The sequence below is a fragment of the Pseudomonas sp. GW821-FHT03C07 genome, assembly GCF_059420925.1.
In genome coordinates this window covers 1-54,983 of the sequence record NZ_JBWKUQ010000030.1, presented here as the reverse complement: position 1 = coordinate 54,983, position 54,983 = coordinate 1, and the positions used below count along the sequence as shown (strand labels likewise).

Genomic DNA, 54,983 nt, shown 5'->3' with positions numbered 1-54,983 from the left:
TGTTGCCGGCGCCGATAAAAGTGATGCGATTCTTGCTCATGACGGATCCTTAAGACGAGTGTGTGAGGCCATTTCAGGCCTGGCCATAATCGCGGGCGCCAAACAGCGCGGTACCGATCCGCACCCAGGTGGCGCCTTGGGCAATGGCCGACTCGAGATCGTGGCTCATGCCCATGGAAAGTGTGTCGAGCGGCAGGTGGAGGCTGTCTTGCAAAGTCCGCACGGTGGCGAACGCGGCGTCTTGTTCGGCACGCTCTTCGGTCGGTTCGGGGATCGCCATCAGTCCGCGCAGGGTCAGGTTCGGCAAGGCGCTGATGGCTGCGGCGAGTGCCGGCAGGTCGGCCGGGGTGCAGCCGGACTTGCTGGCCTCGCCACTGACGTTGACCTGGATGCAGATATTCAACGGCGCCAGGTTGGCCGGGCGTTGTTCGGACAGGCGTTGTGCGATTTTCAGGCGATCCACGGAGTGCACCCAGTCGAAATGCTCGGCAATGGCGCGAGTCTTGTTCGATTGAATGGGGCCGATGAAGTGCCAGCACAAGGGCAGGTCGGTCAATTCCGCCTGTTTGCCCAGGGCTTCCTGCAGGTAATTCTCGCCGAAGTCCCGCAGGCCGGCGGCATGGGCTTCGCGCACGGCGGCGGCGGGCTTGGTCTTGCTCACGGCGAGCAGGCCGATGCTGGCACCGTCACGGCCAGCGGCCTGTGCGGCGGCAGCGATGCGGGCTGCAACGGCGGTGATGTTGTCTGCTATCGTGGTCATTCAAATTCGCCAGCAGGTCAAAAGTCTGCGGCATTCTACCTGTATTGGGGAGTCTCATGGATATCACCGAGCTGCTGGCCTTTAGCGCCAAACAGGGCGCGTCGGACTTGCACCTCTCGGCGGGCCTGCCGCCGATGATCCGGGTCGACGGCGATGTCCGGCGGATCAACCTGCCGGCGCTGGACCACAAGCAGGTCCACGACCTGATCTACGACATCATGAACGACCGTCAGCGCAAGGACTACGAGGAGTTCCTGGAGACCGACTTCTCCTTCGAGGTGCCGGGTGTGGCGCGCTTCCGGGTCAACGCCTTCAACCACAACCGGGGTTCGGGCGCGGTGTTCCGCACCATTCCCTCGAAAGTCCTGACCATGAGCGACCTGGGCATGGGCGAGGTGTTCCGCAAGATCACCGAGGTGCCGCGCGGGCTGGTGCTGGTGACCGGGCCGACCGGTTCGGGCAAGTCGACCACCCTGGCGGCGATGATCGATCACCTGAACAACAACAAGCATCACCATATCCTGACCATCGAGGACCCGATCGAGTTCGTCCACGAATCGAAGAAGTGCCTGGTCAACCAGCGTGAAGTGCATCGCGACACCCAGAGTTTCGCCGCGGCCCTGCGTTCGGCCCTGCGTGAGGACCCGGATGTGATTCTGGTAGGCGAGATGCGCGACCTGGAAACCATCCGCCTGGCGCTGACCGCTGCGGAAACCGGTCACCTGGTGTTCGGCACGCTGCACACCACCTCGGCGGCCAAGACCATCGACCGGGTGGTCGACGTGTTTCCGGCACAAGAGAAGTCCATGGTCCGCTCGATGCTCTCCGAATCCCTGCAGGCGGTGGTTTCCCAGAGCCTGTTGAAGAAGGTTGGCGGCGGGCGGATCGCCGCCCACGAGATCATGCTCGGTACCCCGGCGATCCGTAACCTGATCCGCGAGGACAAAGTGGCGCAGATGTATTCCTCGATCCAGACCGGCGGTTCGCTGGGCATGCAGACCCTGGACATGTGCCTCAAGGACCTGCTGAGCAAGGGCCTGATCACCCGTGACAACGCCCGGGAGAAGGCCAAGATCCCGGACAACTTCTGACGTAAACCCCACGAGCTTCTACGCTGTCACACACGTGTGTGCCTGATTCGACGCGGAGAAGCTCATGGAGTTCGAGAAACTGCTGCGCCTGATGGTCGAGAAGGGCGCTTCCGACCTGTTTATCACCCCGGGCCTGCCGCCGTCGTTGAAGGTCAATGGGCAGATCCTGCCGGTGACCCGCGCCCCGCTGACCCAGGAGCAGACCCAGGACGCGGTGTTCGGGCTGATGACCGAGCGTCAGAAGCTCGACTTCACCCACCTGCACGAATGCAATTTCGCCATCCATCCCAAGGGCGTGGGGCGTTTCCGCGTCAGTGCCTTTTACCAGCGCAGCCAACCGGGCATGGTGTTGCGGCGCATCGAAACGCGGATTCCCGAGTTGGCAACGCTGAAACTACCGCCGGCCATCGAGCAATTGGCGCTGCTCAAACGTGGGCTGGTGATGCTGGTCGGGGCGACCGGGACCGGTAAGTCGACCACCCTGGCGGCGATGATCGGCCACCGCAATCAACAGGGCAGCGGCCATATTGTCACGGTCGAAGATCCCATCGAATTTGTCCACGAACACCAGAACTGCATCATTACCCAGCGCGAAGTGGGGATCGACACCGATTCCTATGAAGTGGCACTGAAAAACACCCTGCGCCAGGCCCCGGACCTGATCATGATCGGCGAAGTGCGTACCCGGGAAACCATGGGCCACGCCCTGTCCTTCGCGGAAACCGGGCACCTGTGCCTGGCGACCCTGCACGCGCCGAATGCCGACCAGGCGCTGGAGCGGATCATCAACTTCTTTCCCGTGGACCGGCATCCGCAGATCTGGATGGAGCTGTCACTCAACCTGCGGGCGATTGTCGCCCAGCAGTTGATTCCGACCCAGGATGGCCAGGGGCGGCGCGCGGTGGTGGAGGTGTTGCTGAATACGCCGTTGATGGCCGACCTGATTCGCAAGGGCGAGATCAAGGAGCTCAAGGCGTTGATGAAGCGTTCGACCGAACAGGGTATGCAGACCCTGGACCAGGCGTTGTATGCGTTGTATCGGGAGGGCGCGATCAGCTATCGCGATGCGCTGGCGTACGCCGACTCAGCCAATGACTTGCGGCTGATGATCAAGCTGGAGAAGGGGGCGGGTGGCGAAGGGGCGGATAGCTTGAGCCTGGGGCCGGCCTAGCAGCCTTGTGGTGGCTGTTCTGGCCTCTTCGCGGCGGTGCGGCGGTCCGACAAGCTCCGCTCCCACAGGTTTTCAGTCGTACATAAGACTCAGGCACGACTCAAATCTAGTGTGGGAGCGGAGCTTGCCCGCGAAGAGGCCCTTGAGAGCGCCCAAAGCTTCACAGGCACACCTCCAATCCGATCAGCGCTGCACAACCTGCATATGATTCTGCTCTTTCGGGATCACCCGCTTGGCAATCACGTAATGGCTGTCCCAGTAGGGTTTCTTCAGCGTGTCGATGCTCACCGACTTGCCGCGACGCGGCGCGTGGATAAACCGGTCGTTGCCCAGGTAGATGGCCACGTGGTTGACCTTGCGGCTCTTGAGGGTGAAGAACAGCAGGTCGCCAGGCTTGAGGTCCTTGCGCGCGACTTTCTGCCCGTGGCCGGCGGCCATGGCATTGGAGGTACGCGGCAGGTCACTGGCGGCTACGCCGTTGAAGGCATACTTGACCAGGCCGCTGCAGTCGAAGCCCTTGCTCGGGCTGCTGCCGCCCCAACGGTACGGCGTTCCCAACACATTCACCGCACGGCTGAGCACGGCGCTGCTCTGCTTGGCGTTCGGTGCGGCCGGATTGATCGCCGCGACGGTATTATGATGGGCTTTGCCATGGCTGCTGTGCTTGCCAGGGCGCTTGACGACAGGTGCTGTCAGATCGGTAGCATGGGCAACGGAAACCGGTGATTTGGCAGTGTGACCGTTGACGGAAGGAAGACGTTGCTCACGGTTGGTGGCGTGGGCGGCCAGTGGCATTAATAGGCAAATGGTTAGCCATGTCTTGAAAAATGGTCGCATTAGGCAAGGCTCTAAATAGGTGATCGCGCAACTTTATAACAGCTTTTTGGTCACTTCTGGCCCCGTTTGTCGAATCAATACAGGGGTTTAAAATGGCCAGAGGCTGTGGAATCCGACCCGTGGGTCACGTGAAAGTCAGGCCCCACAAGGCTTTCAGCGATTTTCGGTAAGGGTTTGTTACATGTTTTGAGACAGTAAAAAAGTCACACGAAATTACGAAATATTTATCTATCGGGCTCGGAGAAGGCGTTGATGAACACCTATCGGCAGGACGGCACACCCGTGAATACCCACAACGTTTTACTCGGGTATTTGCTGTGGATTTTTGGTTTTACCGGTTCACACCGCTTCTATTACGGCAAGCCGATCACTGGGACGATCTGGTTTTTCACCTTTGGGGTGTTCGGCATCGGTTGGTTGATCGACGTGTTTCTGATTCCGAGCATGGATCGCGAGGCGGACCTGCGTTTCACCGCCGGGCCGCTGGACTATAACGTCGCCTGGTTGCTGCTGACGTTCCTGGGGCTGCTCGGTGTGCATCGGATGTACATGGGCAAATGGCTGACCGGGTTGCTCTATCTGGTAACGGGTGGGTTGTTGGGGTTGGGGGTGCTGTATGACTTCTGGACGCTGAATGACCAAGTGTCGTTGAGGAACAGCGGGCGGGGTTGAACACGGCCCCCTCACTGTAGGAGCGAGCTTGCTCGCGATGGTGGTTCAGACACCCCGGGGGATCAGATACCCCGCGTCATCGTTGACGTCCATCGCGAGCAAGCTCGCTCCTACAGGGGGGCGGATCAGGCCTGGTGCGTGATGCGCCCATCCATCAGCGTATAACGCACGCTCCCCGGCAACGCATGGCCGAGGAACGGGCAGTTCTCGCCCTTGGACAACCAGTGCTCACCGGCCACGGTCGAGGTGCTCGGGTCGAACAGCACCAGGTCCGCCGCCGCGCCCACCGCCAGCTTGCCCGCTGGCAGGCGCAAGGCCTCGGCAGGACCGGCGCTCAGGCGCTGGAGCAGGGTTGGCAGGTCCAGCAGGCCATCCTCCACCAGGGTCAGCGCCAGCGGTAGCAACAGCTCGACGCTGCTGATGCCCGGCTCGGTCTCGCCGAACGGCGCCAGCTTGGCGTCGCGCTCATGGGGCTGGTGATGGCTGGAGATGGCGCTCACCACCCCGGACTTCACCGCCGCGCGCAAACCGTCGCGGTCGGCGCGGGTGCGCAGCGGTGGTTGCACGTGATAGAGGCTGGAGAAGTCGATCAGCGCTTCGTCGGTCAGGATCAGCTGGTACAGGGCCACATCGGCGGTCACTGGCAAGCCACGGGCCTGGGCCTGGGCGATCAGAGCCACGCCACGGGCACTGGTCAGCTGGCTGAAGTGCGCACGCACGCCGCTCTGCTCCACCAGCAGCAGGTCCCGGGCCAGGGCCACTGTCTCGGCGGTTTCCGGAATCCCCGGCAAACCGAGGAAGCTGGCGGTAGGGCCTTCGTGGGCCAGGCCACCGTCGGCCAGATCATGCTCCTGGGAGTGGAAAATCACCGTCAGGTCGAAAGTCGCCGCATATTCCAGCGCCCGGCACAGGGTGCGGCTGTTGCGGAAACTCTCCAGGCCGTTGCCGAACGCTACGCAACCGGCATCGCGCAAGGCCACCAGCTCGGCCAGTTGCTCGCCCTCCAGGCCCTTGCTCAGGGCGCCGATAGGAAACACCTTGGTGTTGCCGGCTTCGCGGGCGCGGTCGAGGATCAGTTCGGCCACCGCCGAGGTGTCCAGCACCGGCTTGGTCTTGGGCGGGCAGCACAGGCTGGTGACGCCGCCGGCCGCCGCCGCGCGGGTTTCGCTGGCGATACTGCCCTTGCGACTGTAGCCCGGCTCACGCAGGGATACGTTCAGGTCCACCAGCCCGGGGGCGGCCACCAGCCCCTTGGCGTCAATCACTTCAACGGCGGCGAAACCCTCCGGGGCCGCGCCGATGCCCACCAGCTTGCCGGCTTCGAGGTGCAGGTCGGTCACTTGATCCAGGCCGCTGCTCGGATCGATGACGCGGGCGCCAAGTATGCTGAGTTTCACTGGGCGTTCTCCTGGTCGAATTGGCGCTGGGCGGTCTGCCCGCTCATGGCCATGGACAGCACGGCCATGCGTACGGCAATGCCGTAGGTGACTTGATTGAGGATGACTGAATGGGGACCGTCGGCCACCGCCGATTCGATCTCCACGCCACGGTTGATCGGGCCCGGGTGCATGACAATGGCATCCGGCTTGGCACCGGCCAGGCGCGCGGTGGTCAGGCCGAACAGGCGGTAGAACTCGCCTTCGCTGGGCAGCAGGCCACCGGTCATGCGTTCACGCTGCAGGCGCAGCATGATCACCACATCGACGTCCTTCAGGCCTTCGGCCAGGTCGGTGTAGACCTTCACCCCGTATTGTTCGATGCCGATCGGCAGCAAGGTCTTCGGCGCGATCACGCGGATATCCGGGCAGCCGAGGGTCTTGAGCGCGAGCATGTTCGAACGCGCCACCCGCGAGTGCAGGATGTCGCCGACGATGGCCACCGAGAGGTTTTCGAAGCTGCCCTTGTGCCGACGGATAGTCAGCATGTCGAGCATGCCCTGGGTCGGGTGCGCGTGGCGGCCGTCGCCGCCGTTGATGATCGCCACCTGCGGGCAGACGTGCTCGGCAATGAAGTGCGCGGCACCGGAGTCGCCGTGGCGCACGACGAACATGTCAGCGGCCATGGCCTCGAGGTTGCGCAGGGTGTCGAGCAGGGTTTCGCCCTTGCTCGCCGAGGAAGTGGACACGTTCAAGGTGATCACGTCGGCCGACAACCGCTGGGCGGCCATTTCAAAGGTGGTGCGGGTGCGGGTCGAGTTCTCGAAGAACACGTTGCACACGGTCTTGCCGCGCAGCAGCGGGACTTTTTTCACGGCCCGGGCGCCGACTTCGAGGAAGGAGTCGGCGGTGTCGAGGATTTCGGTCAACAACTCGCGGCGCAGGCCGTCGAGCGACAGGAAGTGGCGCAGCTGGCCCTGATCATTGAGCTGCAGCGGGCGCTTGGCGTCTAGAGGCGTCATCGCAAAGGACTCTTAAGGGGCGAGGTCTTGAAGTTCGAGTTGGAGCGGCGCGGGGCCGGACAATTTTACCCGTTCCGTGGGAGCCAGCGACAGTGTTGCACCGACCACATTGGGGCGGATCGGCAATTCGGCGGCATCGAGGTCGAGCAGGCTGACCAGCGTCACGCTGGCCGGGCGGCCGTAGTCGAAGAGTTCATTGAGGGCGGCGCGGATGGTCCGGCCGCTCATCAGCACGTCGTCGATCAGCACCAGGTGCTGGCCTTCGATCTCGAACGGCAGTTCGGACGGGCGCACCTGTGGGTGCAGGCCGTTCTGGCTGAAATCGTCGCGGTAGAAGGACACATCCAGGGTACCCAGGGGCGATGCGCTGCCGAGGGCCTTGAGCAGCGCCTGGGCCACCCACACGCCGCCGGTACGGATACCGATGAAACGTGGCTCGACAATGCCGCGTTTGCTCAGGTGGGCGTTGAGATCGACGGCCATCTGGCTGATCAGGTCGGCGGGATTGGGCAGGCTCATGGTTGCTCCTTCAAGGGCCCTTGCGGGGAATCAAGGCGAGGGTGAAACGTTCGGGCACCGCCGCAGTTCAGGATTCGGCGGGCGTCGGGTGTTCTTCGATCCAGCTTTGCAGCAGCAGCTTGGCGGCGATGGCGTCCACCGGGTTGTCGCGATAGGTGCCTTTCTGGCCGCCCCGGGCCATGCGTTCGCCCTTGGCTTCGAAAGTGGTCAGGCGTTCGTCCTGGGTGAAGAACGGCAGGTTGTAGCGACCGTTGAGCCGGCGGGCGAATTTCTCCGCCCGGACGCACATGTCGCTGGGCGTGCCATCCATGTTCAGCGGCAGGCCGACCACCACGGCGTCGGGTTTCCATTCCTTGATCAGGGCTTCGACCTGGTTCCAGTCGGGAATACCGTTCTGCGCTTTCAGGGTGCACAGCTCGCGGGCTTGCCCGGTGATCATCTGGCCGACGGCGACGCCGATCTGTTTGGTGCCGTAGTCGAAACCCAGCAGCAGGCGGATGGCGGCCATCAGGCGTGCCCCGCCTGGCTGGTGAGCAAACTGAGGTTGATGCCCAGGTGCGCGGCGGCGGCGGCCAGGCGTGCGTCGCTGTCGGTTTCGAAGAGGATGTCCGCGGAGAACGGGCAGGTCAGCCAGGCGTTGTCGGCCAGTTCCGCTTCCAGCTGCCCGGCTTCCCAACCGGCGTAGCCGAGGGCGATCAGGCTGCGCGACGGGCCGTCGCCGTCGGCAATGGCAAACAGCACGTCCTGGGAGGTGGACAGCGCCAGGCCTTCCAGTTCGACGGTGGCCTGGTAGGTCTTGCCGATGGGGTGCAGGACAAAACCGCGGTCGGTCTGCACCGGGCCGCCGGTATAGATCGGCACATGCTGGCAGAGGGCCGGCGGCTCGATGTCCGGACGCAGCTGTTCAAGGATATCGGCCAGGCTCAGCGATTGTGGGCGGTTGATCACCAGCCCCATGGCACCGTTCGCGCTGTGCTCGACTATATAAGTGACGGTCTGCGCGAAATTCGGGTCGGCCATATGCGGCATGGCGATCAGGAAGTGATGCTTGAGGTACATCGGGGTGAGGTTTTTCATGAGCCCTAGTGTGGCTGTGGGCGGCCGACCTGACAAGCGGATCAAGCGCTTGATGCGGCACGCTTGCACTTCGGGCGCGGAACCTGTGGGAGCGGAGCTTGCCCGCGAAGGCGCCCTTGATATCGCTAAAAGCTTCGCGGCGGTGCGGCGATCCGACAAGCTCCGCTCCCACAGGTTCGAGGCCCGCCAGGGGAATTCAATTGGATGCGGTCAATTGCTGGAAAGCTTGTCGCCCCGGGCAAAACGCCAGGTACGGATGATTTCCAGGCGGTCGATGTCCGACAGGTCGCCGGTAAAGGGCGCGAACGGAGCCGCCAGGCGCACGATCCGTTGCGCCGCCTGGTCCAGCAGCGGCTGCCCGGAGGATTCGAGCACCAGCACTTCATACAGCGAGCCGTCGCGGTTGATCGAGACCATCAGCCGCAAGTTGCCGTAGATCTGCTGGCGCCGGGCTTCTTCGGGGTAATTGAGGTTGCCGATGCGCTCGACCTTTTTGCGCCAGTCATCCTTGTACCAGGCGCCCTTGTCGCGCATGGTCGAGGCCGCGCTCAAGCGATGAATGCGCGGGCGTTTGGCGTACAGCTGTTGTTCCTTGGCCAGTTCCGCTTCGAGGCTGGCGATGTCGCTGGTCAGTTGCGAGCTGTCGAATGTCGGGGCCTGTTCCTGGGGCGCCGCCTCGGTCTTGACCTGTTCATGCTTGATCACGGCTTTCTTCGGCTTCGGCGCCACCGTGGTGACCACCGCTTTCGGCGCCGCTTCCGTCACTTCCTGCTTGGCCGGCGGTGGCGGGGTGACCTGGTTGATGCTGTTGTCCTGGAATGGCGCGACCTCGGTGGTCTTGGGAATCGCCTTTTTATCCAGGGTACCGCTGCCCTGCTGGTTGTCCTGGGCAAGGAAGTCGGCCTTTTCCGGCGGCTTCTCGCTCTTGAAGGTGGACAGGGTGATTTCCAGGGTCTTGCTGATCTGCTTGGGTTCGATAAAGGTGAAACCCACGCCGAGGAGCAGTGCCAGGTGGAGCAGCGCCGCGAGGAAAAGTGTGAAGCCGAGCCGATCCGCCGGGCGTACGCCGGCGCGGGAAAGTTCGGGAGGCAGATCGGCGGGAAGCGTCATGACCAGGAAACCAACATCGCACGTATCAAGAGCCCGGCATGATAACGCAATGTTGGTTTTTTCTCGGCTGTTCTACATCAACGGGCTTGCAGCTTGCGCTCAATGGCATCCATCAGCAGACCGCCGATATCGGTACCAAAGGCGTTGTCGATTTCGCGGATGCAGGTCGGGCTGGTGACGTTGATTTCCGTCAGGTGCTCACCGATTACGTCGAGGCCGACGAACAGCAGGCCTTTTTCGCGCAAGGTCGGGCCGACCTGGGCGGCGATCCAGCGATCACGCTCGGTCAGTGGACGGGCTTCGCCACGACCACCGGCCGCCAGGTTGCCGCGGGTTTCGCCGGCCGCGGGGATCCGCGCCAGGCAGTACGGCACCGGCTCGCCATCGACCATCAGGATGCGCTTGTCGCCGTCCTTGATCCCCGGCAGGTAGGCCTGGGCCATGATCTGCTGGTTGCCCAGGGCGGTCAGGGTCTCGAGGATCACCGACAGGTTCGGATCGCCGACCCGGTGGCGGAAGATCGAGGTACCGCCCATGCCGTCCAGCGGCTTGAGGATGACATCGCCATGCTTGGCGGCAAACTCGCGCAACACATCGGCGCGCCGGCTGACCAGGGTCGCCGGCGTGCACTGCGGGAACTGGGTGGCGAAGAGCTTTTCATTGCAATCGCGCAGGCTCTGCGGCTTGTTGACCACCAGCACCCCGGCGCGCTCGGCCTGTTCCAGCAGGTAGGTGGAGTAGACGAACTCCATGTCGAAGGGCGGGTCCTTGCGCATCAGGATCACATCCAGGTCGCTCAAGGCCGTGTCGGTCTCGGCTTCCAGTTCGAACCAGTGCTCGGGGTTGGCGAACACTTTCAGCGGCCGCATCCGCGCCCGCGCCACGCCGGCATCCTGGTACAGATCCTGCTGTTCCATGTAGAACAGGGTCCAGCCGCGCGCCTGGGCGGCCAGCAACATCGCCAGGGAACTGTCCTTTTTATAGGAAATGTTGGCGATGGGGTCCATGACAATCCCGAGACGAACGCTCATGGGCTATATCCTCTATGGGCCGTGATGGCCGAAATGGCTTGAAAAAGTGGCGTCAGAGTGGCGCTACACCGATTCCCGGTCAAGGAAAAACCGCCGGTCCCGGTGGGGTCGGGGGCGGTTGATAGATTGCATCTTGAGACTGTGCTAAAAAGGCTCGCATACCGCTCGAAGCGCTTACACATCAAGGGCTTCGCGCCTGAAAAGCGCTTAAATGCAGTCAATCGAGTCGCTGTGGCGATGGTAGAGCAGATATGGAACAGCATTCCACAGCCTTGAAAGTGATGGTCATCGACGACTCCAAGACGATTCGCCGAACCGCCGAGACGCTGTTGAAACACGTGGGTTGCGAAGTGATCACGGCCATCGACGGCTTCGATGCGCTGGCCAAGATCGCCGATCATCATCCGGGTATCATCTTCGTCGACATCATGATGCCGCGCCTGGATGGCTACCAGACCTGCGCCCTGATCAAGAACAACCGTGCGTTCAAGTCCACGCCGGTAATCATGCTGTCTTCCAAGGACGGCCTGTTCGACAAGGCCAAGGGGCGTATCGTCGGTTCTGATCAGTTTTTGACCAAGCCGTTCAGCAAGGAAGAACTGCTGGCCGCGATCAAGGCCCATGTGCCGGGGTTCGCGGCGGTAGAACAAGCACATTGACGGTCGGCCGCCTGGCCGCCCGTCTTATAAGCAGTGGGGAACACCATGGCACGTATCCTGATCGTCGATGATTCGCCGACTGAAATGTACAAACTGACCGGCATGCTGGAAAAGCACGGTCATGAGGTGCTCAAGGCCGAGAACGGTGCCGATGGCGTGGCCCTGGCCCGCCAGGAAAAGCCCGACGCGGTGTTGATGGACATCGTCATGCCGGGCCTCAATGGCTTCCAGGCCACCCGGCAACTGACCAAGGACAGTGAAACCAGTCATATCCCGGTGATCATCATCACCACCAAGGATCAGGAAACCGACAAGGTCTGGGGCACGCGCCAGGGCGCCCGCGACTACCTGACCAAACCGGTGGAGGAAGACACCCTGATCAAGACCCTGAACAGCGTCCTCGCCGGCTGACGGCCCGCGCCCATGAGCCCATCGCAGACCGCCTTTCAGTTGCTGCTGGAAATCGACCAGCGCTGTCGCCTGCTGGCGGCCGACCTGCCGTCGCAGCAGGCCCGTCAGGACACCTGGAGCGGGATCGGCTTCCGCCTTGGCGAGCACTGGTATGTGGCGCCGATGGGCGAAGTCGGCGAAGTCCTGCACGAGCCGCGCCACACCCTGTTGCCAGGGGTGAAACCTTGGGTCAAGGGCGTGGCCAACCTGCGCGGGCGCCTGCTGCCGATCATGGACCTGTGTGGTTTTTTCGGCCATGAGCTTTGCGCGTTGCGCAAGCAGCGGCGGGTGCTGGTGGTGGAGTATAAAGACGTGTTCGCCGGCCTGATGGTGGACGAAGTGGCCGGCCTGCAGCACTTTCCCCAAGGTGGGCAGCAGGGGCTTTCGCTCCCGCCGCCGGATGCGGCGGTGGCGCCCTTTGTCCAGGGCCGTTTCGAGCGTGAACGCAGTTGGTGGGTGTTCAGCCCGTTTGCCCTGGCGCAGGCGCCGGGGTTTCTGGATGTGGCCTTACAGGCAGGGGCCTGATCGATGACAAACGCTAAAACCGGCAAACCGTTGGAGGCTTCGCGCAGTCGTTCGCAGATCATCGTGCTGTTTATCGCCCTGATCGTGTTCATCATGCTGCTGTTCGCCAACTTCGCCTACCTGAACACCCAGTCCACCTACGACAAGCAATACATCAGCCATGCCGGCGAGCTGCGGGTGCTGTCCCAGCGTATCGCCAAGAACGCCACGGAAGCCGCTTCCGGCAAGGCTGCGGCGTTCAAGCTGCTGAGCGATGCGCGCAACGATTTCGCCCAGCGTTGGGGTTACCTGAAGAAAGGCGACCCGGCCACCGGTCTGCCCGCCGCGCCACCCGTGGTGCGCACGGAAATGCACGCGGTGCAGCAGGACTGGGAAAACCTGCTGCGCAACACCGACGCCATCCTCGCCAGCGAACAGACCGTGCTGTCGTTGCACCAGGTGGCCGCGACCCTGGCCGAAACCGTGCCGCAGTTGCAGGTCGAATACGAAAAGGTCGTGGAGATCCTCCTGCAACGCGGCGCCCCGGCGGCGCAAGTGGCCATGGCCCAGCGCCAGTCGTTGCTTGCCGAGCGGATCCTTGGCGCGGTGAACACGGTACTGGCCGGCGACGAAACCTCATCCCAGGCCGCCGATGCCTTCGGTCGCGACGCGGCGCGTTTCGGCCAGGTCCTCAACGGCATGCTCCAGGGCAATGCGACCCTGAAGATCACCCAGGTCGAAGACAAGGACGCCCGCGCCCGCCTGGGGGATATCGCCGAGCTGTTCGAGTTCGTCTCCGGCTCGGTGGATGAAATCCTCGAAACCTCGCCGCAGTTGTTCCAGGTCCGCGAATCGGCCGGGAATATCTTCAGCCTGTCGCAAACCCTGCTGGACGAAGCCTCGCATCTGGCCAATGGTTTTGAAAACCTCGCCGGCGAACGCTCCCTGGACACCATTGGCGGTTATGTCCTCGGCCTGCTGGCCCTGACCTCGATCATCCTGATCGGCCTGGTGATGGTCCGCGAAACCAACCGGCAACTGCACGAGACCGCCGAGAAGAACGAGCGCAACCAACACGCGATCATGCGCCTGCTGGACGAAATCGAGGACCTGGCCGACGGCGACCTGACCGTCACCGCCTCGGTCACCGAAGATTTCACCGGGACCATTGCCGACTCCATCAATTATTCCGTCGACCAGTTGCGCGATCTGGTGGCCACCATCAACCTCACCGCCGGCCAGGTTGCCGCCGCCGTGCAGGAAACCCAGGCCACCGCGATGCAACTGGCCGAGGCCTCCGAACACCAGGCCCAGCAGATTTCCGAAGCGTCCACCGCCATCAGCGACATGGCCGAGTCCATTGACCAGGTCTCGGCCAACGCCGCCGAGTCGTCGGCGGTGGCCGAGCGCTCGGTGGAAATCGCCAACAAGGGCAACGAGGTGGTGCACAACACCATCCACGGCATGGACAACATTCGCGAACAGATCCAGGACACCGCCAAGCGGATCAAACGCCTCGGTGAGTCCTCCCAGGAAATCGGCGATATCGTCAGCCTGATCGACGACATCGCCGACCAGACCAACATCCTCGCCCTCAACGCGGCAATCCAGGCCTCCATGGCTGGCGATGCCGGGCGCGGTTTCGCGGTGGTGGCCGATGAAGTCCAGCGCCTGGCGGAGCGTTCGTCGGCGGCGACCCGGCAGATCGAAACCCTGGTGCGGGCGATCCAGACCGACACCAACGAGGCGGTGATCTCCATGGAGCAGACCACCACCGAAGTGGTGCGCGGCGCGCGGCTGGCGCAGGATGCCGGGGTGGCCCTGGAAGAGATCGAAGGCGTGTCCAAGACCCTGGCGGCGCTGATCCAGAGCATCTCCAACGCGGCCCAGCAACAGACCTCGTCGGCCGGGCAGATCTCGTTGACCATGAACGTGATCCAGCAAATCACCAGCCAGACGTCGTCCGGCTCGACCGCCACCGCCGAGAGCATCGGCAACCTGGCGAAAATGGCCAGCCAACTGCGGCGCTCGGTCTCCGGCTTCACCCTGCCCGCGGCGCCAGATGCGCGTGAAACCCGTTAGTGGAGTCGTCATGAGCGATCAGCACGACTATGTGGCCCTCGAATGGGTCAAGGGCGAAATCGCCGATACCCTGAAACAGGCGCGCCAGGCTCTGGATGCCTTCGATGAGCCGCTGCATGCGGCCCAGGACATCGCCGAGTGCCTGGAATGCATTCACCAGGTCCATGGCAGCTTGCAGATGGTCGAGTTCTACGGCGCGGCCCTGCTCGCCGAAGAAACCGAAGCCCTGGCCCTGGCCGTGCAACAAGGGCGGGTGGTCGATCTGCCGGAAGCGTTGAAATTGCTGCGCCAGGCCCTGGGCCAGATGCCGCTGTATCTGGATCGGGTCCACAGTGCGCGCCGTGATCTGCCGTTGGTGGTGCTGCCGCTGCTCAACGACCTGCGCAGCGCCCGCGGTGAAAGCCTGCTGTCGGAAACCAGCCTGTTCAGCCCGACGCTGCCGGAGGTACCGCCGCTGGACGAGGCCACCCTCGCCGAACTGACCCCGGCGGAACTGCCGGCCTTGTTGCGCAAGCTGCGGCAAATGCTGCAGACCGCGCTGGTTGGCTTGCTGCGCGAACAGGACGATGAGACTAACCTCGGCTATATGGCCAAGGTTTTCGTGCGTCTGGAAAGCCTCTGCCTGGCGGCGCCGTTGGGCGCGCTCTGGCAAGTGGCTTCGGCGCTGGTCGAGGGCATGCTCGCCGGGGTCATCGCCAACAGCCCGGCGCTGCGCAGCCTGCTCAAGGATTCCGACAAGGAACTCAAGCGCCTGCTGGAGCAGGGCATTATCGGAATCAACCAGCCGGCCCCGGAAGAATTGCTCAAGAGCCTATTGTTCTATATCGCCAAGGCGCAACAGCCGACGGCGCAGATGCTCGCCCTGAAAGAACGTTATGGCCTCGATGAAGCCCTGCCCGACACGGCGGTGGTCGACGAAGAACGGGCACGCCTGGCCGGTCCGGACCGCGATGCCATGCGTTCGGTGGTCGCGGCGCTGTGCGAGGAACTGGTGCGGGTCAAGGAACGCCTGGACCTGTTCGTGCGTGGCGACCGCCAGCACACCGACGAACTGTCGAGCTTGCTGGCGCCCTTGCGGCAGATCGCCGATACCCTGGCGGTGCTCGGCTTCGGCCAGCCGCGCAAGGTCATTATCGACCAGACAGCGGTGGTCCTGGGCCTGGTCCAGGGCCAGCGCGAGCCGAATGACGCGGTGCTGATGGACGTCGCTGGGGCCTTGCTCTACGTCGAGGCGACCCTGGCCGGGATGATCGGCACCGTGGAGCCGGAAAGCCGCGAAGAAAGCCGCCTGCCGACCACCGATCTGACCCAGATCCACCAGTTGGTGGTCAAGGAATCGCGGATCTGCCTGCAACAGGCCAAGGACCTGATCATCGAGTACATCGATGCCGACTGGGACCGCGAGCGCCTGCTGCCCTTGCCCGAGCTGCTGACCCAGGTCCGTGGCGCCTTGTCGATGATTCCCCTCGGCCGGGCCGCGAGCTTGCTGGAAACCTGTAATCGCTATATCCACGATCATCTGTTGCACGACCCGCAGCCGCCGTCCTGGCAGCAACTCGACCGCCTGGCCGATGCCCTGACCAGCATCGAGTACTACCTCGAACGTTTGGGCGAAGACCACGAGGCCCCGGGTGAGCGGGTGCTGGATATGGCCGAGGAAAGCCTTGACGCTCTCGGCTATACGCCTGCCGAGCAGGACGTGCCGGTGCTCGAGGATGTCCTGAGCCCCAACGAAGCCCTGGTGATGCAGGATTTGCAGACGCTGGACAACCCACGGGTGGTGCAGTCGCTGGCCGATGTCCTGGCCAGCCCGGTGTCCGTCCTCAACCCGCCGGCCCGCCAGGTCCCGGGCAGCCTGCTGCCGCCACCGGACGACGAGGCGCCGGTGGACGATGAGTTGCGTGAAGTCTTCCTTGAAGAATGCGCGGAAGTGCTCGATGTGCTGCGCGAATACCTGCCGCGCTGGGCGCTGAATACCGAGAGCAAATCGGCCCTGACCGAGTTGCGCCGTGCTTTCCATACGCTCAAGGGCAGCGGCCGGATGGTCCGGGCGCTGGTGCTGGGCGAACTGGCCTGGGCCGTGGAGAACCTGCTCAACCGCGTGCTCGAACACAGCGTCGTGGCCGATGCGCCGGTTCACCAATTGCTCGACGATGTGCTGCGGGTGTTGCCGGAACTGGTCAGCGAGTTTGCCGGACAGGCCCAGCGTCAGCGCGACGATGTCGACCTGTTGGCCGCCCGCGCCCATGAGTTGGCGGGTTCGGGTGAGGCCAGGAGCGGAGAGGAGGGCGAAACCGCGGATGAGTCCATCGACCGGCAGTTGCTGGAGATTTTCCGCAACGAGGCCGAGACCCACCTGGACAGCCTCAACCATTTCCTCGAACAGGCCACCGAACATTTGCCACTGGCCGCCAGCGACGAACTGCAAAGGGCCTTGCATACCCTCAAGGGCAGCGCCTACGTCGCGGGCGTGCGGCCGATCGCCGAACTGGCGGCACCGTTTTATCACCTGGTGCGTGAGTTCAAGGCCCATCTGTTGCCACTGGACCTGGATGAGGTCGAGTTGCTGCTGGAGGCCGAGGTCCTGTTGCACCAAGGGTTGAAGCAACTGGCGGACGATCCGCTGGCGGCCATCGATGGCGCCCCGGAGCTGATCCGGCGTGCCGAGGCGCTGCTCGCGGCCCGGCTGGAGTCCCTGCTCAGCGTTTCCAGCAGCACCAAGCGTGATCCGCAACTGATCAATAATTTCCTGGCGCAGGGCATGGACATCCTGCTGGACGCGGAAAACCTGCTGCTGCGCTGGCAACAGCACCCCGGCGAGCGGCAGGAACTCAACGAGTTGCTCGACGAACTGACCACCCTCGGCCAGGGCGCCCACAGTGCCGACCTGCACCCGGTGGACGAACTCTGCGAAGCCTTGCTCGACCTGTACGGCGCGGTCGAAGAAAGCAGCCTGGCGGTCAGCGAGCGGTTTTTCCATGAGGCGCAGAACGCCCATGAAGCGTTGATCAATATGTTCGACGAACTGGCCGCCGGCCAGGAAATCAAGGCGCGGCCGGAACGGCTCCGGGCGCTGCGCGAGCTGCTCGACGAGGCTCTCGACCCATCCGCCACCGGGTTGATCAAGACCGATGGCAGCCGCGCCCTGAGCATCGCCGAACTGGGCGCCGCCACCGCTGAAGCGAGCCAGGCTCTTGATGAAGTGGAGCTCGACGATGAGATCGTGGTGATCTTCCTCGAAGAGGCTGCGGATATCCTCGACAGTGCCGGCGCGGCCCTGCTGCGCTGGCTCGACGAGCCGGACAACGCCACGCCGCTGCTGTCCCTGCAACGGGATCTGCACACCCTCAAGGGCGGCGCGCGGATGGCCGAGATCGGCCCGGTGGGCGATCTGGCCCACGAGCTGGAAAATCTCTATGAAGGGCTGGTGGACCGGCGCTTCAGTCATTCTCCCGAACTGGCGCTGCTGTTGCAGAAAAGCCATGACCGCCTGGCGGTCCTGCTCGACCAGCTCCAGGGGCATCAGCCCCTGGGCGATCCGAGTGCGCTGATCGAGAGCTTGCGCCTGTTCCGCCAGGGCAGCAGTGCGCCGCCGGAAGTCAGCGAAGCCATCGAAGCGCCGGAGTCCGTGACCAGCAACGACCCGGAGTTGTTGGAGATCTTCCTCGAAGAAGGCTTCGACATCCTCGAAAGCTCCGGCGCGGCCTTGCTGCGCTGGCAGGCTGAGCCGGCGAATCGCCAGGACGTGGAAACCCTGTTGCGCGACCTGCATACCCTCAAGGGCAGTGCGCGCATGGTGGAAATCGTGCCGATCGGCGACCTGGCCCATGAGCTGGAGTTTCTCTACGAAGGGCTGTCGGCGGGCCTGCTGCAACCGAGTATCGAGCTATTCGGCTTGTTACAGGCCGGCCACGATCGGTTGGCGCAGATGCTCGACGCGGTGCATGCCGAACAGCCAGTGCTACCCGCCGCTGCGCTGATCCAGGATATCCAGGCGTTTGGCCGACAGTCGCCGGTCAACCTGCCGGCCCTGGCCCCGGTTGTCGCGCCGGCAGCGCCCAAGCCCGAGGCGCCGACGGTCGCCGAGGCCGAGCGGGCGGCCCAGGATATGGTCAAGGTCTCGGCGGATGTGCTCGAAGACCTGGTCAACCTGGCGGGCGAAACCTCGATCTTCCGTGGCCGTATCGAACAGCAGGTCAACGATGCCAGGATCGCGCTCAACGAAATGGAGACCACCATCGAGCGTATGCGCGACCAGCTGCGCCGCCTCGACACCGAGACCCAGGGGCGGATCCTCAGCCGCCAGCAGGTGGAAGCCGAGCGCCTGGGTTATGAAGAGTTCGATCCGCTGGAAATGGACCGGCATTCGCAGTTGCAGCAATTGTCGCGGGCTTTGTTCGAATCCGCCTCCGACTTGCTGGATATCAAGGAAACCCTGGCCGGGCGCAACCAGGATGCGGAAAACCTGCTGGCGCAACAGGCGCGGGTCAACACCCAGTTGCAGGAAGGCCTGATGCGTACGCGCATGGTGCCGTTCGAGCGCCTGGTGCCGCGTCTCAAGCGCATCGTCCGGCAGGTGGCGGGGGAGTTGGGCAAGGAGGTCGATTTCGTCGTCGGCAATGCCGAGGGCGAGATGGACCGCAATGTGCTGGAGCGCATGGTCGCGCCCCTGGAGCATATGTTGCGCAATGCCGTCGACCACGGGCTGGAAAATGCCGAAGGCCGGCGTGCCGCCGGCAAGCCGGAGCAGGGGCTGATCACTTTGGACCTGTCCCACGAAGGCGGTGACATTGTCTTCGATATTCGTGACGACGGTGCCGGGGTGCCGCTCGAAGCGGTGCGGCGCAAGGCGATCAAGCGCGGGCTGCTGGAGCCGGACATGCCGATCAGCGATCGCGACGTGTTGCAGTTCATCCTCCAGCCGGGCTTTTCCACGGCGGAAAAAATCACCCAGATTTCTGGGCGCGGGGTGGGCATGGACGTGGTCCATGAAGAGGTGCGGCAACTGGGCGGCAGCATGCGCATCGATTCCATCCCGGGGCAGGGCGTGCACTTCCAGATCCGCCTGCCGTTCAGCGTCTCGGTGAACCGTGCGTTGATGGTGCAGTGCGCCGACGAGCAATACGCGGTGCCGTTGAACACCGTCGAAGGGCTGGTGCGGGTGCTGCCGGGTGAGCTGGAAAGCTATTACCAACTGGATCCGCCGCGCTACGAGTACGCCGGACAGACCTACGAACTGTGTTATCTCGGTGAGCTGTTGCAAACCGTGGGTAAACCGAAGTTGCTCGGCCAGAACCTGGCGCTGCCGGTGTTGCTGGTGCACTGCAACGACCAGCGCATGGCGCTGCAAGTGGACGCCCTGGCCGGGTCGCGGGAAATCGTGGTGAAGAACCTCGGGCCACAGTTCGCCGCGGTACCGGGGTTGTCGGGGGCGACTATCCTTGGCGACGGTCGCGTGGTGTTGATTCTCGATTTGATCGCCCATGTACGCAACGCCTTGGCGCGGCCGCCGGTACCGTCCATGTCCAGTGGCAACGGCGTGGATGCGACGCCGCTGCGTCCGACCCTGGTCATGGTGGTGGACGACTCGGTCACCGTGCGCAAGGTCACCAGTCGCTTGTTGGAGCGCAACGGCATGAACGTGCTGACGGCCAAGGATGGGGTGGATGCCATGATGTTGCTGGAGGAGCACACCCCGGACCTGATGCTGTTGGACATTGAAATGCCGCGCATGGATGGTTTCGAAGTGGCGACGCGGATCCGCAACGATGCGCGGCTCAAGGATCTGCCGATCATCATGATCACCTCGCGCACCGGCCAGAAACATCGCGACCGGGCCATGGCCATTGGCGTCAACGAATACCTGGGCAAGCCGTACCAGGAGTCGGCGTTGCTGGAAAGCATCGCCCATTGGAGCCAGCTTCATGCATGAGCACAGCACCAGCAGCCTGACGGGCTTGATGCTGCCGTTGGCGGACCGTTACCTGTTGTTGCCCAATGTCGCGGTGGCGGAGTTGATCGACTACCAGCGCGGCGAGCCGGCCAGTGATGCGCCGCCGTGGTACCTGCGGCAGGTGACCTGGCGTAATCAGCAATTGCCGCTGATCAGCTTCGAGGCGGCCTGCGGCTGTCCGCTGGCGGTGGGCGATCGGGCACGGATCGTGGTGCTCAATGCCCTCGGCGGGCGGCCGGAATTGAAGTTCATCGCGCTGGTGATCCAGGGGATTCCGCGTTCGTACAAGCTCGATAGCCAGCTGAGTTTTGTCGATGTGCCGCTGTGCCGGTTCGAGAAGGCCGCGGTGCAGGTCGGTGAGTGGGTGGCGAAGGTACCGGACCTGCTGGGGTTGGAGCAGTTGGTGTTGGAGTCCGGGTTGGCCTGACAACCCGGACTCTGGCGTAACGGCCGCCGGGCCCTTCGTGGGTAACCAAGATAGGGCCGAGAGTGGTGCCATTTGCCGGGCTCGGTATCAGGCTCTATTATCGAATTATTGAGCCAGTCGTGTCGTCTTTCTGTAGTAATCGTGAGCGTGATCCATGGGGCTTCCCCTGATTCCGGCTTTTGAACGCGGTAGTCGAAAGTGATTATGTAGTAGGCTTTCCTGTCCTCTTCGCTCTCAAAGGTAAATTCTTTCCAGAGCGACGCCTGAATTTTTGACGGATGCCCGGGATCCGTTTCCAACTTGCCCGTCCAGAAAGTATTCGGGCCTTTTTCTTCTTTATCGGTCTTGAGCTGTCCACCGGGTAATCCCCGTCCGTTTTGCCAGCCATTCCAATTTCCATCCGTGAAATCGGTAAAATCATTAAAGCGCTTCATGTTCGTTTCTCCGTTTACAGGCGCTTTTGACCCTGCCCGTGGAGCCGGACATTGGAGGTCACGGAGCAGGTTTTAGTAGGCGCTGGAGACGGATTTTGACTACTGTCAGAATTGACAGGGTGAAGCGGTTAACCGACAAACGGTTTGCATTGGGGGATGCCCGCTTGAGGGCCGCTTCGCGCACCCAGCGGGGATAAATCGCCTCGCCACAAAATTATAATCCTGCTTGCTAAATCGGTTGATCAGCTTCGAAGCCGCTTGCGGCTGTCCGTTGGCGCCGGGCAATCAGGGGCGGATCGTGGGGCGGCTGATGTTGGAGTCGAAGTCGGCTTGAAAGGTGCTTGATAAGTCCCAAAAAGGGACCTATGGTTCCCTTTTTGGGACTCTTTGGTGTGCTCATGCAAACCCTCTCCCTCAGCGACGCGTTATTTACTGCAACACAACAGCGAATCTTGGGCTTGCTCTTTGGCAAGCCAGACCATAGTTTTTATGCCAATGAGATAGCCCGTTGGGCGAAGGTTGGTAAAGGCAGCCTGATGCGTGAGCTGGAACGCTTGCAACGGGCTGGCATCCTGACCCTCAGTCGGCAAGGCAATCAGACGCACTATCAGGCCAATCCCGCGTGTCCTATTTATCAGGAGCTGCTGGGTATCGTGCGCAAGACGTTTGGTATCGTTGAACATTTGCGCGTGGCGCTCGGTTCGTTTGCGGATCAAGTGGTCTGGGCGTTTGTCTACGGTTCCATCGCCAAGGATCAAGCCCATTCCGGCAGCGATATCGACCTGATGCTGATCGGTGACGGTCTGCACTACAGCGAAGTGATGGAGCGGCTGTTGCCCATGGAAGAACAACTGGGCCGCACCATCAACCCCACGCTGTACAGCTTGCAGGATTGGAACGCAAAACTTGCCACTGGCAACAGCTTCGTTCAGCGGGTGCTGGGGCAGGAAAAGCTCAACATCATGGGTGAAAACCCGTCGGAGTCTAAGGATGGACAAAAACCAAAGCCTGGAAAACCTGCAACGTAGCGGCGGCCTGAAGGCCGAGCCAGCGGACCGCAAGGAGTGCGAAGGTCTGATGCGCTCGGCGAGTGACCGTTTGCAGGATGCACGTAGTACCCAGCTCTCCTTTGCCAGTCGCTTCGACCTAGCCTACAACGCCGCCCATGGCATTGCCCTCACGGCATTGCGCTTATCGGGCTTTCGTTCCGACCGCCGTTATCTGGTGTTCCAGTGCCTGGTTCATACCGCCGGGATCAACAAGTTGCAGGTTCGCTTGTTCGCCTTGTGTCACGAGCGCCGGAACCTGGCGGAATATGAAGGCTACATGGATGAAGACGAGGGATTGCTGACGGAGTTGATCGACAACGCCACTGCATTGAAGGCCGTCGTCGATCAAACAATGGCTGGGCTCTATTCCTGCTGAGTGAGAAGAAGCATTATCTTGAGCGTAACCACTTCAGCCTGATCCGTCGGGCCACCTGAAACCCGTGGCGAGGGAGCTGGCTCCACTGGGTAACAACACTCGCAAGTCAGGCGGCCTTGGTGAATGTCTATTTATTTGTCGGGAATTTGCACAACCTTGATGTCATCGATGTCCACCCTACGGGACACACCACTCCCATCTCCGAAATCCGTACCGATCACGATATGAGCCCTGTTACCGGTGTAGCGAACTCCGGCGCCATTTTGATGCCACTTGCCGGTTGGAGTGTTCCTATCTATAAGAAAAGCGCTATAAGCCAGTGATACGTTCGCTGTAATTATGACCGCGACCAGTGTTGCTTCCCCCGGCTCCGGCGGATAAACGCGGTATCTGAAGGATATTTCAAGTGTCCCTCTCTCTTGCTCTCCGCCAGGAAGGGTAAACATCTTGGCAAGAGAGGGCATAAACCGGTGTGTGGGTCTGCATTCCAGCTTGCCGGACCAGAAAGTATTCGGGCCTTCTTCCGTCTTGAGTATCCCATCGAGAGAGCCAATATCATTTTCCCATCCGTGCCTTTCTCCATCTTCGAAATCGACAAAATCGTCTAGATTCTTCATCTTTTTTCTCCGGTCGCAGGCGCTTTTGACCCTGCCCGTGGAACCGGACATTGGAGATCGCGGCGCGGTTTTTAGTAGGCGCTGGAGACGGATGTTTGACTACTGTCAGAACTGACAGGGTGAAGCGGTTAACCGACAGACGGTTTGACGTAATGGCTGCTGGCCTCTTCGCGGGCAAGCCCTGCTCAGGTTTGTGTCGTACGCAAAGCTTGTTATCGACGCCGCACTGTAATTGGATGGACTCGCCCACGAAGACTCTGACCCATACGCGAAAATCTCACGGGTGCCTACCCTTCGCGTATTCACCGCCGACGTATTTCGAACGGTCCCAATAAGAGACCTATCGTTCCCTTATTGGGACCTTCCATCAAGTGTTGCGCGGCTTCCATTCGGGGAACCATTACCCTGAGCGTAACGATCCGCCGGCGGGCTTGATTGATGCCGGACCGATTCACTTCTACTGTCTACTCCACGAAAGCGAACCCGTGGAGTGAGCATGACAACCCCCAATTCCCCCGACTCGCGCTGGACGCGGCGGCGCACCGAGAAGCAGCGCCGTCTCGAGCAGGTACGAGGCCTCGCCGATGGCGTGGTGTTGCCGACCGACAAGATCGTCGCCGCCCTCGAAGCCCTGATCATGCCGGGCGACCGGGTGGTGCTGGAGGGCAATAACCAGAAGCAGGCGGATTTCCTCTCCCGTTCCCTGGTCAAAGCCGATCCGGCCAAGCTCCATGATTTGCATATGATCATGCCCAGCGTCGGCCGCGCCGAACACCTGGACCTGTTCGAACGCGGTATTGCCCGCAAGCTGGACTTTTCCTTCGCCGGCACCCAGAGCCTGCGTATCAGCCAGTTGCTGGAAGACGGCCTGCTGGAAATCGGCGCGATTCACACCTACATCGAACTCTATGCGCGCCTGGTGGTGGACCTGATCCCCAACGTGGTGCTCAGTGCCGGTTTCATGGCCGACCGCGCCGGTAATATTTACACCGGTGCGAGTACCGAAGACACCCCGGCGCTGATCGAACCGGCGGCGTTCAGCGACGGGATCGTGATCGTCCAGGTCAATCAACTGGTCGATGACGTCAGCGAGCTGCCGCGGGTGGATATCCCCGCGTCCTGGGTCGACTTCGTGGTGGTGGCGGACAAACCTTTCTATATCGAGCCGCTGTTCACCCGCGACCCGCGCCATATCAAGCCGGTGCATGTGCTGATGGCGATGATGGCGATTCGCGGGATCTACGAAAAACACAAGGTGCAGTCCCTCAACCACGGGATTGGTTTCAACACCGCCGCCATCGAGCTGATCCTGCCGACCTACGGCGAATCCCTGGGTTTGAAAGGCAAGATCTGCCGCAACTGGACGCTCAACCCGCACCCAACGCTGATTCCCGCCATCGAAAGCGGCTGGGTCGAAAGCGTGCATTGCTTCGGTACCGAACTGGGCATGGAAAACTACATCGCGGCCCGCCCGGATGTGTTCTTCACCGGGCGTGATGGCTCGATGCGTTCGAACCGGATGTTCTGCCAGTTGGCCGGGCAGTATGCGGTGGACCTGTTTATCGGCGCGACCTTGCAGGTCGACGGTGACGGTCATTCGTCCACCGTGACCCGTGGCCGCCTGGCCGGTTTCGGTGGGGCGCCGAACATGGGCCATGACCCGCGCGGTCGTCGGCATGGCACCCCGGCCTGGCTCGATATGCGCCTGAATACCAGCGATGCGCCCGAAGCCTTGCTCGAACGTGGCAAGAAGCTGGTGGTGCAGATGGTCGAGACCTTCCAGGAGGGCGGCAAACCGACCTTCGTTGAAACGCTTGATGCCGTGGAGGTGGCGAGGAAAAGCGGGATGCCGCTGGCGCCGATCATGATCTATGGCGACGACGTCACCCATTTGCTCACCGAAGAAGGCATCGCCTACCTGTACAAGGCCCGTTCCCTGGAAGAGCGCCAGGCGATGATCGCCGCCGTGGCCGGTGTGACCGCCATCGGCTTGCGGCATAACCCCAAGGACACCCTGCGGATGCGTCGCGAAGGCCTGATTGCCTTGCCCGAAGACCTCGGCATTCGGCGCACCGATGCCAGCCGCGAGCTGCTGGCGGCCAAGAGCGTGGCCGACCTGGTGGAGTGGTCGGGTGGCCTGTACAACCCGCCCGCCAAATTCAGGAGTTGGTAAATGCACGCCTTCAATCTGCTAGCCCAACCCCTGTCACTGGCCGAGCGCCTGGCGGACTTCGCAGTGGACGCGCTGATCGACGAAGCCGACCTGTCGCCCAAGCCAGCGTTGGTGGATCGACGCGGCAACGGTGCGCACAGCGATCTACATCTGGGCCTGATGCATGCCTCGGCATTGTCGCTGTGGCCGATGTTCAAGGAGATGGCCGAAGCGGCGCAAGGTCTTGATAACGCCAGCGACGTTTCGGAATACACCGTCCCCTGTAGGAGCGAGCTTGCTCGCGATGGAGGTCCAGGCGCCACGGGGTATCAGGCACCCCGCGTTATCGTTGACGCCCATCGCCAGCAAGCTCGCTCCTACAGGGAGTTGCGTGAAGCACTGGGCCGCATCGGTCGCGAAGGCGAGCAGGCGATGCTGCAGACCACTGGCGGGGTGAATACCCATCGCGGGGCGATCTGGGCCTTGGGGCTGTTGGTGGCGGCGGCGGCGCTCGAGCCTCGCTCCGTCAGCGCCAAGGCACTGACTCTGCGCGCCGCGCGCCTGGCCTTGCTGGAAGATCGTTTCGCGCCCAACAGCAGCAGCCATGGCAGCCAGGTCGCCCAACGCTACGGCGCTCGCGGTGCCCGTGAGGAAGCGCAGTTGGGCTTTCCGGCGGTGACCCGACTCGGCCTGCCGCAACTCAAACGCAGCCGGCTCGCCGGCCATGGCGAGCAGAACGCCCGGCTGGATGCCTTGCTCGCCATCATGACCGAGCTGGCCGACACCTGCGTGCTCTATCGCGCCGGCGTGCCGGGGTTGCAGGCCATGCAACAGGGCGCCCGCGCCGTGCTGGAGGCCGGCGGTAGCGCCAGCCTGGCCGGTCGGCGCTGCCTGCATGAATTGGATCAACAGCTTTTGGCGATGAACGCTTCACCGGGTGGCGCGGCGGATCTGCTCGCCGCCTGCCTGCTGATCGATCGCCTCGAACAGGAAGCCTTGTGATGGAAAAATTGTCCTTTGAATTCCCCGCCGGGCAACCGCCCAAGGGCCGTGCGCTGGTGGGCTGCGTCGGTTCGGGCGACCTGGAAGTGCTGCTGGAACCCGGTCATCCGGGCACCTTGTCGATCCAGGTCACAACCTCGGTGAATGGCAGCTCAACCCGCTGGCAACATCTGTTCGAGCGCCTGTTCGACGGCCAGTTGCCGCCCGCGCTGGCCATCGATATCCATGATTTCGGCGCCACCCCCGGGGTGGTCCGCTTGCGCCTGGAACAAGGTTTCGAGGAGATCGGCCATGACTGACAGCGCGCGTTTGCTGAACAAGCACAGCTTCGTCGAACTGGGTGCCCGGCAGCGGGCCCGAGCCTTGCTCGATCGTGGCAGTTTCCGCGAATTGCTCGATCCCTTTGCCAGGGTCATGTCGCCCTGGCTCGAACGCCAGGGCGTGGTGCCGCAGGCCGACGACGGCGTGGTGATCGCCAAAGGCAGCATCGACGGCTTGCCGGTGGTGATCGCCGCCATCGAAGGCGCGTTCCAGGGCGGCAGTCTCGGTGAAGTCGGCGGCGCGAAAATCGCCGGCGCCCTGGAACTGGCCGCCGAGGACAACCGCAACGGCATTCCGACCCGCGCCGTGCTGCTGCTGGAAACCGGCGGCGTGCGTTTGCAGGAGGCCAATCTGGGGCTGGCGGCCATCGCTGATATCCACGCGGCGATTGTCGACCTGCGCCGTTATCAGCCGGTGATCGGTGTGGTGGCCGGCAGCGTCGGGTGTTTTGGCGGCATGTCCATCGCGGCGGCGCTGTGCAGTTATCTGCTGGTGACCCAGGAGGCCCGCCTGGGTCTCAACGGCCCGCAGGTGATCGAGCAGGAGGCGGGGCTGAAGGAGTACGACTCCCGTGACCGACCGTTTATCTGGAGCCTGACCGGTGGCGAGCAACGTTTCGCCAGTGGCCTGGTGGACCGTTATGTCGCCGACGATGTCGCACTGATCCAGCAACAGGTCGCCGCATTGCTGGAGGCCGGCTTGCCCGACGTACAGCGCAGTCGCCAGGCGGACTGGTATCTGCAACGGTTGGCCGAGCTGGATGCCGAACCGCAAATCGATCCGGCCACGGTCCGTGGTCTTTTCCAAGGAGAGCGCCCATGAGCACTTATTCCCTGCGCGGTTTGCACTGGTTCCAGGCATTGGCGTCGGGCGCGGCCGAAGTGTCCGGGCTGCCGCCTTCATTGAAAGTCGCCGACGCTGAACTCGCGGGTCAGCCGGTGCGCTTTCTGGCGGTGGTGGCCGATCCGGCCAACCGCTTTGTCCGCGCCCGCAACGGTGAGGTCGGGCTGCTCGAAGGTTGGGGCCTGGCCAAGGCCGTGGACGAAGTGATCGAGGCCGACAGCGGCCGTGCGAACAAGCGCGCGTTGATCGCCATAGTCGATGTGCCGAGCCAGGCTTATGGCCGTCGCGAAGAAGCGTTGGGGATTCACCAGGCCCTGGCCGGTGCGGCGGACAGTTATGCCCGGGCCCGCCTGGCGGGGCACGCGGTGATCGCGCTGCTGGTCGGCAAGGCGATGTCCGGGGCGTTCCTCGCCCACGGTTATCAGGCCAATCGGCTGATCGCCCTGCGCGATCCGGGGGTGATGGTGCATGCCATGGGCAAGGCATCGGCGGCGCGGGTGACCCTGCGCAGTGTCGAAGAGCTGGAAGCCCTGGCCGCCAGCGTGCCGCCGATGGCCTATGACATCGACAGCTACGCCAGTCTCGGGCTGCTGTGGAAAACCCTGGGCGTGGAGCAGATTGAGCAGCCGACAGTGGACGACTTGGCGCAGGTGCGGGGCTGCCTGATCGAAGCGATCGGCGATGTGGCGCAGCAGGGCACGGACTTGAGTGGGCGCCTGGGCGCGAGCAATCGGGCGGCGTCGAGCCGGGTTCGGCAGCTGCTGCGCGAGCAGTGGTGAGCCGCGATGCGCGCTGACGACGAGCTCCCGCCCCCTGATTTACTGGCTCATGACCTGCTCTGGGGGCTGACCCCGGCGCAGTTGCCGGCGGACGCCCCGGGCTGGGTGGCCGAGGCGCTGAGCCTCGGCCAGCCGGTGGTGGTGCGTCGGGCGCTGGCCGCGGTGGATCAGGTGCCGGTGGGCGTACGCGGGGCTTTGCGTGAGCAACGTTTCGCCACGCTGATGCCGCGGGCGCTGGTTGAACGTCGCGTACGGCCCGAAGCCCTGATCGATATTGAAGTCGCTGCGCAGGACTGGCCAGCCTTGCAGGCGCTGCATTACCTGCGTCCGTTGCTGAATGAAGCGAGGCTGGCCTGGGGCGTCAGCGGCAGTGCCGGTTTCGAGTTGGCCAGCGGTTTGCCGGCCCTGCATCAACACAGCGACCTGGATTTGATTCTGCGTGCGCCGCAAGCGTTGTCGCGTTGTCAGGCCGCCAGCTTGTTGCAGCAACTCGATAACCCGTTTTGTCGTGTCGACCTGCAACTGCAAACCCCGCTGGGCGCGGTGGCGTTGGCGGAGTGGGCGGGCCCGGCGCGACGGGTTCTGCTCAAGTGTGTCGAGGGTGCACAACTGGTGCTCGATCCCTGGTGCGTCCAGGAGCAAATGGCATGAGCAGCCTATTGGTGTTTCCCGGCCAGGGTGCGCAACAGCCCGGCATGCTGCATCGCCTGCCGGATGCCCCGATCGTGCGTGGCTGCCTGCACGAGGCGAGCGATGTGCTGGGCGAGAACGTGGGCTTGCTGGATACGCCGCATGCCCTGGCCTCGACCCGCGCGGTCCAGCTTTGCTTGCTGGTGGCCGGGGTGGCCAGTGCTCGCCTGCTGTTGGCCGACACTGCAGCACCGGCCTATGTCGCCGGCTTGTCCATCGGCGCCTACCCGGCAGCGGTACTGGCCGAGAGCCTGGCGTTCAGCGATGCCCTGCGGCTGGTCAGCCTGCGCGGCGAGTTGATGCAACAGGCTTATCCACAGGGCTACGGTATGACGGCGGTAATCGGGCTGGAGCTGGCGGCTGTGGATAAGTTATTGGCCCAGGTTCACAGCGAACGCACACCGGTCTACCTGGCGAATATCAACGCCGATAACCAATGTGTGATCGCCGGGAGCGACGAGGGCATGAGTGCACTCGTGGCCCTGATGGGAAAGGACGGCGTGGCCAAGCGCCTGGCGGTGAGCGTGCCGTCCCATTGCCCGTTGCTGGACGAACCGGCCCGGATACTGGCCGCCGCTTTCGCCACGGTGTCGCTGCAGGCACCGCGCCTGGGCTACCTCAGCGGCAGCAGCGCGCGGCTCCTGCATAGCGCTGAACAGATCCGCGATGACCTGGCGTTCAACATGCGTCGGGTCGTCGATTGGCGCGGCACCGTGCAAAGCGCCTATGAGCGTGGTGCCCGTCTGCAGATTGAACTGCCTCCGGGATCGGTCTTGACCGGCCTGGCACGCCGGGTGTTCGAGCAAGGCAGCGTCATTGCGTTCGACGGAGCCCGGCTGGACAGCCTCAAGGCGCTGCTGGATGAGGAGGGACGCCGTCACCGATAAACACCGGCTGCTGCTTCGAAGGACAAAAACAACAACTTCGGCAATGCACTACGAGGATAACAACAATGATTATTTACGGTGTGGCGCTGCTGGCGATCTGTACGCTGGCAGGGGTGATTCTGGGTGACATGCTGGGCGTGCTGCTGGGTGTCAAATCCAATGTCGGCGGGGTCGGGATTGCCATGATCCTGCTGATCTGCGCCCGGTTGTGGATGCATAAACGCGGCGGTCTGACCAAGGATTGCGAGCTGGGCGTCGGTTTCTGGGGCGCGATGTACATTCCGGTGGTGGTCGCCATGGCCGCCAACCAGAACGTGGTCGCGGCGCTGCACGGTGGGCCGCTGGCGGTGCTGGCGGCGATTGGTTCGGTGGTGGTCTGCGGTTGCGCGATTACCCTGCTCAGTCGGATCCATAAAGGCGATCCGTTACCGGATGAACCGGAAACGTTTGAACCGATCTCAACCACTGCGGGAGGTCGCTGATATGTGGGAGCTCATTGGAAAAGATCTGGGCGCGAATGGGCTGGTGACAGCCTTCGCCGGTGTCGGCGTGGTGATGTGGGTGTCGGTGGTGCTGTCCAAGCGCCTGACCTATGGCCGGATCCACGGCTCGGCGATTGCCATTGCGATCGGCCTGGTGCTGGCGTGGATTGGCGGAACGCTGACCGGCGGGCAGAAGGGCCTGGCGGATGTGGCGCTGTTTTCCGGCGTCGGATTGATGGGCGGTGCGATGTTGCGTGACTTCGCCATTGTCGCCACGGCTTTCGAGGTACAGGCGAGCGAGGCGAAAAAGGCCGGCTTGATCGGTGCGCTGGCGTTGCTGCTGGGCACGGTGCTGCCGTTTATTGTCGGCGCGAGCATGGCCTGGGCCTTCGGTTATCGCGATGCGGTGAGCATCACCACCATTGGTGCCGGGGCGGTGACCTACATTGTCGGGCCGGTGACCGGGGCGGCGATTGGCGCGACTTCCGATGTGGTGGCGCTGTCGATCGCGACGGGCTTGATCAAGGCCATTCTGGTAATGGTCGGCACGCCGGTGGCGGCGCGTTGGATGGGACTGGACAACCCGCGCTCAGCGATGGTGTTCGGTGGTCTGGCGGGTACGGTCAGCGGTGTGACCGCCGGGTTGGCGGCGACGGATCGGCGGCTGGTGCCCTATGGCGCGCTGACGGCGACCTTCCATACCGGGCTGGGTTGTCTGCTGGGGCCTTCGGTGCTGTTCTTCATCGTGCGTGGTTTGCTGGGCTGAGCATTCAGCTCAACCTGTTGGCATACATCCGGCATTCCGCCAGAAGCGCCAACAGGTTGGGATCACGTTCCTTGGCTCTGAGGAACACCACGCCAATATGCTGTTGCAGGCGGTAGCGCGCCTGTAATGGGATCAGCTTCACCCGGTTTTCGTAGACCGCGGCAATTCGCCCCGGCAACAAGGCATAGCCGACCCCGGAGCTGACCATGCTCAATAGCGTGAAGATGTCGTTGACCTGCATGGCCACCTTCGGTTTGAACCCCGCCTGCTCGAACACTCGGTGACTGTCCCGATGCGTGGCGAAGCCCTGGGTCAGGCTGATGAAGGTCATGTCCCGCAGGTCCGCCAGGTCAACCTCGTTCTGCCGGTCGAACGGCGAATCGGTGGGGGCGGCGAGGAAAATATCATCGGAAAACAACGGCAGGTGTTCGCAGTCCGGGTCGTTGGTCGAGTCGTCCAGCGCCACCAGGATCGCGTCCACTTCCATGTTCTTGAGCTTGTAGAGCAGATCGAAGTTCGAGCCCAGGATCAGGTCGATATTGAGCTCGCTGCGACGGATTTTCAGGCCCATGATCAGTTGCGGCACGGTTTTCACCGTTAGCGAATAGAGTGATCCGAGTTTGAAGCGCTCGGCGGAGAACCCAGCGGCTTCGCGGGTCATGCGCACACTTTCGACGACGTCCTGGATCAGCTTCTGCGCGCGTTCTTCCAGCACATAGGCGCTTTCCAGCGGAGTCAGGTTGCGCCCTTCGTGTTTGAACAGCGGGCAGCGCAGGGCGCTTTCCAGGGAGTGGATGGCCCGGTGCACGCTGACATTGCTGGTCTGCAACTCAGCCGCCGCCCGCGCCAGGTTGCCGGTACGCATAAAGGCCAGGAACACCTCCAGCTTTTTCAGGGTCAGCTCTTCGTCGATCAGCATGGCGCGGGCTCTTATTCGAATGCCCCAATTGTGCCCAAGTCCTGGGGTTTTGGCTGGGGCTTTTTCAGAATGGGGTCGGGGCTGGCTTGATGGATGCACAATGGCCTGAGAGGTTTTTGGCGCTCTCACCGGCCTCTTCGCGGGCAAGCTCCGCTCCCACAATGTCTGAGTCGGACCTGAATCTTGTGCCCGACACAAAACCTAATGTGGCAGCGGAGCTTGCCCGCGAAGAGGTCGGTCCAGGCGCCGCGGAACTTACAGGTATTCCCCGCCGCGCTTGTTCAACGCCGAATCCACCAACGCCTTCGCCAACTCGACCAGATGCACCACACCCCGCACCACTTTGCGGTTGGCACCGCTCAGGTTTGCCACGGATTCATAGGCCGTCGCAGCGGCTGACTCCAGCAGCTCATAGACGCTGGTCAGCGATTCTTCCGAGCGCACATCCGCGCGAATCTGGAACAGGCTATCCGGAGGTTTATAAGGCTCGGATGGTTCAACCGGTGGCAGGTTGTAATGGGCGAATATACCCGGTCGCTGGTCTTGTCGCGCTTGTGCAGCGGGCGGGAGGGGGCGGGCGCGGACATCAGCATGGGCTCCGTTGAACTCCTGGGTTGAGGTCATGACGGCAAATCGTGGTGTATTTTGGCGTAGGGAGCGTGTTGTCGATCAGGCTGCGGGCCGTCAGTAAAGCCGCTTCGGCTGCAACCCTCCTGGGGTTATTTGGCCGGCAAGGCCTGTGTCGTTCACCGGCACAGCCCTTCGTGGTATTTCATTTTCTAGGCCCGGTCTTTTTTTCTTCATCAATGGAACGATATATAGGAGGTGGGCGCTTTGTTTTTTACCGGAGGGTGCCTGTGCGGGAAGTCTTCCTGACGGTGCCACGCAAAGACCCTTGTGCTTTTGCCCGCAAGGCCTGAGCCTTGGGCGCAGTTGTATCGACCAAGCGAGGTAGGTGGCAGATGTATCACGGGGAACGACTCAACGCCTGGACCCATTTGGTAGGGGCCGTGTTGGCGTGTATCGGGGCGATCTGGTTGCTGGTGGTGGCAAGCCTCGACGGCAGCCCCTGGAAGATTGTCAGCGTGGCGATCTATGGCGTGACCCTGTTGCTGCTGTACAGCGCGTCGACGGTTTATCACAGCGTGCGCGGGCGGGCCAAGGTGATCATGCAGAAGGTCGATCACCTGTCGATCTACCTGTTGATTGCCGGCAGCTATACGCCGTTCTGTCTGGTGACACTACGCGGGCCCTGGGGCTGGACGTTGTTCGGGGTCGTCTGGGGCTTGGCGGTGATCGGCATGTTGCAGGAGATCAAGCCGCGTTCCGAAGCGCGGATCCTGTCCATCGTGATCTACGCGGTGATGGGCTGGATCGTGTTGGTGGCGGTCAAGCCGCTGCTCGCGGCGCTGGGTACGGCAGGGTTTGTCTGGCTGGCGGCTGGTGGGGCGTTGTATACCCTGGGGATTATCTTTTTCGCGCTGGATTATCGGTTGCGGCACGCCCATGGGATCTGGCATCTGTTCGTGATTGCCGGCAGCGTGCTGCACTTCGTGGCGATTTCCTGGTACGTGATCTGAGGCCACGCTCCAACGGCTAACGCGGACCCTTGTAGGCGCCAGCTTGCTGGCGATGGCGGCCGATCAGGCGCTGCAAGACTCACTGGCCTCATCGCCAGCAAGCTGGCTCCTACAGGTTTTGCGGTGTTTCAGAAAATGTGTAGTGTCAGAAGTCGCCCCATAGTTGCTGGGCCACGGCCAAGGCCACCACGGGTGCGGTTTCGGTACGCAGTACCCGTGGGCCAAGGCGCGCCGGCAGATAGCCAGCTTGTGCGGCCTGGGCCACTTCGCTGTCCGACAACCCACCCTCCGGGCCGATCAGGAACGCCAGTGTCCCCGGCTTGGGGTGACTGGTCAGCGGTTCGGCCACCGGGTGCAGTACCAGCTTGAGCTCGGCTTCGGTCTGTTTCACCCACTCGGCCAGCAACAGCGGTGGATGAATCACCGGCAGCGTTGAGCGGCCGCACTGCTCGCAGGCGCTGATCGCGATCTGCCGCCAGTGGGCCAGGCGCTTGTCGGCGCGCTCGTCCTTGAGGCGGACTTCGCAGCGCTCGCTGACGATGGGGGTGATTTCGTTCACGCCCAGCTCGGTGGCCTTCTGGATCGCCCAGTCCATCCGCTCGCCCCGGGACAGGCCCTGGCCAAGGTGGATGCGCAGGGGGGATTCGGTCTGCCCGGAAAAGCTTTCGGTCAATTGCACGCGCACGCGCTTCTTGCCGACCTCCAGCAAGCTGCCGAGGAATTCCGTGCCCGAACCGTCGAACACTTGCAGCGCGTCACCCTCGGCCATGCGCAGCACACGGCCGATGTAGTGAGCCTGGGTCTCGGGTAGTTCGTGTTCGCCGAGACTCAGCGTGGCGTCGATAAAGAAGCGGGACAGTCGCATGGTGAATCTCTGAATATCGGAATGATGTGTTGCTTGGGAGGGCCTCTTCGCGGCGGTGCGGCGATCCGCCAAGTTCCTCTCCCACAGTATTTGAGTCGAGTCTGAATGTTGTGCTCGATACAAAACCTGTGGGAGCGGAGCTTGCCCGCGAAGGCGGCATTACAGGCGCCGCAATATCCTAGCCCGGATCACGGAAATCCGGATGAAAATTGGCCGGCACCGCCACGCTGATACCGCTGCGGGTGGCGATATCGATCCCTTCGCTGGCCACTTCAGCCAGGAAATCGATCTGCTCTGGCGTAATGACATACGGTGGCAGGAAATACACCACGCTGCCCAGCGGCCGGAGCAACGCGCCGCGCTCCAGGGCGTGCTGGAAAACCTTCAGGCCACGGCGCTCCTGCCACGGATAGGCGGTCTTGCTTGCCTTGTCCTGAACCATTTCAATCGCCAGGGTCATGCCGGTCTGGCGGACTTCAGCGACATGCGGATGGTCCACCAGGTGGGCGGTTGAACTGGCCATCCGCTGGGCCAAGGCCTTGTTGTTCTCGATGACGTTGTCCTGCTCGAAGATATCCAGGGTCGCCAGGGCTGCCGCACAGGCCAATGGATTGCCGGTGTAGCTGTGGGAGTGGAGGAACGCCCGCAGGGTCGGATAGTCGTCGTAGAAGGCACTGTAGACGTCTTCGGTGGTCAGGCACACCGCCAGTGGCAGGTAACCGCCGGTCAGGGCCTTGGACAGGCACAGGAAGTCCGGACGGATACCGGCCTGTTCGCAGGCGAACATCGTGCCGGTACGGCCGAAGCCCACGGCGATTTCATCGTGGATCAGATGCACGCCATAGCGGTCGCAGGCCTCGCGCAGCAGCTTGAGGTAGACCGGATGGTACATGCGCATGCCGCCGGCACCCTGGATCAGCGGTTCGACGATCACCGCGGCGACGCTGGCGTGGTTCTCCGCCAGGGTCTGTTCCATGACCAGGAACATATTGCGTGAATGTTCTTCCCAGCTCATGCCTTGTGGGCGCAGGTAGCAATCCGGGCTGGGTACCTTGATGGTGTCCAGCAGCAGGGCCTTGTAGGTCTCGGTGAACAGCGGCACATCGCCGACCGACATCGCCGCCACGGTTTCGCCGTGATAGCTGTTGGTCAGGGTGACATAACGCTTCTTGTCCGGCAGGCCGCGGTTGAGCCAGTAATGAAAACTCATCTTCAGCGCGACTTCGATGCACGACGAACCGTTGTCGGCATAGAAACAGCGGGTCAGGCCCTCCGGCGTCAGCTTCACCAGGCGTTCGGACAATTCGATCACCGGCTGATGGCTGAACCCGGCGAGAATCACGTGTTCGAGCTGGTCGACCTGGTCCTTGATGCGCTGGCCGATACGCGGGTTGCAGTGACCAAACACATTGACCCACCAGGAACTGACCGCGTCGAGGTAGCGCTTGCCGTCGAAGTCCTCCAGCCAGACGCCTTCGCCGCGCTTGATGGGGATCATCGGCAGTTGCTCGTGATCTTTCATCTGGGTGCAGGGATGCCAGACCACCGCGAGGTCGCGTTGCATCCACTGGTTATTCAGGCTCATTTCCACTCTCCGGCAGGCAGTCCGCGACGCAGGCGGACACACAATCGCGCAAGCCTATGCAATGCGCGGCCGCAGGACAACCCATGGCCGCGCAGTCGCCTCGCTGTGGAGGCGAATAAAAGGTCGCGCCCGGGTGTTCACCGTAGCGATCGACCTTAATATTTTCTTAACCCGTTCGTTTCAGACTGATGATCGTATTTTTCGATATTTCAAAGCAAAATTTTCCGCTTTAATTCGATAGGTAAACCATTAGTCTTGGGCGCATCACTTACAGGATTCCGGCAATGCAGCTACGCAACTCATCTTCTCGCTACGGTGCTGTCAGTATCTTCCTGCACTGGGGTGTTGCCCTGGTGGTGTTCGGTCTTTTTGCGCTGGGCTTGTGGATGGTCGGGCTCGACTACTACAGCGAGTGGCGCAAGGCGGCTCCGGAGCTGCATAAAAGCATCGGCCTGACCCTGTTCGCGGTCATGGTGCTGCGGCTGATCTGGCGTTTTATCAGTCCGCCGCCGCCGTCACCGGCCAATCATGGTCGGCTGACCCGCCTGGGCGCCAAGTTCGGTCATGCATTCCTCTATCTCAGTCTGTTTGCCCTGATGTTTTCCGGCTACCTGATTTCCACCGCCGAAGGTGTCGGGATTCCGGTGTTCAACCTGTTCGATGTGCCTGCCTTGATTTCCAGTATCCCCGATCAGGCGGATGTGGCGGGCAGCGTGCATTCGTTCCTGGCCTGGACGGTGGTGATCTTTGCGGTTCTCCATGGTCTGGCTGCTCTGAAACACCACTTTATCGACCGTGATGCGACGCTGACCCGCATGCTGGGTCGCAAAGCCTGATGTTCAACCTCGACTTGAAAGGAATAGAAGTATGTTGAAAAAGACTCTCGCCGCTCTGGCAATCGGTTCTGCCCTGTTTGTTGCCGGTCAGGCGATGGCTGCGGATTATGTGATCGACAAGCAAGGCCAGCACGCCTTCGTCAATTTCAAGATCAGCCACCTGGGCTACAGCTTCATCATGGGTACCTTCAAGGACCTGGACGGCAAGTTCAGCTTCGATGCGGCCAAGCCTGAAGACAGCAAGATCGAAGTCAACGTGCGTACCGCCAGCGTGTTCACCAACAATGCTGAGCGTGACAAGCACATCTCCAGCAAGGACTTCCTGGACGTTGCCAATATTGCCGAGGCCAAGTTTGTTTCCACCGGCGTCAAGTCCACTGGCAAGAATGCTGATGGTAAAGACACGGCTGACGTGACTGGCGACCTGACCCTGCACGGCGTGACCAAGTCGATCGTGGTCAAGGCTACGTTCCTGGGTGAAGGCAAGGATCCATGGGGCGGCTACCGTGCTGGTTTCGAAGGTGTAGCGCATATCAAGCGTTCGGACTTTGGCAAGATGATGGATTTGGGTCCGGCGTCTGATGCTGTTGAGTTGTACATCACCTTTGAGGGTGTGAAAGCGAAGTAATGCTGAGACTGTAGGAGCCAGCTTGCTGGCGATAGCGGTGGTGAATGCACCATCGAATCGCCCGCAAACCGGCTCCCAAAGTGACCGCGTTGTCCGTAGTCACAAGTCAAGATTCAACACGACGTCCCCCGCGACACCCAATAAAAAAACGCCCCCGGCTCTCACAAACCGGGGGCGTTTTTATTGCACTGCCGACTCAGCGATTGCGAGTCAACAACGCCGGCTTCTCGCCCCGTGGACGGCCTGGCAGTTGATCCAACTGCTCAGGTGTCGGGAAGCGATCGCTCTTCGACTCTTTATGAATGATCTTCGGTGCCGGCCCACGAGGGTTCTGCACCGCGGGTTCTTCCCGTGGCTGATCGTCACGGCTTGGACGACGATTACGCGACTCTTCACGACGGGCTTGCCCATCACGGGGAGCGCCATTGCGCGGACCGCTGCGCTTGGCCGGAGGAGTACCGGTAGTCGCACCGTTACTGCTACGCGGACCATTCTGACGACCCTGCGGCTGCCCAGTACGCGGAGCGCCCGCACCTGCAGCGCCGCCTTGTGCCGGAGCCCCCGGACGACGACCACGACCTTGAGCCGGCTTGGCCTGAGGCACGTAATCAACGCGGTTGCCAAAGTTATCCACATCGTCATCCAGGAACTCATCCGGAGCCCGATCCGCCGCCGCGCGCGGCGGCTGGCTTGGCTGACGCTGCTCACGTGCCGGCGTCCCTTCACGGGGCTTCTGCTCACGCGCTGGACGCTCACCACGACCGTTGGTCGCGGCCTTTTCCTTGCCGCCCTTGTCCTTGCCTTTATCCTTGCGACCGCCGCCACCCCCACTGCCGTTCGGGCCATCGCCCTTCGGACCGCGTGGGTTGTTGCGTGGGTTACGCACATCCGGACGCTCGCGCACTTCCGGCTTCTCGGCTTCCACGGCGCTGGAATCAAAACCCATCAGGTCGCCGTCGGCGATTTTCTGCTTGGTCATGCGCTCGATGCTTTTGAGCAGTTTCTCTTCGTCCGGCGCGACCAGGGAAATGGCTTCGCCCGAACGACCGGCCCGGCCAGTACGGCCGATACGGTGCACGTAGTCTTCATCGACGTTCGGCAGTTCGAAGTTCACCACGTGCGGCAACTGGTCGATATCCAGGCCGCGAGCGGCGATATCGGTGGCCACCAGGATGCGCACTTCACCGGCCTTGAAATCGGCCAGGGCTTTGGTGCGGGCGTTCTGGCTCTTGTTGCCGTGGATGGCGACGGCGCTCAGACCGTGCTTGTCCAGGTACTCGGCCAGACGGTTGGCGCCGTGCTTGGTGCGGGTGAACACCAGGACCTGTTCCCAGGCGCCGGCGGTGATCAGGTGCGCCAGCAGCGAGCGCTTGTGGCTGGCGGCCAGGCGGAACACACGCTGTTCGATACGCTCGACCGTGGTGTTCGGTGGCGTGACTTCGATGCGTTCCGGGTTGTGCAGCAGCTTGCCGGCGAGGTCGGTGATGTCCTTGGAGAAGGTCGCCGAGAACAGCAGGTTCTGCCGCTTGGACGGCAGGCGCGCGAGGACCTTCTTCACGTCATGGACAAAGCCCATGTCGAGCATGCGGTCGGCTTCGTCCAGCACGAGGATTTCCACGTGGGACAGATCGACACTGCCCTGGCCACACAGGTCGAGCAAACGACCCGGGCAGGCAACCAGGACGTCGACGCCCCGGGACATGGCCTGAACCTGTGGGTTCATGCCGACGCCGCCGAAGATGCAGGCGCTGACGAATTTCAGGTCGCGCGCGTAGACCTTGAAGCTCTCGTGGACCTGGGCAGCCAGTTCACGGGTCGGGGTCAGGACCAGCACACGCGGTTGGCGCGGGCCGTGACGCTGGGATTTGTCCGGGTGACCGTTGGGAAACAACCGTTCCAGAATCGGAAGGGCGAAGCCTCCGGTTTTACCCGTACCTGTCTGTGCCGCGACCATCAGGTCGCGACCTTGCAACACGGCGGGAATGGCCCGCTGTTGCACCGGAGTAGGCTCGGTGTAGCCGGCTGCCTCGATGGCAGCGACCAAAGCCTCGGAGAGACCGAGGGAAGCAAAGGACATGAGTAATCCTGTTCAGTTAGGGCTTGGCCCGATGGGAATCTTGCCTGGCGCGAATGGCGTTTCAGGTTCTGTAAGAGGAAAGCTGGCCGCCTGTCTTGCGGCCCGGCGAGTTTTCTTGCAGACCCCTGGTGGGCACATCCCGTCCGGTCCTGCTGGGCCTTGAGGCTCTACGCACCGCTCGCGCGGGCCGTTGGGCGGCGCTGGTCGCAGTGTCGGAATACCTGATGCAAGGTCGAGCGTCCGGGCGTGAGCCTGGCGGGAACGCCGGAGTATAACAGAGCTGACGCCGTGCGCCGCTTTCCTGCTGCTCAACGGTTTGCGCTTTCGTTACCGTGGCGCCAATACGCGCTTCTTTTGTAGGGGCCGCGTGCGCATCAAGGCTGCGCGGTATTGGCCTTGTCGGTATAGCGGGCAGCCAGCTCGGCATAGGCCGGCTCACGTTTGAAACGCCGCAGTTCGGTGCCGAAACGCTGGATCAACAGGTCCATCCCGGCGTTGCGGCGGACCGCCAGGTACTGGCTTTCCCGAGCAATCACCATCGGGTACTGGTCGACCTGCTCTTGCAACTGAAGCTGTTTCAGCAGGCGCCGGCCGACCCGGCGGTCGGTGATCAGCAGGTCGATGCGACCCAGCAGCAGTTTGCCGAAGTTGGCTTCGTGGCTGGGACCGTCTTCGCGCTTGAGCCCCGTCGTGTCCTTGAATACCGAGCTGTACAGATAACCGGGCGAAGTGCCGATGGTCAGACCCTTGAGGTCGCCGAGGGTGGTGAAGGGGTGTGGGCGGGCCTTGGCGTAGAACAGCACGAACTCCACTGCCGACAAGGGTTCGCTGGGGTAGAGCAGGCTGTTGTCGCGCTCGTGATTGTGGAAGATGTCCAGGGCGCCATCGGCCTGGCCCTGATCGAGCAGCATCAGGCAGCGTTTCCAGGGCAGGAACTGCCACTCCACCTCGACGCCCAGGCGCTGGAAGACAATGGCCGTGGTTTCGTAATCGAGCCCTTTGGCGTGGCCGTTTTCTTCGTAAACGTAGGGCGCCCAGGGTTCAGTGACAATACGCAGCTTTTCACCTTGAGCGGCGAAGCTCAGGCTAGCGAAAAGCACGGCTGTCAGAAGTTGGGCAATGACGGACATGGCTGGAGAGTACGACGCTAGAGCGCTGAATAGAAGCTCTGGAGCGTTTTCTCTACAGGTTTTGCATCGGGGGCAGGGTTGCAGCCCCCGGGTTTCCGGGGGCTTGCGATTTTCAGCGAGGCAGCTTCAGGTTGTTCCAGATCGCCAGGCTCGGTTCCGCCTGGTTCAGGGTGTAGAAGTGCAGCCCTGGCGCGCCACCTTCCAGCAGGCGGTCGCACATCTGGCTGATCACTTGCTCGCCGAAGGCCTGGATGCTCTTGACGTCGTCGCCGTAGGCTTCCAGTTGCTTGCGGATCCAGCGTGGGATTTCCGCACCGCAGGCGTCGGAGAAACGCGCCAGCTTGCTGTAGTTGGTGATCGGCATGATGCCCGGCACGATGGGGATATTCACGCCCATTGCCCGTACGCGCTCGACGAAATAGAAGTAGCTGTCGGCGTTGAAGAAATACTGGGTGATCGCACTGTCGGCGCCGGCGTTGGCCTTGCGCACGAAGTTCCGCAGATCGTCTTCGAAGTTGCGCGCTTGCGGGTGCATCTCCGGGTAGGCGGCGACTTCGATATGGAAGTGGCTGCCGGTCTCTTCACGAATGAAGGCCACCAGGTCATTGGCGTGCAGCAACTCGCCGCTGGCCATGCCCATGCCGGAAGGCAGGTCACCGCGCAGGGCGACGATGCGCTGGATGCCGGCGCCCTTGTATTGCTCCAGCAGGCCGCGCAGGTCGGCTTTGCTGTCGCCGACGCAGGACAGATGCGGTGCGGCGGGAATCTTTACTTCGCTCTCGAGCTGCAGCACGGTATTGATCGTGCGGTCGCGGGTCGAGCCACCGGCACCGTAGGTGCAGGAGAAAAAGTCGGGGTTGTAGCTGGCCAGCTGACGAGCAGTGGCGAGCAGTTTTTCCTGCCCAGCATCGGTCTTGGTCGGGAAGAACTCGAAGCTGTAGCGACGATCTTGGGACATGGTCGGATCCTTGGAAACACGAAAGCCGGACGCTGGCTCTGGTAGGAGCAAGCTTGCTCGCGATGAACGTGATGCGCAGTGTCAGTGACACCGCTATCGCGAGCAAGCTCGCTCCTACAAGGAGCCAGGCGTATCAGTAGCGATAGGCGTGCGGCTTGAACGGACCTTCGACAGCCACGCCGATGTAGTCGGCCTGGGTCTTGGTCAGTTGGGTGACCACGCCGCCGAAGCCGCGAACCATTTCCAGGGCCACTTCTTCGTCGAGTTTCTTCGGCAGCACTTCCACGGTCAGGCGCTCGGCTTTCTGGGCGACGGACAGGTTGGCGTACTTCTGGCCGAACAGGAAGATCTGTGCCAGTACCTGGTTGGCGAACGAGCCGTCCATGATGCGGCTTGGGTGACCGGTGGCGTTGCCCAGGTTCACCAGGCGGCCTTCGGCCAGCAGGATCAGGTAGTCATCATTCTGTGGGTCGAAATCACCATGGCCGGTGCGGTGGATCTTGTGCACCTGTGGCTTCACTTCTTCCCATGCCCAGTTCTTGCGCATGAAAGCGGTGTCGATTTCGTTGTCGAAGTGACCGATGTTGCAGACCACGGCGCGCTTCTTCAGGGCCTTGAGCATGTTCGCATCGCAGACATTGACGTTGCCGGTGGTGGTCACGATCAGGTCGATCTTGCCCAGCAGGGCGGTGTCGATGCTGGCGGCGCTGCCGTCGTTCAGGCCGTTGATGAACGGCGAGACCACTTCGAAACCGTCCATGCAGGCTTGCATGGCGCAGATCGGGTCGACTTCGGAGACCTTGACGATCATGCCTTCCTGACGCAGGGACTGGGCCGAGCCCTTGCCCACGTCACCGTAGCCGATCACCAGCGCTTGCTTGCCGGACAGCAGGTGGTCGGTGCCGCGCTTGATGGCATCGTTCAGGCTGTGACGGCAGCCGTACTTGTTGTCGTTCTTGCTCTTGGTCACCGAGTCGTTGACGTTGATGGCCGGGATTTTCAGCTCGCCCTTGGCCAGCATGTCCAGCAGGCGGTGCACGCCAGTGGTGGTTTCTTCGGTCACGCCGTGGATTTTTTCCAGCATGGCCGGGTATTTCTTGTGGATGATCTCGGTCAGGTCGCCGCCGTCGTCGAGGATCATGTTGGCGTCCCAAGGCTGACCGTCTTTCAGGATGGTCTGCTCGATGCACCACTCGTACTCTTGCTCGGTTTCGCCTTTCCAGGCAAAAACCGGGATACCGGCGGCGGCGATGGCGGCAGCGGCCTGGTCCTGAGTCGAGAAGATGTTGCAGGACGACCAGCGCACTTCGGCACCCAGGACAACCAGGGTCTCGATCAGCACGGCGGTCTGGATGGTCATGTGGATGCAGCCGATAATCTTGGCGCCTTTGAGCGGCAGCTCACCGGCGTACTTGCGGCGCAGACCCATCAGGGCCGGCATTTCCGATTCGGCGATGATGGTTTCACGACGACCCCAGGCAGCCAGGGACATGTCGGCGACTTTGTAGTCGTTGAAATCTGCAGGCGTGTTGACAGCGCTCATGAAGAGCCTCCATTCGTAGTATGCGAATGGGCGCCGTTGTGCGTTTAGTGTCCGTGCAGGGAGCCCTGAGCGAACAACGCCCCATCCGAGCCTGACAGGTCGAACCTGCTGCAGCGCCCCTCGGACAGGTGGCGGGAAAACGGTATCAAGGGAAGATGACCGTTTTGAAACGGTGGGGATTATAGCTGCCCGGAACGGACTTCCCAAGGGTTTCTGTCGGCTGTATGAAGATTGTTGATGGCGACTATAGTCGAGCCTGCGTGGAGCTTGACCGCTCGGTCTGCCATGATGATTGCCATCAATCGGCAAGACGGTCAGGAGTGAGCATGAATTTCCACACCCGCAAATGGGTCAAACCCGAAGACCTCAATCCCAACGGCACGCTGTTCGGCGGCAGCCTGCTGCGCTGGATCGACGAGGAGGCGGCGATCTATGCCATCGTCCAGTTGGGCAACCAGCGCGTGGTGACCAAGTACATCTCCGAAATCAACTTTGTCAGCGCCTCGCGCCAGGGCGACATCATCGAGTTGGGCATCACCGCCACCGAGTTCGGCCGTACCTCCATCACCCTGACCTGTGAAGTGCGCAACAAGATCACCCGCAAAAGCATCCTGACCGTGGAAAAGATGGTCTTCGTCAACCTCGGCGAAGATGGCCTGCCGGCGCCCCACGGGCGGACCGAGATCCGCTACGTGAAGGATCAGTTCAAGGAAGACGAGGCGGCCCAGAAGTGATCGGTTGGGTTGTGGCATAAGGCTATTTGTTGTTGTTATTTTGTAATAAATTATCGTTTTGCGATAATTTTAACCCCTGTTAGTTTCTTTGCCGGGTCATCCGGCCAAAGAACTGACAGGAGTATTCAATGAAAGATGATCGTTTGATCAGGCACAGTCGTTGGTTGGCCAATGCCACCCTGGTTTTGCTGGTGAGCATGTTGCTGTTGAACCTGGCTTGCTGGCTGTTTCCGGTGCTTGTCGAGCACGGGCTGGACTTCAACCTGACGTCCCTGGCCAGGGAACTGGAAGTTGAGATTGCTGACATGCCCTGGTGGCAGGTGGGTGGCGGCATGCTGCTCAGCAGCATCCCATTGCTGGTCCTGACGCGCGGGCTGGGAGCGCTGCGTGCTTTGTTCCAGACCTATGCGCAAGGTGAATATTTTTCCCGGGAAACGGCTGATCTGCTGGGCACGGTAGGCAAGAGTGTCGGCCTTTGGGTGCTTTGCAGTGTGTTGCTGTATCCGCTGATGAGCGTGTGGATCACCCTGCTGCTGCCACCGGGAGAACGTCTGCTGAGCCTCGGTTTCAGTCCCGCTCAGCTAGTGGCCTTGTTTCTCGCCGCCGCGGTCATGCTGGTGGCCCGGATCATGGGCAACGCCTGCCAGATGGCCCGTGAAAATCAACAATTCATCTAGCCAGGACGTGTCGATGCCGATTGAAATAACGCTGGATGTGATGCTGGCCATGCGCAAGGTCAAGTCCAAGGACTTGGCGGCGCAAATTGGTATCACCGAACAGAACCTTTCGTTGTTGAAGCAGGGCAAGGTCAAGGGCTTTCGCCTGGCGACCCTTGAGGCCATTTGTGAGGCGCTCAATTGCCAGCCCGGCGATCTGCTGAAATACCGACCTGTGGTGAAGAACGCTGACGCTTAAGCCGGAGTGTTGGCCAACTGCTGATTGCGCCGCTGCAGGAAGATAAAGAGCAGCGCCGCCAGCAGCGTGACGCAGCCGCTCAACGCCCCGGTCCATGGCAGGTCCGCCAGGTCGATGCCGCTGCCTACCACCAAGCCGCCGATCCAGGCACCGCCGGCGTTGCCCAGGTTGAAGGCGCTTTGGTTCAGGGTCGAGCCCAGGTTCGGCGCTTCATGGGCCTGGTCGATGATCAGCAGTTGCAGGATCGGGCACAGGGCAAAGGCAAAGATCCCCCACAGCACCAGGGTGATCGCCGCCGGGATCAGCGAGCGGCTGGTCTGGCTGAATGCCGCGAGCACCAGCACCACCGCCAGGGTCATGCCCACCAGTGCGGGCAGCAAGTGGCTGTCGGCCAGGCGTCCGCCGAGCATGCTGCCGGCCGTCAGGCCGACGCCGAACAACAGCAGCATAAGGGTCACGCCGTGGGGGCTGACGCCGGTGACGTCCTGCAGGATCGGTGCGATATAGGTAAAGACGCTGAACAGGCTGATGGAGGACAGCACGCTCATGCCCAGGGCCAGCAGCACATTGCTCTTGCCCAGGACGCGGAACTCGCTGGCCAGGTTGGCCTTGTCCATGGGGATCTGTTTCGGCAGCCAGGCCCACTGCGCGATGGCTGCGACCATCCCGATCAGCGACACCGCCCAGAAGGTCGAGCGCCAGCCCGCGTATTGCCCCAGGGCGGTGCCCAGCGGAACGCCGAGCACATTGGCCAGGGTCAGGCCGGTGAACATCATTGCAATCGCCTGGGCCCGTTTATTGGGGGCGACCAAACTGGCGGCCACCACCGAACCGATGCCGAAGAAGGCGCCATGGCACAACGCGGTGACCACTCGCGCGGCCATCAGGGTGGCGTAATTCGGCGCCAGGGCGCAGAGCATATTGCCGAGAATGAACATCAGGGTCATGCCCAGCAGCGTGGCCTTGCGCGGCATGTTCGCGGTGCCGATGGCCAGGATTGGCGCGCCGAAGACCACGCCCAGGGCATAGCCGGTGATCAGCAGGCCGGCGTTGGGAATACTGACATGGAGGTCGCGGGCGACATTGGGCAGCAGACCCATGATGACGAATTCAGTGGTGCCGATGCCAAAAGCGGCAACGGCGAGGGCAAGCAAGGCGAGTGGCATGCGGGTGATCTCTCAGGGCAGCGGGGCCGGGTGTACGCATGCCACCGTCCCGATCGCGAGCGATCGGGCAGAAGCGGAATTTATTGGAATAGGTCTATGCGCGTGAAGTGCGGCGTGGTGCGCTCAGTATAAACAGCGGCGCCGCGTTGGCGAATCGGTTTCTGTGGATTGTCTGGTTATGCGCTAGTGTTGTCGGCGACGCCGTTTGGCACTCTGCAAGGACTCTGGTTATGACCGCTGCTTTCTGGTGTGTATTTATTGCGTTTTGCCTGCCTTACCTGTGTATTGGCATCGCCAAGTTCAGTGGCGGCAAGTTCGGCCCGCAACAGAACCATGATCCGCGGGCCTTTCTCGACGGCCTTGAAGGTTTCGCCAAGCGGGCCCACTCGGCGCAACTGAACAGCTTCGAGGTCACCCCGGCCTTTGCCGCTGCGGTGATCATTGCTCATATCGCCGGCACGGCGTCACTGGTGACCATCAATGTGCTGGCGGTGCTGTTCATCACCAGCCGCCTGCTCTACATCATCTGCTACCTGGCGGACTGGGCGATGCTGCGTTCGCTGGTGTGGTTTATCGGCATGGCCTTGATCGCGACGTTCTTTTTCGTCTCGATCTAAGGCTCGGCCTCCCGATCAGGCAGTGATCAGCTGCCTGTGTCTGGAGCCGTGGGCAACGCCATGCCCTTGGGCCACAGCATCCAGATATTGCCTTTCTGCTTCATGTCCCCAGCCAACTGCCCCGCCGCCTCGCCGGTGCCCCAGAACAGGTCTGCCCGCACCTCGCCGGCAATCGCGCCGCCGGTATCCTGGGCCGCCACCGGGCGGACCAGGGCGCTGCCGTCCGGCTTGGTGGTCGACAGCCAGAGCAAGCTGCCCAGCGGAATCACCTTGCGGTCCACCGCCACGCTATAGCCGGCGGTCAACGGTACGTTCAGCGAACCGCGCGGTCCTTCGTTGCTGTCCGGGTTGCGGGCGAAGAACACATAGCTGGGGTTGCTGCCGAGCAATTGCGGGATGCGCGTCGGATGAGCCTTGGCCCAGGCGCTGATGGCGCCCATGGTGACCTCTTCCTTCTTCAACTCGCCCTGTTCCACCAGCCAGCGTCCGATGGCGCGGTAGGGGTAGCCGTTCTGGTCGGCGTAACCGATCCGCAATTGCTGGCCGTTATCAAGGCGAATCCGCCCCGAGCCCTGGATCTGCAGGAATTGCAGGTCCATCGGGTCGGTCAGCCAGGCCAGCACCGGGGCCTTGACGCCCTGGGTAGCGATCAGTGCCGCATCGTCATAGGGTTTCACCACGCGACCTTCCAGACGCCCGCGCAGGCGCTTGCCCTTGAGTTCGGGGTAGAGGCTGTCGAGTTGCACCACGATCAGGTCGTCCGGTACGCCATAGACCGGTACCGTGGCCCTGGCGGTCTGGTTCAGGCTGCCGGGGTAGACGGGCTCGTAGTAGCCGGTGATCAGGCCGTCGGCACTGTTCTGCGCCGAGCGCAGGCCGTAGACCTCAAGGTTCTGCTGGAGAAAATCGCGGATGGCCGCCGGGGTATTGGCCACATTGGCGGCCGCCAGACAGGTCGGCCCCCAGTTGGCGTCGGCCTTGAGTCGGGCGCAGGCACTGCGCCACGAGGTGAAACCCGCTTGCAGGTCCGCGTCGGACACCGTTGGTAGCGCCTGCCAGTCCGCCTTCAGGTAGGTGGTCACTGGCGGCAGGGGCGCAGGGGGTTGCTTGGGCTTGCAGCCGGCGAGCAGGGCGAGGACGCAAAGGCTTGTGGCCAGTCGTTTGAAAGTGGTGTTCATACAGCGGTGAATTCCTTGGGTGATTGCCTGTTCAGACTTTGTTCAGCAATTCCACTGATTTAGTGTGGTTAAGAAGGGGGCAGGCGCTTGGTCTTTGCCAATCAGGCGAGGATACTGGCCGCCGTTTCCCGTGACCTGAAGCCATCATGACTCTTAAAAGACTTTCTGTTGTATTGCTGGCCTGCCTGACCCTCAGCGCGTGCGGCGGCGTCGACCCGAATTCTCCGCTGGGCCAGCGCAAGACCATTTTCAAGCAGATGCTCAAGACCAGTGAAGACCTGGGAGGCATGCTGCGTGGCCGGATTCCCTTTGACGGGCCGCGTTTCGTCGAAGGTGCGAACCAGCTCGACAACCTGTCTCGCGAGCCATGGAAGCACTTCCCGCAAGTCAAGGAAACGGAGCATACCAGCGCCCGGGATACGGTTTGGCAGAAGCAGGCGCATTTCCAGGAGCTGGCGCACTCGCTGGAGGCGGCGACCGGCGAACTGCGGCTGGCCAGTCAGGTCCAGCCCTATAAGGCCAGTACCCTGAAGCCGGCGGTCGAGAAGGTCGAGGATGCTTGCGATGCTTGCCATAAGGAATTTCGTGATCATTGAGACTGACGGATGATAAAGGGCAACGGAGCCTGCGGAATCCCCGTGAACCTGGGCATCGCGACGGATAACGCGGTCATGCAGGAGCCGGCTTGCTGGCGATGGCGTCCCTATGGGCAGCGCAAGGCTCAAGGCCTGATCGCCGGCAAGCCAGCGCCTACAGGTTATCAATTCCGTTGGTCTACTTGTCCAGCTCATCCAGCGCGCTCTGCAAGTCCTTGCGCGACTCGGCAAGCTTTTCCTTGCGCTTGTTGATCCTGTCCGGATCGCCCTTTTTCATCGCTTTGTCGAGGTCGGCCTGACGGCGGCTGACTTCGTGCTTGGCGTCGAGCACCTTGTTTTCCCGTTCTCTTTTCAGCGAGGCATCGGTGCAATGGGTGGTTACTTCATCCAGCGCTTTTTCCAGGCCCGCCTGCTGTTCGCCGTTGCCCTGGGCCTTGGCGCTATCGAGTTGGCTGCTGATGGCCTGGCGCTTCGCCGCGCAACCGGTCAGTTCGCTGGGTTCTTCGGCGGCCAGCAGAGGGGCGGCGAGGATACTGCACAAGGTGACAATCGCCAGCGGCGGGAAAAATCGCATAAACACTCCGAACGGAAACAATGATTGAAAAAAGGTCACTCTGATAAATAGATAGCAAGACTGTCTGTATGAATGATCTGAAGTGGACAGGGATTATTTCCTCAAAATCCCGCGATACCGGCATTACGTAATGATTCGGCCAGGGCCTGTACTTCCTGGTCGCGGAAAAATGCGCTCAGTTGCACCGCCCGCTCGGCTCCGACGCCAGGTATCGCCTGCCACGCCTGAGGTGTACGGCCTGCCAATACCGCCCAGGGCGGGTCCAGGGGCGCCGTTGCGCTGGGGGGCAGCCCCAGCGCCTTGAGCCAACGCTCGAAAGGCCGTTGCCGGGCCAACTGGATGGTCTCCAGCCATCGCGCACGGCTGCGCGGGCCGAAGCCGGTAATGGTAGCAAGCTCTTCCCCTTCCAGGGTCAACCAATCGAGCAGTCGCGTGACCCGTCCGCTGGCCAGTAGTTTTTCCCAGGTGCCACCACCGAGGTGAGGCAGATCCAGCCCCTGCTTGCCGCTTAGCCAGCGCAAGCGAGCAAGAAACTGGCTTTCGCAACCCGGGCCATATTCCCAGCAACTCAGGGGGTGGAAGTGCCCTGGGTCGGGGGCGGACAGCGGCTCACGTTCGCGGCTGCGCCAGACCACGCTGTCCAGGCGCGGGATGGTCAGGCCGGCGAGGCTGATCGCGACCTGGTCGCCGGGGCGGATATCCAGGGCCTGCCAACGTTGTAGCGAGCCGAGACTGACCCGCCTGATCTGTCGGTCATCAAGTTGCACGGGTGTCAGTTCCAGCAGCGGGGTAATGCGCCCGGTACGCCCGACGTTGAAATTGACCTTGCGCACATGGGCCAAGGCCTGGGCGTGGGGATATTTCCAGGCCACGCTCCAGTAGGGTGGCTGGGCCTGCCAGGCTTTTGCGGTGGGGCGTCGGCTCTGGCGCAGGACGATGCCGTCGCTGGCGAAGGGCAACGGCTGGCGGTACCAGTGATTGCGCCAGTGCTGCGCCTCGCCGAAGTCAGCGACGGGCTGGCTGTAGGTCTTACTGTCCGGGAAACCCAAGGCCTGCAATCCGTCCAGCCGTTCCTCCTGTGTCGCCGGCCCCTCCGGCCAGTCCCAGACGAACAGGCCGATACCGGCCGCCTCCACCCGGCCAAGCTGGTGCCGGGCCATCAGCCCAGCCACGGTACCCCGGGCGTTCAGGCTGCCTTGGTGAGCTTGTACATGGTTCGGCAGCCGCCAGTACAATTCGCCTTGCAGCACCAGGTCGCGGGCCACCGGCAAGCGGCCGGGGATCGCCAGGATCTTGCGCGCCGAGGCGGTCCAGTCCTGCCCGCTCAGGCCGTTGCCGCGGCTGATGGCCTGATGCAGTCGGCCTTGGCGATAAATCAGGGTCACCGCCACGCCATCGACCTTGGGCTGAATCCACAGGTCTTCGCGGCCTTGCATCCAGGCCTGGACGGCCTCGGCATCGGGCAGTTTGTCGAGGCCGGTATGGGCGCTCGGATGGCGAGCGGGACCGCTCGCGCCCGCCGGTGTCTCGGGCTTGCCTGATGGCAGTCGGAAACAGCCGCGCCACTGTTCAAGCCGCTGTCGGGATTGATCGTAGAGTTCATCGGCCACGGGGGAGAGGCCCAGACGATGGTAGCTGTGGTCCCATTCGGCCAATTGTTCCTGCAGAGCGCCGATTTCACTTCGGGCGCGTTCCGCCTGCCAGTCGGGGCAAGCCTGGGCATGGGCGCCGAGGCAGAAAACGAACAGCAGAAAAGCACTGAAGAGAGGCATCCTGAGCATCCTTGCTCGAACTAAAACCCAAGCCTAGATCACGCCGCGCATAAAAAAGCCCCGCGGCAGGCGGGGCTTTTTTACTGCGTGTGTCGGCTTACTTGAGCAGGCCGCCCAGTGCCTTCATGCCAGCATCCGCGGCCTGGGCCTTGGGGTCCTGGGTGGCAGCGGGGGTAGCCGCGGCCGGTTGTGGCGCAGCGGCCGCCTGGCCATTGAGCTTGGTGCAGCCCTTGGAAGCCTGGTCCATGGCCATTTGCAGGCCGCTGACCTTCAGGTCGTCGCCCTTGGCCTTGGCGCTATCGATCTTCGCCTGCAGGTCCTGGATCTGCTTGTTGCAGGGGCCCGAACCGGCGGTGGTGCCGGCCGCTGGCGCTGCGGCGGTGCCGCCCAGTTGCGAGGTCAGGCCACCGGCCAGGGTGCTCAGGTCGGCGGCCTGGGTGGACAGGGAGACCAGGCCGAGCAGGATGGCGGCAGGGGCGAGTGTGGAAAGACGCATGACAAACCTCAATGTTCGATTGACGGCGCGAAAGGAAGTCTCGAACTGGCGCCGTGCAATATCCAAGTGGGAAAAGGGTCCGAGAGGGGGCGGGATTTTAGGCAGGCATGCCCCGCTGTGCAAGTTTCGATGGGCATGAAAAAGCCCCCCATGGCCAGCCATGGGGGGCTTTTGTGATGCAGGCTATATTACAGGCCGGCAGCCGCTCGCAGCGCGTCTACGCGGTCGGTCTTTTCCCAGGTGAAGGTGGTGAAGGTGTCGTCGCCGACCGTCTTCTGCTCCGGGGTGCGACCGAAGTGGCCGTAGGCCGCGGTTTCCTGGTACATCGGGTGCAGCAGGTCGAGCATGGTGGTGATGGCGTATGGGCGCAGGTCGAAGATTTCGCGAACCAGCTTGATGATCTTGTCATCACTGATCTTGCCGGTGCCGAAGGTGTTCAACGAGATCGAGGTCGGCTGAGCGACGCCGATGGCGTACGACACCTGGATTTCGCAACGGTCGGCCAGACCGGCGGCGACGATGTTCTTGGCCACGTAACGACCAGCGTAGGCGGCGGAACGGTCAACCTTGGATGGATCCTTGCCGGAGAACGCGCCACCGCCGTGACGGGCCATGCCGCCGTAGCTGTCGACGATGATCTTGCGACCGGTCAGGCCGCAGTCGCCCACTGGGCCACCGATGATGAAGTTGCCGGTCGGGTTGATGTGGAACTGGGTGTCCTTGGTCAGCAGCTCGGCAGGCAGCACGTGCTTGACGATCAGCTCCATCACGCCTTCGCGCAGGTCTTTGTAGGACACTTCCGGGTTGTGCTGGGTCGACAGCACGATGGCGTCGATGCCGACCACCTTGCCGCCTTCGTAACGGCAAGTCACTTGCGACTTGGCGTCCGGGCGCAGCCAAGGCAGCAGGCCGGATTTACGGGCTTCGGCCTGGCGCTGAACCAGTTGGTGGGAGAAGGCGATCGGGGCCGGCATCAGCTCCGCGGTTTCGTTGCTGGCGTAGCCGAACATCAGGCCCTGGTCGCCGGCGCCCTGGTCTTCCGGCTTGCTGCGGTCAACGCCCTGGGCGATGTCCACGGACTGCTTGCCGATGATGTTCATCACGCCGCAGGTGGCGCCGTCGAAGCCGACGTCGGAGCTGTTGTAGCCGATGTCGAGGATCACGTTACGGACGATGTCTTCGAGGTCGACCCAGGCCGAAGTGGTCACTTCGCCAGCGATGATCGCCACACCGGTTTTCACCAGGGTTTCGCACGCGACACGGGCGAACTTGTCTTCAGCGATGATGGCGTCCAGCACCGCATCGGAGATCTGGTCGGCGATTTTGTCCGGATGCCCTTCGGACACGGACTCGGAGGTGAAAACGGAATATTCGCTCATATCGATGGTTTTCCTGAGTTACCGATGGTGAGTGGTGCCAGCCGGTCGCTGAAAATGGCGAACCTGAATCTGGAAACCATTACGTAAGCCTACATAGAGGCTGTCCTCGGGCACGAGCCCCGCAGCGATGGCCCAACGGGCCAGATCGTCCTGTTCGAACCCCAACCAGAGATCACCGCAGGCCTCCCTGGCCCAACTCTGGTTGTGGCTACACAATTCTGTCACTAACAAACTACCGCCAGGTTGCAGCAGGCCGGCCATCTGCTTGAGGGCCTCGGCCGGCGCGGCGAAATGGTGCAGGACCATGTTCAGCACCACGCAGTCGGCCTGCAACCTGACGTCTTGCAAGGCATCGGCCAGATGCAGGCTGACATTGGCCAGCGCTTCACGCTCACACAACTGACGGGCCAGTTCGAGCATGGCCGGGCTGTTGTCCAGCGCGCTGACCTGCTGGAAGCGCCGTGCCAGTTCCGGCAGGAAGGCGCCGTCACCGGGGCCGACTTCCAGGGCCGTGGCCTGGGGGCCGAAGCTTAGCTTGTCGAGCAGCGCGAGAACGCTTTCGCGGTACTGCGGCAGGCCGGCGATCAAGTCCTGCTGGGCGCGGAATTTCTCCGCCACCCGTGAGAAAAAGTCCTGGCTGGCGGCGGCGCGCTGGCCGTGCACCAGGCCAATACGGGCTTGCACGTCGCCCGGCAGGTCGAGCTCGTCGACTTCCTCCAGCAGCGCCGCGTGCAGCTTGCCGCCCAGGCGCTCGGTGTGGGGCAGGGCGCGGCGGTAGAAGATCGCGTTGCCTTCACGGCGGGTAGCCACCAGGTCGGCCTGGGCCAGCACTTTCAGGTGATGACTCATGCCGGATTGGCCGATGCCGAAGATCTGCGCCAGTTCCAGCACGCCGAACGAATCGTTGGCCAGGGCCCGCAAGACGTTCAGGCGCAACGGATCGCCGCCGGCCTTGCACAAGGCGGACAGGTCGTCGCTGGCGTCATGACGAATCGTGGGCACGCGTAAATTCATAAGGCCAGCAGTCTAGTGACCCCTCGCCCGCCTAGCAAGACCAATATCAAAAAGTTTTGATATTGGTCGATAGGTGGCACTTTCAGGCGTGCGCTGGTCTATACAGATCGACAGCGGAAAGGTTTCACCCGAGGAATGCGCAACTATCCGCAGGAAAAACGCCCCGCAGTGACTATCTGTCATTGCCCCTTGGCGGTCCCTGAGGGAAAATGCTCGCCTTTTTTCCGTTTCGTTTTATTCACTTTCAATTCAATATCCTCAGGAGATCAGCGATGCCCAGCCGTCGTGAGCGTGCCAACGCTATTCGTGCCCTCAGCATGGATGCCGTGCAAAAAGCCAACAGCGGCCATCCCGGTGCCCCCATGGGTATGGCGGATATTGCCGAAGTCCTGTGGCGTGATTACCTGAAGCACAACCCGAGCAACCCGTCGTTCGCCGACCGTGACCGTTTCGTGCTGTCCAACGGCCATGGCTCGATGCTGATCTACTCGTTGCTGCACCTGACCGGTTACGACCTGTCGATCGACGACCTGAAGAGCTTCCGTCAGTTGCACAGTCGCACCCCGGGTCACCCGGAATACGGCTACACCCCGGGCGTGGAAACCACCACCGGTCCGCTCGGCCAAGGCCTGGCCAACGCCGTCGGCTTTGCCCTGGCGGAAAAAGTCCTGGGCGCGCAGTTCAACCGTCCCGGCCACAACGTCGTCGACCACCACACCTATGTGTTCCTCGGTGATGGCTGCATGATGGAAGGCATTTCCCATGAAGTCGCTTCCCTGGCCGGTACCCTGGACCTGGGCAAGCTGATCGCCTTCTACGATGACAACGGCATCTCCATCGACGGCGAAGTCGAAGGTTGGTTCACCGACGATACGCCCAAGCGTTTCGAAGCCTACAACTGGCAGGTGATCCGCAACGTCGACGGTCATGACCCGGAAGAGATCAAGACCGCCATCGAGACCGCGCGCAAAAGCGAGCGTCCGACCCTGATCTGCTGCAAGACCACCATCGGCTTCGGTTCGCCGAACAAGCAAGGCAAGGAAGATTGCCACGGCGCCCCGCTGGGTGACGCGGAAATCGCCCTGACCCGCGCGGCGTTGAAGTGGAATTACGGCCCGTTCGAAATCCCGGCCGAGATCTATGCCGAGTGGGATGCCAAGGAAACTGGTCGCGCGGTGGAAGCCGAGTGGGACCAGCGTTTCGCCGCCTACTCCGCGGCCTTCCCGGCCGAAGCCAATGAGTTGGTGCGGCGCCTGAGCGGCGAGCTGCCCGCCGACTTCGC

General features: G+C 62.4%; 55 protein-coding genes and 1 riboswitch (1 of these 56 running past the window's edge). Of the genes, 29 read left to right on the top strand and 26 right to left on the bottom strand.

What is annotated here, in order from left to right; translation table 11 throughout:
• Both proC and AC07VG_RS32010 read right to left on the bottom strand, forming a co-directional pair.
• Nucleotides 1-40 carry the start of a pyrroline-5-carboxylate reductase gene (gene proC / locus AC07VG_RS32015; RefSeq protein WP_495022471.1) on the bottom strand. It extends 779 nt beyond the left edge of the window, so 40 of the gene's 819 nt are visible here — the first part of the coding sequence; its start codon is at nt 38-40; its stop codon lies off the left edge, out of view.
• Between the two features lie 33 nt (nt 41-73).
• Nucleotides 74-760, bottom strand: coding sequence for a YggS family pyridoxal phosphate-dependent enzyme (locus AC07VG_RS32010; protein ID WP_494999929.1), 687 nt, complete (start codon nt 758-760; stop codon nt 74-76).
• A gap of 56 nt (nt 761-816) precedes the next feature.
• Here AC07VG_RS32010 and AC07VG_RS32005 point away from each other — a divergent pair, with 56 nt between their 5' ends.
• Nucleotides 817-1,851: a type IV pilus twitching motility protein PilT gene (locus tag AC07VG_RS32005; RefSeq protein ID WP_248806771.1), complete on the top strand. Its 1,035-nt coding sequence runs from the start codon at nt 817-819 to the stop codon at nt 1,849-1,851.
• Between the two features lie 64 nt (nt 1,852-1,915).
• The gene (locus tag AC07VG_RS32000; protein WP_494999928.1) at nt 1,916-3,022 is read left to right on the top strand and encodes a PilT/PilU family type 4a pilus ATPase; all 1,107 of its coding nucleotides are present in this window, start codon (nt 1,916-1,918) and stop codon (nt 3,020-3,022) included.
• 183 nt (nt 3,023-3,205) lie between these two features.
• Here AC07VG_RS32000 and AC07VG_RS31995 read toward each other — a convergent pair whose 3' ends face one another.
• Complete coding sequence (locus tag AC07VG_RS31995) at nt 3,206-3,859, bottom strand: C40 family peptidase (protein ID WP_494999927.1); 654 nt, start codon at nt 3,857-3,859, stop codon at nt 3,206-3,208.
• 252 nt (nt 3,860-4,111) lie between these two features.
• Between AC07VG_RS31995 and AC07VG_RS31990 the strand changes: the two genes are divergently transcribed.
• Entirely contained in the window at nt 4,112-4,531 is a 420-nt protein-coding gene (locus tag AC07VG_RS31990) for a TM2 domain-containing protein (protein WP_191489448.1), read from the top strand.
• Nucleotides 4,532-4,656: 125 nt separating this feature from the next.
• On the opposite strand, the gene AC07VG_RS31985 is transcribed toward AC07VG_RS31990, so the two are convergent.
• The 7 genes from AC07VG_RS31985 to gshB form a co-directional block, all read right to left on the bottom strand.
• A complete protein-coding gene (locus AC07VG_RS31985; protein ID WP_495022470.1) occupies nt 4,657-5,928 on the bottom strand; it encodes a dihydroorotase in 1,272 nt (423 codons plus the stop codon).
• Nucleotides 5,925-6,929, bottom strand: coding sequence for an aspartate carbamoyltransferase catalytic subunit (locus AC07VG_RS31980; RefSeq protein ID WP_494999925.1), 1,005 nt, complete (start codon nt 6,927-6,929; stop codon nt 5,925-5,927). The genes AC07VG_RS31985 and AC07VG_RS31980 overlap by 4 nt, the downstream gene beginning before the upstream one ends.
• A gap of 12 nt (nt 6,930-6,941) precedes the next feature.
• The gene (gene pyrR, locus AC07VG_RS31975) at nt 6,942-7,448 is read right to left on the bottom strand and encodes a bifunctional pyr operon transcriptional regulator/uracil phosphoribosyltransferase PyrR (protein WP_494999924.1); all 507 of its coding nucleotides are present in this window, start codon (nt 7,446-7,448) and stop codon (nt 6,942-6,944) included.
• A gap of 67 nt (nt 7,449-7,515) precedes the next feature.
• Nucleotides 7,516-7,956: a Holliday junction resolvase RuvX gene (ruvX, locus tag AC07VG_RS31970; protein ID WP_494999923.1), complete on the bottom strand. Its 441-nt coding sequence runs from the start codon at nt 7,954-7,956 to the stop codon at nt 7,516-7,518.
• Entirely contained in the window at nt 7,956-8,525 is a 570-nt protein-coding gene (locus AC07VG_RS31965) for a YqgE/AlgH family protein (RefSeq protein WP_494999922.1), read from the bottom strand. Before AC07VG_RS31965 ends, ruvX begins: the two co-directional genes overlap by 1 nt.
• 210 nt (nt 8,526-8,735) lie before the next feature.
• Nucleotides 8,736-9,635, bottom strand: coding sequence for an energy transducer TonB (locus AC07VG_RS31960; RefSeq protein WP_494999921.1), 900 nt, complete (start codon nt 9,633-9,635; stop codon nt 8,736-8,738).
• Nucleotides 9,636-9,712: 77 nt separating this feature from the next.
• Nucleotides 9,713-10,666: a glutathione synthase gene (gene gshB / locus AC07VG_RS31955; RefSeq protein ID WP_494999920.1), complete on the bottom strand. Its 954-nt coding sequence runs from the start codon at nt 10,664-10,666 to the stop codon at nt 9,713-9,715.
• 251 nt (nt 10,667-10,917) lie between these two features.
• Between gshB and pilG the strand changes: the two genes are divergently transcribed.
• The 8 genes from pilG (at nt 10,918) to AC07VG_RS31915 (ending at nt 22,600) form a co-directional block, all read left to right on the top strand.
• Nucleotides 10,918-11,325 carry a twitching motility response regulator PilG gene (pilG, locus tag AC07VG_RS31950; RefSeq protein ID WP_100944626.1) on the top strand — a complete coding sequence of 136 codons (408 nt, stop codon included), beginning with the start codon at nt 10,918-10,920 and terminating at the stop codon, nt 11,323-11,325.
• 45 nt (nt 11,326-11,370) lie between these two features.
• Complete coding sequence (gene pilH, locus AC07VG_RS31945; protein ID WP_191489457.1) at nt 11,371-11,736, top strand: twitching motility response regulator PilH; 366 nt, start codon at nt 11,371-11,373, stop codon at nt 11,734-11,736.
• A gap of 12 nt (nt 11,737-11,748) precedes the next feature.
• Entirely contained in the window at nt 11,749-12,300 is a 552-nt protein-coding gene (locus AC07VG_RS31940; RefSeq protein WP_494999919.1) for a chemotaxis protein CheW, read from the top strand.
• Between the two features lie 3 nt (nt 12,301-12,303).
• Complete coding sequence (locus tag AC07VG_RS31935) at nt 12,304-14,361, top strand: methyl-accepting chemotaxis protein (protein WP_494999918.1); 2,058 nt, start codon at nt 12,304-12,306, stop codon at nt 14,359-14,361.
• Nucleotides 14,362-14,371: 10 nt separating this feature from the next.
• Nucleotides 14,372-20,293, top strand: coding sequence for an Hpt domain-containing protein (locus AC07VG_RS31930; protein ID WP_495022469.1), 5,922 nt, complete (start codon nt 14,372-14,374; stop codon nt 20,291-20,293).
• Nucleotides 20,286-20,741, top strand: coding sequence for a chemotaxis protein CheW (locus AC07VG_RS31925; protein WP_494999916.1), 456 nt, complete (start codon nt 20,286-20,288; stop codon nt 20,739-20,741). Before AC07VG_RS31930 ends, AC07VG_RS31925 begins: the two co-directional genes overlap by 8 nt.
• A gap of 832 nt (nt 20,742-21,573) precedes the next feature.
• A complete protein-coding gene (locus AC07VG_RS31920; RefSeq protein WP_495022468.1) occupies nt 21,574-22,203 on the top strand; it encodes a nucleotidyltransferase domain-containing protein in 630 nt (209 codons plus the stop codon).
• On the top strand, nt 22,166-22,600 hold the full coding sequence (locus AC07VG_RS31915; protein ID WP_494999914.1) for a hypothetical protein: 435 nt from the start codon (nt 22,166-22,168) through the stop codon (nt 22,598-22,600). Before AC07VG_RS31920 ends, AC07VG_RS31915 begins: the two co-directional genes overlap by 38 nt.
• A gap of 131 nt (nt 22,601-22,731) precedes the next feature.
• Here AC07VG_RS31915 and AC07VG_RS31910 read toward each other — a convergent pair whose 3' ends face one another.
• On the bottom strand, nt 22,732-23,217 hold the full coding sequence (locus tag AC07VG_RS31910; RefSeq protein WP_494999913.1) for a hypothetical protein: 486 nt from the start codon (nt 23,215-23,217) through the stop codon (nt 22,732-22,734).
• A gap of 496 nt (nt 23,218-23,713) precedes the next feature.
• Between AC07VG_RS31910 and mdcA the strand changes: the two genes are divergently transcribed.
• From mdcA to madM, 9 genes are all read left to right on the top strand, one after another.
• Nucleotides 23,714-25,390 (top strand): malonate decarboxylase subunit alpha, encoded by a 1,677-nt coding sequence (gene mdcA, locus AC07VG_RS31905; protein ID WP_494999912.1) that lies wholly within the window; start codon nt 23,714-23,716, stop codon nt 25,388-25,390.
• Entirely contained in the window at nt 25,391-26,371 is a 981-nt protein-coding gene (locus tag AC07VG_RS31900; RefSeq protein WP_494999911.1) for a triphosphoribosyl-dephospho-CoA synthase, read from the top strand. It abuts the gene before it with no gap.
• Nucleotides 26,371-26,670 (top strand): malonate decarboxylase subunit delta, encoded by a 300-nt coding sequence (locus AC07VG_RS31895; RefSeq protein WP_494999910.1) that lies wholly within the window; start codon nt 26,371-26,373, stop codon nt 26,668-26,670. Before AC07VG_RS31900 ends, AC07VG_RS31895 begins: the two co-directional genes overlap by 1 nt.
• On the top strand, nt 26,663-27,514 hold the full coding sequence (locus AC07VG_RS31890) for a biotin-independent malonate decarboxylase subunit beta (RefSeq protein WP_495022467.1): 852 nt from the start codon (nt 26,663-26,665) through the stop codon (nt 27,512-27,514). The genes AC07VG_RS31895 and AC07VG_RS31890 overlap by 8 nt, the downstream gene beginning before the upstream one ends.
• On the top strand, nt 27,511-28,314 hold the full coding sequence (mdcE, locus tag AC07VG_RS31885) for a biotin-independent malonate decarboxylase subunit gamma (RefSeq protein WP_495022466.1): 804 nt from the start codon (nt 27,511-27,513) through the stop codon (nt 28,312-28,314). Before AC07VG_RS31890 ends, mdcE begins: the two co-directional genes overlap by 4 nt.
• 6 nt (nt 28,315-28,320) lie before the next feature.
• The gene (locus tag AC07VG_RS31880; RefSeq protein ID WP_494999907.1) at nt 28,321-28,965 is read left to right on the top strand and encodes a malonate decarboxylase holo-ACP synthase; all 645 of its coding nucleotides are present in this window, start codon (nt 28,321-28,323) and stop codon (nt 28,963-28,965) included.
• Nucleotides 28,962-29,891: a malonate decarboxylase subunit epsilon gene (gene mdcH / locus AC07VG_RS31875; RefSeq protein WP_494999906.1), complete on the top strand. Its 930-nt coding sequence runs from the start codon at nt 28,962-28,964 to the stop codon at nt 29,889-29,891. The genes AC07VG_RS31880 and mdcH overlap by 4 nt, the downstream gene beginning before the upstream one ends.
• A gap of 65 nt (nt 29,892-29,956) precedes the next feature.
• A complete protein-coding gene (gene madL / locus AC07VG_RS31870) occupies nt 29,957-30,373 on the top strand; it encodes a malonate transporter subunit MadL (RefSeq protein ID WP_494999905.1) in 417 nt (138 codons plus the stop codon).
• 1 nt (nt 30,374) lies between these two features.
• Entirely contained in the window at nt 30,375-31,139 is a 765-nt protein-coding gene (madM, locus tag AC07VG_RS31865) for a malonate transporter subunit MadM (protein ID WP_494999904.1), read from the top strand.
• Between the two features lie 4 nt (nt 31,140-31,143).
• Here the strand turns inward: madM and AC07VG_RS31860 are convergent, their stop codons facing one another.
• Complete coding sequence (locus AC07VG_RS31860) at nt 31,144-32,058, bottom strand: LysR family transcriptional regulator (RefSeq protein WP_494999903.1); 915 nt, start codon at nt 32,056-32,058, stop codon at nt 31,144-31,146.
• Nucleotides 32,059-32,313: 255 nt separating this feature from the next.
• Entirely contained in the window at nt 32,314-32,682 is a 369-nt protein-coding gene (locus tag AC07VG_RS31855; RefSeq protein WP_494999902.1) for a DUF6124 family protein, read from the bottom strand.
• A gap of 338 nt (nt 32,683-33,020) precedes the next feature.
• Here AC07VG_RS31855 and trhA point away from each other — a divergent pair, with 338 nt between their 5' ends.
• Nucleotides 33,021-33,638, top strand: a complete 618-nt coding sequence (gene trhA / locus AC07VG_RS31850) for a PAQR family membrane homeostasis protein TrhA (RefSeq protein WP_494999901.1) — start codon at nt 33,021-33,023, stop codon at nt 33,636-33,638.
• 145 nt (nt 33,639-33,783) lie between these two features.
• Here trhA and AC07VG_RS31845 read toward each other — a convergent pair whose 3' ends face one another.
• Together AC07VG_RS31845 and AC07VG_RS31840 are read right to left on the bottom strand one after the other, a co-directional pair.
• Entirely contained in the window at nt 33,784-34,503 is a 720-nt protein-coding gene (locus tag AC07VG_RS31845; protein WP_494999900.1) for a 16S rRNA (uracil(1498)-N(3))-methyltransferase, read from the bottom strand.
• 178 nt (nt 34,504-34,681) lie between these two features.
• Entirely contained in the window at nt 34,682-36,088 is a 1,407-nt protein-coding gene (locus AC07VG_RS31840) for an adenosylmethionine--8-amino-7-oxononanoate transaminase (protein ID WP_494999899.1), read from the bottom strand.
• A gap of 284 nt (nt 36,089-36,372) precedes the next feature.
• On the opposite strand from AC07VG_RS31840, the gene AC07VG_RS31835 reads away from it, so the two are divergent.
• Both AC07VG_RS31835 and AC07VG_RS31830 read left to right on the top strand, forming a co-directional pair.
• Entirely contained in the window at nt 36,373-36,924 is a 552-nt protein-coding gene (locus AC07VG_RS31835) for a cytochrome b (RefSeq protein WP_494999898.1), read from the top strand.
• Nucleotides 36,925-36,955: 31 nt separating this feature from the next.
• Nucleotides 36,956-37,552: a YceI family protein gene (locus AC07VG_RS31830; RefSeq protein WP_494999897.1), complete on the top strand. Its 597-nt coding sequence runs from the start codon at nt 36,956-36,958 to the stop codon at nt 37,550-37,552.
• 196 nt (nt 37,553-37,748) lie between these two features.
• On the opposite strand, the gene rhlE2 is transcribed toward AC07VG_RS31830, so the two are convergent.
• The 4 genes from rhlE2 to AC07VG_RS31810 form a co-directional block, all read right to left on the bottom strand.
• The gene (gene rhlE2, locus AC07VG_RS31825) at nt 37,749-39,629 is read right to left on the bottom strand and encodes an RNA helicase RhlE2 (protein ID WP_494999896.1); all 1,881 of its coding nucleotides are present in this window, start codon (nt 39,627-39,629) and stop codon (nt 37,749-37,751) included.
• Nucleotides 39,630-40,003: 374 nt separating this feature from the next.
• Entirely contained in the window at nt 40,004-40,759 is a 756-nt protein-coding gene (locus AC07VG_RS31820) for a substrate-binding periplasmic protein (RefSeq protein WP_494999895.1), read from the bottom strand.
• 112 nt (nt 40,760-40,871) lie between these two features.
• Nucleotides 40,872-41,717, bottom strand: a complete 846-nt coding sequence (gene metF / locus AC07VG_RS31815; protein ID WP_494999894.1) for a methylenetetrahydrofolate reductase [NAD(P)H] — start codon at nt 41,715-41,717, stop codon at nt 40,872-40,874.
• A gap of 133 nt (nt 41,718-41,850) precedes the next feature.
• Nucleotides 41,851-43,260, bottom strand: a complete 1,410-nt coding sequence (locus AC07VG_RS31810) for an adenosylhomocysteinase (RefSeq protein WP_494999893.1) — start codon at nt 43,258-43,260, stop codon at nt 41,851-41,853.
• Between the two features lie 21 nt (nt 43,261-43,281).
• Nucleotides 43,282-43,388, bottom strand: a riboswitch (S-adenosyl-L-homocysteine riboswitch).
• Between the two features lie 198 nt (nt 43,389-43,586).
• Here AC07VG_RS31810 and AC07VG_RS31805 point away from each other — a divergent pair.
• From AC07VG_RS31805 to AC07VG_RS31795, 3 genes are all read left to right on the top strand, one after another.
• Nucleotides 43,587-43,994 carry an acyl-CoA thioesterase gene (locus AC07VG_RS31805; RefSeq protein ID WP_494999892.1) on the top strand — a complete coding sequence of 136 codons (408 nt, stop codon included), beginning with the start codon at nt 43,587-43,589 and terminating at the stop codon, nt 43,992-43,994.
• A gap of 128 nt (nt 43,995-44,122) precedes the next feature.
• Nucleotides 44,123-44,671, top strand: a complete 549-nt coding sequence (locus AC07VG_RS31800; RefSeq protein ID WP_494999891.1) for a DUF2975 domain-containing protein — start codon at nt 44,123-44,125, stop codon at nt 44,669-44,671.
• A 13-nt stretch (nt 44,672-44,684) separates the two neighbouring features.
• Nucleotides 44,685-44,909, top strand: coding sequence for a helix-turn-helix domain-containing protein (locus tag AC07VG_RS31795; RefSeq protein WP_494999890.1), 225 nt, complete (start codon nt 44,685-44,687; stop codon nt 44,907-44,909).
• Here AC07VG_RS31795 and AC07VG_RS31790 read toward each other — a convergent pair.
• A complete protein-coding gene (locus tag AC07VG_RS31790) occupies nt 44,906-46,075 on the bottom strand; it encodes an MFS transporter (protein WP_494999889.1) in 1,170 nt (389 codons plus the stop codon). The two genes, AC07VG_RS31795 and AC07VG_RS31790, sit on opposite strands and share 4 nt — an antisense overlap.
• A 230-nt stretch (nt 46,076-46,305) precedes the next feature.
• On the opposite strand from AC07VG_RS31790, the gene AC07VG_RS31785 reads away from it, so the two are divergent.
• A complete protein-coding gene (locus tag AC07VG_RS31785; RefSeq protein WP_494999888.1) occupies nt 46,306-46,692 on the top strand; it encodes an MAPEG family protein in 387 nt (128 codons plus the stop codon).
• A 26-nt stretch (nt 46,693-46,718) separates the two neighbouring features.
• On the opposite strand, the gene mltA is transcribed toward AC07VG_RS31785, so the two are convergent.
• Nucleotides 46,719-47,870, bottom strand: a complete 1,152-nt coding sequence (mltA, locus tag AC07VG_RS31780) for a murein transglycosylase A (RefSeq protein WP_494999887.1) — start codon at nt 47,868-47,870, stop codon at nt 46,719-46,721.
• Between the two features lie 146 nt (nt 47,871-48,016).
• Between mltA and AC07VG_RS31775 the strand changes: the two genes are divergently transcribed.
• Nucleotides 48,017-48,466 carry a c-type cytochrome gene (locus tag AC07VG_RS31775; protein WP_494999886.1) on the top strand — a complete coding sequence of 150 codons (450 nt, stop codon included), beginning with the start codon at nt 48,017-48,019 and terminating at the stop codon, nt 48,464-48,466.
• A gap of 178 nt (nt 48,467-48,644) precedes the next feature.
• On the opposite strand, the gene AC07VG_RS31770 is transcribed toward AC07VG_RS31775, so the two are convergent.
• From AC07VG_RS31770 to AC07VG_RS31750, 5 genes are all read right to left on the bottom strand, one after another.
• On the bottom strand, nt 48,645-49,040 hold the full coding sequence (locus tag AC07VG_RS31770) for a DUF1090 domain-containing protein (RefSeq protein ID WP_494999885.1): 396 nt from the start codon (nt 49,038-49,040) through the stop codon (nt 48,645-48,647).
• Nucleotides 49,041-49,141: 101 nt separating this feature from the next.
• Entirely contained in the window at nt 49,142-50,812 is a 1,671-nt protein-coding gene (gene ligB, locus AC07VG_RS31765) for an NAD-dependent DNA ligase LigB (protein WP_494999884.1), read from the bottom strand.
• Nucleotides 50,813-50,909: 97 nt separating this feature from the next.
• Complete coding sequence (locus AC07VG_RS31760; protein ID WP_494999883.1) at nt 50,910-51,308, bottom strand: DUF1090 family protein; 399 nt, start codon at nt 51,306-51,308, stop codon at nt 50,910-50,912.
• Between the two features lie 188 nt (nt 51,309-51,496).
• The gene (metK, locus tag AC07VG_RS31755) at nt 51,497-52,687 is read right to left on the bottom strand and encodes a methionine adenosyltransferase (RefSeq protein ID WP_248795169.1); all 1,191 of its coding nucleotides are present in this window, start codon (nt 52,685-52,687) and stop codon (nt 51,497-51,499) included.
• 18 nt (nt 52,688-52,705) lie between these two features.
• A complete protein-coding gene (locus AC07VG_RS31750) occupies nt 52,706-53,701 on the bottom strand; it encodes an ArsR/SmtB family transcription factor (protein ID WP_494999882.1) in 996 nt (331 codons plus the stop codon).
• 272 nt (nt 53,702-53,973) lie between these two features.
• On the opposite strand from AC07VG_RS31750, the gene AC07VG_RS31745 reads away from it, so the two are divergent.
• On the top strand, nt 53,974-54,983 hold a 1,010-nt coding region (locus AC07VG_RS31745), incomplete at its 3' end, for a thiamine pyrophosphate-binding protein (protein ID WP_495022465.1).

Excerpts from the sequence above, each read along its gene's own strand:
- AC07VG_RS32010 (WP_494999929.1), bottom strand. The coding sequence starts at position 760 with ATGACCACGATAGCAGACAACATCACCGCCGTTGCAGCCCGCATCGCT.
- AC07VG_RS32005 (WP_248806771.1), top strand. The coding sequence starts at position 817 with ATGGATATCACCGAGCTGCTGGCCTTTAGCGCCAAACAGGGCGCGTCG.
- AC07VG_RS32000 (WP_494999928.1), top strand. The coding sequence starts at position 1,916 with ATGGAGTTCGAGAAACTGCTGCGCCTGATGGTCGAGAAGGGCGCTTCC.
- AC07VG_RS31995 (WP_494999927.1), bottom strand. The coding sequence starts at position 3,859 with ATGCGACCATTTTTCAAGACATGGCTAACCATTTGCCTATTAATGCCA.
- AC07VG_RS31990 (WP_191489448.1), top strand. The coding sequence starts at position 4,112 with ATGAACACCTATCGGCAGGACGGCACACCCGTGAATACCCACAACGTT.
- AC07VG_RS31980 (WP_494999925.1), bottom strand. The coding sequence starts at position 6,929 with ATGACGCCTCTAGACGCCAAGCGCCCGCTGCAGCTCAATGATCAGGGC.
- pyrR (WP_494999924.1), bottom strand. The coding sequence starts at position 7,448 with ATGAGCCTGCCCAATCCCGCCGACCTGATCAGCCAGATGGCCGTCGAT.
- ruvX (WP_494999923.1), bottom strand. The coding sequence starts at position 7,956 with ATGGCCGCCATCCGCCTGCTGCTGGGTTTCGACTACGGCACCAAACAG.
- AC07VG_RS31965 (WP_494999922.1), bottom strand. The coding sequence starts at position 8,525 with ATGAAAAACCTCACCCCGATGTACCTCAAGCATCACTTCCTGATCGCC.
- AC07VG_RS31960 (WP_494999921.1), bottom strand. The coding sequence starts at position 9,635 with ATGACGCTTCCCGCCGATCTGCCTCCCGAACTTTCCCGCGCCGGCGTA.
- gshB (WP_494999920.1), bottom strand. The coding sequence starts at position 10,666 with ATGAGCGTTCGTCTCGGGATTGTCATGGACCCCATCGCCAACATTTCC.
- pilG (WP_100944626.1), top strand. The coding sequence starts at position 10,918 with ATGGAACAGCATTCCACAGCCTTGAAAGTGATGGTCATCGACGACTCC.
- pilH (WP_191489457.1), top strand. The coding sequence starts at position 11,371 with ATGGCACGTATCCTGATCGTCGATGATTCGCCGACTGAAATGTACAAA.
- AC07VG_RS31940 (WP_494999919.1), top strand. The coding sequence starts at position 11,749 with ATGAGCCCATCGCAGACCGCCTTTCAGTTGCTGCTGGAAATCGACCAG.
- AC07VG_RS31935 (WP_494999918.1), top strand. The coding sequence starts at position 12,304 with ATGACAAACGCTAAAACCGGCAAACCGTTGGAGGCTTCGCGCAGTCGT.
- AC07VG_RS31930 (WP_495022469.1), top strand. The coding sequence starts at position 14,372 with ATGAGCGATCAGCACGACTATGTGGCCCTCGAATGGGTCAAGGGCGAA.
- AC07VG_RS31925 (WP_494999916.1), top strand. The coding sequence starts at position 20,286 with ATGCATGAGCACAGCACCAGCAGCCTGACGGGCTTGATGCTGCCGTTG.
- AC07VG_RS31920 (WP_495022468.1), top strand. The coding sequence starts at position 21,574 with ATGCAAACCCTCTCCCTCAGCGACGCGTTATTTACTGCAACACAACAG.
- AC07VG_RS31915 (WP_494999914.1), top strand. The coding sequence starts at position 22,166 with ATGGACAAAAACCAAAGCCTGGAAAACCTGCAACGTAGCGGCGGCCTG.
- AC07VG_RS31910 (WP_494999913.1), bottom strand. The coding sequence starts at position 23,217 with ATGAAGAATCTAGACGATTTTGTCGATTTCGAAGATGGAGAAAGGCAC.
- mdcA (WP_494999912.1), top strand. The coding sequence starts at position 23,714 with ATGACAACCCCCAATTCCCCCGACTCGCGCTGGACGCGGCGGCGCACC.
- AC07VG_RS31900 (WP_494999911.1), top strand. The coding sequence starts at position 25,391 with ATGCACGCCTTCAATCTGCTAGCCCAACCCCTGTCACTGGCCGAGCGC.
- AC07VG_RS31895 (WP_494999910.1), top strand. The coding sequence starts at position 26,371 with ATGGAAAAATTGTCCTTTGAATTCCCCGCCGGGCAACCGCCCAAGGGC.
- AC07VG_RS31890 (WP_495022467.1), top strand. The coding sequence starts at position 26,663 with ATGACTGACAGCGCGCGTTTGCTGAACAAGCACAGCTTCGTCGAACTG.
- mdcE (WP_495022466.1), top strand. The coding sequence starts at position 27,511 with ATGAGCACTTATTCCCTGCGCGGTTTGCACTGGTTCCAGGCATTGGCG.
- AC07VG_RS31880 (WP_494999907.1), top strand. The coding sequence starts at position 28,321 with ATGCGCGCTGACGACGAGCTCCCGCCCCCTGATTTACTGGCTCATGAC.
- mdcH (WP_494999906.1), top strand. The coding sequence starts at position 28,962 with ATGAGCAGCCTATTGGTGTTTCCCGGCCAGGGTGCGCAACAGCCCGGC.
- madL (WP_494999905.1), top strand. The coding sequence starts at position 29,957 with ATGATTATTTACGGTGTGGCGCTGCTGGCGATCTGTACGCTGGCAGGG.
- madM (WP_494999904.1), top strand. The coding sequence starts at position 30,375 with ATGTGGGAGCTCATTGGAAAAGATCTGGGCGCGAATGGGCTGGTGACA.
- AC07VG_RS31860 (WP_494999903.1), bottom strand. The coding sequence starts at position 32,058 with ATGCTGATCGACGAAGAGCTGACCCTGAAAAAGCTGGAGGTGTTCCTG.
- AC07VG_RS31855 (WP_494999902.1), bottom strand. The coding sequence starts at position 32,682 with ATGACCTCAACCCAGGAGTTCAACGGAGCCCATGCTGATGTCCGCGCC.
- trhA (WP_494999901.1), top strand. The coding sequence starts at position 33,021 with ATGTATCACGGGGAACGACTCAACGCCTGGACCCATTTGGTAGGGGCC.
- AC07VG_RS31845 (WP_494999900.1), bottom strand. The coding sequence starts at position 34,503 with ATGCGACTGTCCCGCTTCTTTATCGACGCCACGCTGAGTCTCGGCGAA.
- AC07VG_RS31840 (WP_494999899.1), bottom strand. The coding sequence starts at position 36,088 with ATGAGCCTGAATAACCAGTGGATGCAACGCGACCTCGCGGTGGTCTGG.
- AC07VG_RS31835 (WP_494999898.1), top strand. The coding sequence starts at position 36,373 with ATGCAGCTACGCAACTCATCTTCTCGCTACGGTGCTGTCAGTATCTTC.
- AC07VG_RS31830 (WP_494999897.1), top strand. The coding sequence starts at position 36,956 with ATGTTGAAAAAGACTCTCGCCGCTCTGGCAATCGGTTCTGCCCTGTTT.
- rhlE2 (WP_494999896.1), bottom strand. The coding sequence starts at position 39,629 with ATGTCCTTTGCTTCCCTCGGTCTCTCCGAGGCTTTGGTCGCTGCCATC.
- AC07VG_RS31820 (WP_494999895.1), bottom strand. The coding sequence starts at position 40,759 with ATGTCCGTCATTGCCCAACTTCTGACAGCCGTGCTTTTCGCTAGCCTG.
- metF (WP_494999894.1), bottom strand. The coding sequence starts at position 41,717 with ATGTCCCAAGATCGTCGCTACAGCTTCGAGTTCTTCCCGACCAAGACC.
- AC07VG_RS31810 (WP_494999893.1), bottom strand. The coding sequence starts at position 43,260 with ATGAGCGCTGTCAACACGCCTGCAGATTTCAACGACTACAAAGTCGCC.
- AC07VG_RS31805 (WP_494999892.1), top strand. The coding sequence starts at position 43,587 with ATGAATTTCCACACCCGCAAATGGGTCAAACCCGAAGACCTCAATCCC.
- AC07VG_RS31800 (WP_494999891.1), top strand. The coding sequence starts at position 44,123 with ATGAAAGATGATCGTTTGATCAGGCACAGTCGTTGGTTGGCCAATGCC.
- AC07VG_RS31795 (WP_494999890.1), top strand. The coding sequence starts at position 44,685 with ATGCCGATTGAAATAACGCTGGATGTGATGCTGGCCATGCGCAAGGTC.
- AC07VG_RS31790 (WP_494999889.1), bottom strand. The coding sequence starts at position 46,075 with ATGCCACTCGCCTTGCTTGCCCTCGCCGTTGCCGCTTTTGGCATCGGC.
- AC07VG_RS31785 (WP_494999888.1), top strand. The coding sequence starts at position 46,306 with ATGACCGCTGCTTTCTGGTGTGTATTTATTGCGTTTTGCCTGCCTTAC.
- mltA (WP_494999887.1), bottom strand. The coding sequence starts at position 47,870 with ATGAACACCACTTTCAAACGACTGGCCACAAGCCTTTGCGTCCTCGCC.
- AC07VG_RS31775 (WP_494999886.1), top strand. The coding sequence starts at position 48,017 with ATGACTCTTAAAAGACTTTCTGTTGTATTGCTGGCCTGCCTGACCCTC.
- AC07VG_RS31770 (WP_494999885.1), bottom strand. The coding sequence starts at position 49,040 with ATGCGATTTTTCCCGCCGCTGGCGATTGTCACCTTGTGCAGTATCCTC.
- ligB (WP_494999884.1), bottom strand. The coding sequence starts at position 50,812 with ATGCCTCTCTTCAGTGCTTTTCTGCTGTTCGTTTTCTGCCTCGGCGCC.
- AC07VG_RS31760 (WP_494999883.1), bottom strand. The coding sequence starts at position 51,308 with ATGCGTCTTTCCACACTCGCCCCTGCCGCCATCCTGCTCGGCCTGGTC.
- metK (WP_248795169.1), bottom strand. The coding sequence starts at position 52,687 with ATGAGCGAATATTCCGTTTTCACCTCCGAGTCCGTGTCCGAAGGGCAT.
- AC07VG_RS31750 (WP_494999882.1), bottom strand. The coding sequence starts at position 53,701 with ATGAATTTACGCGTGCCCACGATTCGTCATGACGCCAGCGACGACCTG.